Origin of the sequence: Neorhizobium fuzhouense, from assembly GCF_042611105.1 — a bacterium.
In the GTDB taxonomy this organism is placed as follows: domain Bacteria; phylum Pseudomonadota; class Alphaproteobacteria; order Rhizobiales; family Rhizobiaceae; genus Neorhizobium; species Neorhizobium galegae_A.
The window spans coordinates 1-51598 of the sequence record NZ_JBHFFP010000017.1 but is presented as its reverse complement, the minus strand read 5'-3'; the positions used below and the strand labels follow the sequence as shown (position 1 = coordinate 51598).

General features: G+C 60.7%; 41 protein-coding genes and 3 pseudogenes. 19 read left to right on the top strand and 25 right to left on the bottom strand.

What is annotated here, in order from left to right:
- Nucleotides 1-437: 437 nt before the first annotated feature.
- The 6 genes from ACEXP3_RS22890 to ACEXP3_RS22865 form a co-directional block, all read right to left on the bottom strand.
- Nucleotides 438-1043: an invasion associated locus B family protein gene (locus tag ACEXP3_RS22890; RefSeq protein ID WP_377299507.1), complete on the bottom strand. Its 606-nt coding sequence runs from the start codon at nucleotides 1041-1043 to the stop codon at nucleotides 438-440.
- 115 nt (nucleotides 1044-1158) lie between these two features.
- Nucleotides 1159-2943, bottom strand: a complete 1785-nt coding sequence (locus tag ACEXP3_RS22885) for a ShlB/FhaC/HecB family hemolysin secretion/activation protein (protein ID WP_377299506.1) — start codon at nucleotides 2941-2943, stop codon at nucleotides 1159-1161.
- Between the two features lie 20 nt (nucleotides 2944-2963).
- Nucleotides 2964-9254 carry an MBG domain-containing protein gene (locus ACEXP3_RS22880; protein ID WP_377299505.1) on the bottom strand — a complete coding sequence of 2097 codons (6291 nt, stop codon included), beginning with the start codon at nucleotides 9252-9254 and terminating at the stop codon, nucleotides 2964-2966.
- Between the two features lie 753 nt (nucleotides 9255-10007).
- The gene (locus ACEXP3_RS22875; protein WP_377299504.1) at nucleotides 10008-11582 is read right to left on the bottom strand and encodes a hydantoinase B/oxoprolinase family protein; all 1575 of its coding nucleotides are present in this window, start codon (nucleotides 11580-11582) and stop codon (nucleotides 10008-10010) included.
- On the bottom strand, nucleotides 11579-13609 hold the full coding sequence (locus ACEXP3_RS22870; RefSeq protein WP_377299503.1) for a hydantoinase/oxoprolinase family protein: 2031 nt from the start codon (nucleotides 13607-13609) through the stop codon (nucleotides 11579-11581). The genes ACEXP3_RS22875 and ACEXP3_RS22870 overlap by 4 nt, the downstream gene beginning before the upstream one ends.
- Before the next feature lie 3 nt (nucleotides 13610-13612).
- A complete protein-coding gene (locus ACEXP3_RS22865) occupies nucleotides 13613-14629 on the bottom strand; it encodes a 1-aminocyclopropane-1-carboxylate deaminase/D-cysteine desulfhydrase (protein WP_377299502.1) in 1017 nt (338 codons plus the stop codon).
- A 167-nt stretch (nucleotides 14630-14796) separates the two neighbouring features.
- On the opposite strand from ACEXP3_RS22865, the gene ACEXP3_RS22860 reads away from it, so the two are divergent.
- Genes ACEXP3_RS22860 through ACEXP3_RS22850 form a run of 3 tightly spaced genes read left to right on the top strand, consistent with a single transcriptional unit; the run spans nucleotide 14797 to nucleotide 18718 of the window.
- Nucleotides 14797-16641 (top strand): ABC transporter ATP-binding protein, encoded by a 1845-nt coding sequence (locus ACEXP3_RS22860; RefSeq protein ID WP_377299501.1) that lies wholly within the window; start codon nucleotides 14797-14799, stop codon nucleotides 16639-16641.
- 24 nt (nucleotides 16642-16665) lie between these two features.
- Entirely contained in the window at nucleotides 16666-17367 is a 702-nt protein-coding gene (locus tag ACEXP3_RS22855) for an SDR family NAD(P)-dependent oxidoreductase (RefSeq protein ID WP_377299500.1), read from the top strand.
- Between the two features lies 1 nt (nucleotide 17368).
- Entirely contained in the window at nucleotides 17369-18718 is a 1350-nt protein-coding gene (locus tag ACEXP3_RS22850; protein ID WP_377299499.1) for an NAD(P)/FAD-dependent oxidoreductase, read from the top strand.
- Here ACEXP3_RS22850 and ACEXP3_RS22845 read toward each other — a convergent pair whose 3' ends face one another.
- Genes ACEXP3_RS22845 through ACEXP3_RS22820 form a run of 6 tightly spaced genes read right to left on the bottom strand, consistent with a single transcriptional unit; the run spans nucleotide 18719 to nucleotide 25105 of the window.
- On the bottom strand, nucleotides 18719-19528 hold the full coding sequence (locus tag ACEXP3_RS22845) for a sulfurtransferase (protein ID WP_377299498.1): 810 nt from the start codon (nucleotides 19526-19528) through the stop codon (nucleotides 18719-18721). It lies immediately after the preceding gene.
- 25 nt (nucleotides 19529-19553) lie between these two features.
- Nucleotides 19554-20540 carry a hypothetical protein gene (locus ACEXP3_RS22840; RefSeq protein WP_377299497.1) on the bottom strand — a complete coding sequence of 329 codons (987 nt, stop codon included), beginning with the start codon at nucleotides 20538-20540 and terminating at the stop codon, nucleotides 19554-19556.
- Nucleotides 20537-21886 (bottom strand): M20 family metallopeptidase, encoded by a 1350-nt coding sequence (locus ACEXP3_RS22835; protein ID WP_377299496.1) that lies wholly within the window; start codon nucleotides 21884-21886, stop codon nucleotides 20537-20539. The genes ACEXP3_RS22840 and ACEXP3_RS22835 overlap by 4 nt, the downstream gene beginning before the upstream one ends.
- Nucleotides 21883-22803: an ABC transporter permease gene (locus tag ACEXP3_RS22830; protein ID WP_210107114.1), complete on the bottom strand. Its 921-nt coding sequence runs from the start codon at nucleotides 22801-22803 to the stop codon at nucleotides 21883-21885. Before ACEXP3_RS22830 ends, ACEXP3_RS22835 begins: the two co-directional genes overlap by 4 nt.
- A gap of 3 nt (nucleotides 22804-22806) precedes the next feature.
- Entirely contained in the window at nucleotides 22807-23646 is an 840-nt protein-coding gene (locus ACEXP3_RS22825) for an ABC transporter permease (protein ID WP_143125965.1), read from the bottom strand.
- A gap of 7 nt (nucleotides 23647-23653) precedes the next feature.
- Nucleotides 23654-25105: an ABC transporter substrate-binding protein gene (locus ACEXP3_RS22820; protein ID WP_377299495.1), complete on the bottom strand. Its 1452-nt coding sequence runs from the start codon at nucleotides 25103-25105 to the stop codon at nucleotides 23654-23656.
- A 209-nt stretch (nucleotides 25106-25314) separates the two neighbouring features.
- On the opposite strand from ACEXP3_RS22820, the gene ACEXP3_RS22815 reads away from it, so the two are divergent.
- Together ACEXP3_RS22815 and ACEXP3_RS22810 are read left to right on the top strand one after the other, a co-directional pair.
- The gene (locus ACEXP3_RS22815) at nucleotides 25315-26007 is read left to right on the top strand and encodes an FCD domain-containing protein (RefSeq protein ID WP_377299494.1); all 693 of its coding nucleotides are present in this window, start codon (nucleotides 25315-25317) and stop codon (nucleotides 26005-26007) included.
- 140 nt (nucleotides 26008-26147) lie between these two features.
- Entirely contained in the window at nucleotides 26148-28325 is a 2178-nt protein-coding gene (locus ACEXP3_RS22810; protein WP_377299493.1) for a molybdopterin guanine dinucleotide-containing S/N-oxide reductase, read from the top strand.
- A 52-nt stretch (nucleotides 28326-28377) separates the two neighbouring features.
- On the opposite strand, the gene ACEXP3_RS22805 is transcribed toward ACEXP3_RS22810, so the two are convergent.
- Nucleotides 28378-28830, bottom strand: coding sequence for a MarR family winged helix-turn-helix transcriptional regulator (locus ACEXP3_RS22805; protein WP_377299492.1), 453 nt, complete (start codon nucleotides 28828-28830; stop codon nucleotides 28378-28380).
- 128 nt (nucleotides 28831-28958) lie between these two features.
- Between ACEXP3_RS22805 and ACEXP3_RS22800 the strand changes: the two genes are divergently transcribed.
- Together ACEXP3_RS22800 and ACEXP3_RS22795 are read left to right on the top strand one after the other, a co-directional pair.
- Nucleotides 28959-29780 (top strand): alpha/beta fold hydrolase, encoded by an 822-nt coding sequence (locus ACEXP3_RS22800; RefSeq protein ID WP_377299491.1) that lies wholly within the window; start codon nucleotides 28959-28961, stop codon nucleotides 29778-29780.
- Nucleotides 29781-29851: 71 nt separating this feature from the next.
- Nucleotides 29852-30628: an alpha/beta fold hydrolase gene (locus tag ACEXP3_RS22795; RefSeq protein ID WP_377299490.1), complete on the top strand. Its 777-nt coding sequence runs from the start codon at nucleotides 29852-29854 to the stop codon at nucleotides 30626-30628.
- A gap of 183 nt (nucleotides 30629-30811) precedes the next feature.
- Here the strand turns inward: ACEXP3_RS22795 and ACEXP3_RS22790 are convergent, their stop codons facing one another.
- Complete coding sequence (locus ACEXP3_RS22790) at nucleotides 30812-31732, bottom strand: LysR family transcriptional regulator (protein WP_377299489.1); 921 nt, start codon at nucleotides 31730-31732, stop codon at nucleotides 30812-30814.
- Nucleotides 31733-31831: 99 nt separating this feature from the next.
- Between ACEXP3_RS22790 and ACEXP3_RS22785 the strand changes: the two genes are divergently transcribed.
- Complete coding sequence (locus ACEXP3_RS22785; protein ID WP_377299488.1) at nucleotides 31832-32155, top strand: nuclear transport factor 2-like protein; 324 nt, start codon at nucleotides 31832-31834, stop codon at nucleotides 32153-32155.
- Nucleotides 32152-32931, top strand: a complete 780-nt coding sequence (locus ACEXP3_RS22780; RefSeq protein WP_377299487.1) for an SDR family oxidoreductase — start codon at nucleotides 32152-32154, stop codon at nucleotides 32929-32931. The genes ACEXP3_RS22785 and ACEXP3_RS22780 overlap by 4 nt, the downstream gene beginning before the upstream one ends.
- A gap of 97 nt (nucleotides 32932-33028) precedes the next feature.
- On the opposite strand, the gene ACEXP3_RS22775 is transcribed toward ACEXP3_RS22780, so the two are convergent.
- Complete coding sequence (locus ACEXP3_RS22775; protein WP_377299486.1) at nucleotides 33029-33385, bottom strand: response regulator transcription factor; 357 nt, start codon at nucleotides 33383-33385, stop codon at nucleotides 33029-33031.
- Between the two features lie 97 nt (nucleotides 33386-33482).
- Complete coding sequence (locus ACEXP3_RS22770) at nucleotides 33483-34127, bottom strand: response regulator transcription factor (protein ID WP_377299485.1); 645 nt, start codon at nucleotides 34125-34127, stop codon at nucleotides 33483-33485.
- Nucleotides 34128-34476: 349 nt separating this feature from the next.
- Here ACEXP3_RS22770 and ACEXP3_RS22765 point away from each other — a divergent pair, with 349 nt between their 5' ends.
- The 5 genes and pseudogenes from ACEXP3_RS22765 to ACEXP3_RS22745 all read left to right on the top strand — a co-directional run bounded on the left by ACEXP3_RS22765 (nucleotide 34477) and on the right by ACEXP3_RS22745 (nucleotide 39781).
- Nucleotides 34477-37455 carry a PAS domain S-box protein gene (locus ACEXP3_RS22765; protein WP_377299484.1) on the top strand — a complete coding sequence of 993 codons (2979 nt, stop codon included), beginning with the start codon at nucleotides 34477-34479 and terminating at the stop codon, nucleotides 37453-37455.
- A 198-nt stretch (nucleotides 37456-37653) separates the two neighbouring features.
- Nucleotides 37654-38301: a nuclear transport factor 2 family protein gene (locus tag ACEXP3_RS24735; RefSeq protein WP_508436204.1), complete on the top strand. Its 648-nt coding sequence runs from the start codon at nucleotides 37654-37656 to the stop codon at nucleotides 38299-38301.
- Complete coding sequence (locus ACEXP3_RS24730) at nucleotides 38210-38440, top strand: Atu4866 domain-containing protein (protein WP_508436203.1); 231 nt, start codon at nucleotides 38210-38212, stop codon at nucleotides 38438-38440. Before ACEXP3_RS24735 ends, ACEXP3_RS24730 begins: the two co-directional genes overlap by 92 nt.
- A pseudogene (locus ACEXP3_RS22750) lies at nucleotides 38419-39238 on the top strand (SDR family oxidoreductase). The gene ACEXP3_RS24730 and the pseudogene ACEXP3_RS22750 overlap by 22 nt, the downstream one beginning before the upstream one ends.
- A gap of 48 nt (nucleotides 39239-39286) precedes the next feature.
- Nucleotides 39287-39781, top strand: a complete 495-nt coding sequence (locus ACEXP3_RS22745; protein WP_377299483.1) for a lipocalin-like domain-containing protein — start codon at nucleotides 39287-39289, stop codon at nucleotides 39779-39781.
- Between the two features lie 47 nt (nucleotides 39782-39828).
- Here the strand turns inward: ACEXP3_RS22745 and ACEXP3_RS22740 are convergent.
- Nucleotides 39829-39969 (bottom strand): annotated as a pseudogene (locus ACEXP3_RS22740) (LysR family transcriptional regulator); the annotation flags it as partial.
- A gap of 42 nt (nucleotides 39970-40011) precedes the next feature.
- On the opposite strand from ACEXP3_RS22740, the gene ACEXP3_RS22735 reads away from it, so the two are divergent.
- Both ACEXP3_RS22735 and ACEXP3_RS22730 read left to right on the top strand, forming a co-directional pair.
- Nucleotides 40012-40533: an SDR family NAD(P)-dependent oxidoreductase gene (locus ACEXP3_RS22735; RefSeq protein WP_377299510.1), complete on the top strand. Its 522-nt coding sequence runs from the start codon at nucleotides 40012-40014 to the stop codon at nucleotides 40531-40533.
- A gap of 237 nt (nucleotides 40534-40770) precedes the next feature.
- A complete protein-coding gene (locus ACEXP3_RS22730) occupies nucleotides 40771-41148 on the top strand; it encodes an ester cyclase (RefSeq protein WP_377299509.1) in 378 nt (125 codons plus the stop codon).
- A 293-nt stretch (nucleotides 41149-41441) separates the two neighbouring features.
- On the opposite strand, the gene ACEXP3_RS22725 is transcribed toward ACEXP3_RS22730, so the two are convergent.
- The 6 genes from ACEXP3_RS22725 to ACEXP3_RS22700 all read right to left on the bottom strand — a co-directional run bounded on the left by ACEXP3_RS22725 (nucleotide 41442) and on the right by ACEXP3_RS22700 (nucleotide 45882).
- Nucleotides 41442-42269 carry a shikimate dehydrogenase family protein gene (locus ACEXP3_RS22725; RefSeq protein ID WP_377299482.1) on the bottom strand — a complete coding sequence of 276 codons (828 nt, stop codon included), beginning with the start codon at nucleotides 42267-42269 and terminating at the stop codon, nucleotides 41442-41444.
- A 49-nt stretch (nucleotides 42270-42318) separates the two neighbouring features.
- Nucleotides 42319-43047 (bottom strand): amino acid ABC transporter ATP-binding protein, encoded by a 729-nt coding sequence (locus tag ACEXP3_RS22720; protein WP_377299508.1) that lies wholly within the window; start codon nucleotides 43045-43047, stop codon nucleotides 42319-42321.
- A 91-nt stretch (nucleotides 43048-43138) separates the two neighbouring features.
- A complete protein-coding gene (locus tag ACEXP3_RS22715; RefSeq protein WP_210107374.1) occupies nucleotides 43139-43780 on the bottom strand; it encodes an amino acid ABC transporter permease in 642 nt (213 codons plus the stop codon).
- Between the two features lie 10 nt (nucleotides 43781-43790).
- A complete protein-coding gene (locus tag ACEXP3_RS22710; protein WP_377299481.1) occupies nucleotides 43791-44459 on the bottom strand; it encodes an amino acid ABC transporter permease in 669 nt (222 codons plus the stop codon).
- Nucleotides 44456-44929: a type II 3-dehydroquinate dehydratase gene (gene aroQ / locus ACEXP3_RS22705; RefSeq protein WP_210107376.1), complete on the bottom strand. Its 474-nt coding sequence runs from the start codon at nucleotides 44927-44929 to the stop codon at nucleotides 44456-44458. Before aroQ ends, ACEXP3_RS22710 begins: the two co-directional genes overlap by 4 nt.
- 122 nt (nucleotides 44930-45051) lie before the next feature.
- Nucleotides 45052-45882: a transporter substrate-binding domain-containing protein gene (locus ACEXP3_RS22700; protein WP_210107403.1), complete on the bottom strand. Its 831-nt coding sequence runs from the start codon at nucleotides 45880-45882 to the stop codon at nucleotides 45052-45054.
- 201 nt (nucleotides 45883-46083) lie between these two features.
- On the opposite strand from ACEXP3_RS22700, the gene ACEXP3_RS22695 reads away from it, so the two are divergent.
- The 3 genes from ACEXP3_RS22695 (at nucleotide 46084) to ACEXP3_RS22685 (ending at nucleotide 49442) form a co-directional block, all read left to right on the top strand.
- Nucleotides 46084-47976, top strand: coding sequence for a bifunctional sugar phosphate isomerase/epimerase/4-hydroxyphenylpyruvate dioxygenase family protein (locus ACEXP3_RS22695; RefSeq protein ID WP_377299480.1), 1893 nt, complete (start codon nucleotides 46084-46086; stop codon nucleotides 47974-47976).
- 86 nt (nucleotides 47977-48062) lie between these two features.
- Nucleotides 48063-48734 (top strand): GntR family transcriptional regulator, encoded by a 672-nt coding sequence (locus ACEXP3_RS22690; protein ID WP_210107378.1) that lies wholly within the window; start codon nucleotides 48063-48065, stop codon nucleotides 48732-48734.
- Nucleotides 48735-49442 carry a GntR family transcriptional regulator gene (locus tag ACEXP3_RS22685; RefSeq protein WP_245367273.1) on the top strand — a complete coding sequence of 236 codons (708 nt, stop codon included), beginning with the start codon at nucleotides 48735-48737 and terminating at the stop codon, nucleotides 49440-49442.
- A gap of 210 nt (nucleotides 49443-49652) precedes the next feature.
- Here the strand turns inward: ACEXP3_RS22685 and ACEXP3_RS22680 are convergent, their stop codons facing one another.
- Complete coding sequence (locus tag ACEXP3_RS22680) at nucleotides 49653-50897, bottom strand: GGDEF domain-containing protein (protein WP_377299479.1); 1245 nt, start codon at nucleotides 50895-50897, stop codon at nucleotides 49653-49655.
- A gap of 62 nt (nucleotides 50898-50959) precedes the next feature.
- A pseudogene (locus tag ACEXP3_RS22675) lies at nucleotides 50960-51229 on the bottom strand (LysR family transcriptional regulator); the annotation flags it as partial.
- Nucleotides 51230-51598 lie beyond the last annotated feature (369 nt).

The window sequence follows — 51598 nt, the reverse complement described above, 5'->3', positions numbered from 1 at the left end:
CCCGAAACGCAAGCACGTCAGAAACGGAATGATGTCACCCGTCGAGTTCGAGAAGCAGCAGAAAATCTAACCCGAGGGTGTCTACGAAACTCGGGGCTATTCAGTTCGCCAAGCTCAAGACGCTCGTCAGAAAGGCGGACGAGAGAACCGTCGAAACAACATGGAGACGAATAGGAGAACTCCTCAAGGCGTTCAGTCCGCAGGAGTGCTCAAACTATTTTAGACATGCAGGTTATGGTTCAATTTAAATCTGACAGACTCTAGGGACCAGACTCGATCAGGTGATTAGCGTAGTTTGGGCATGCGCGTACGCCATCGGCGACCGGCTGGAAAGTCGACGATCCGGGATGCTCTGTCCGGCACTGGTCGGACATTGACGAGGTGACCGCGTATCGTCTGCGTGCTGCCTGCCGTGGCCCCAAGGTTCTTGAGCCTCGTCACCCTCTTGCCAGTGCATCAAGGGCCTGCGGGAGGCCGTTCCAGGAGAGGGGGAGGCCGATCGTTCGGCCGGCGGCGTCGATGAAGCGCAGTTGCGCCTGCGGCTCCTTGCGCCAGATTTTCAAGACGTCGTCGGCGGGTTGGCCGTCGGCATAGCATGCACCGCCGGCGCAGCGGCGCCATTGCAGATCAAGGCCGCCCTTTTCGTCCGTGCCGTCCTTGCCATTTCCGCTGACATGGACATTACCCGGCAGGCTGACATTGACCGGCAGGACGGCGGTGATGTGCAGGGCGGCCTCCCCCGGAAGGCGGCCGAGCGCAATCTGGGCCACCGGCTGCGATTGCCCCTCCACCTGGATGGTCTGGACGATCTCGCACTGCTTTGTCTGCTTGGCGTCGGCTTCGATGCGCAGGCAGCGCAGCACCCAGTTGCCATAGGTGGCCGTCGTGACCGCAGGTTCGCTGCTGACGGGGGCCGGTGCTGCGGGCTTATCTGTCTTTGCGGCCGGGGCCTGGGCCATCGACGTGGTTGGCAGAGAGAGACCAGCAGCGGCGAACATTGCGCAAGCAATGGCATGGCGGGTGAGATTGGAAGCGTAGCGCACGTGTCTTGTCCTTGTCATTCCATAAGGCGCACCACCGGGAAACGGTCCCGGCGGCGATCTTCATCATGGGGTGGTGTGGATCCCGCCATGCCGAGGCGGCGGGTGGCTTGCCGGATCAGAAACCGATCTGGAAGCGCAGGTTGAAGCGATCCTCCGCATCACGGTCGGATGCCGTTCCATGGGCATATTCCAGCGAAAGGCTACTGTTGCGGGGCGATGCCTTGTCGGACAGCGCAAGCCGCAGGCCGGCCCCGAAGGCACCCGCCCGGGTGACGGCATTTTCCACGGCGCTTGGATTTTCCAGCCTGGCAATGCCGCCGGCGGCAAACAGATAGGGCGAGGCGATGCTGCCGAGACCCGGATACATGTCCAGGGCCGGCAGCACCACCGGGAAGGAGAGTTCGGTTCGAAGGACCGCGCCCGTATCCGCCTGGATCGCGCCGCTGTCGAAGCCGGAGACCCAGTCCATGCCGGTGATCGACATCTGCTCGGAGGCGACGAGCGGATCGCCAAACGAGGTCTGGGCGCGCCCGGCCACAGACAGTTGAACGCGATCGCCGGCAAAACCCTGGGCGTAGGAGAGCGAGAGTTCTGCCTTGCGGAAGTCCGGTTCGGCGCCGTCGCGCGACAGCGGCAGCGCTGCCGTGCCCTGCCGGGCGCCGAGCGCATCAAGGCCAAAGGAGAAGACGGCATTGCCGGACAGCCGGCCGCCATTGTCCAGAATGGCATCAGCGGTTTGCGTCAGACGCAGCACACGCAGCCGATCTTCGCTAAAATCCGTGCGCGTGCCCGACAGATCGATCTTCTGGCTTTCGTCTGCCATATCAAGCCCGATCAGCGTGCTGGCATTGAGCGTGCGCGAGCGCAGCCAGCCATAGCCGAGACGGGTAGAGAGGCGCTGATACTGGTCGGCCATCGTATAGCCGAGGTCGGAGGTTGGATGCGTCTTGCTGTCGACACCCTCCACATTGAACCAGACGCCATCGGCGCCAAGCGGAAGCGTGATACCCGCCACGACCTGGCGGTTGCGGGGATCATCGCTGAAGATGTTCTGGTCGCCGCCACCCGGATAGCCGCTGAGGCGGACATAGGTGGTTTCGCCAAGGCCGAGGACGCTGTTGATGTCCATGCCGAGGCTCAGCGAATACCGGCCCATCTCCCGCGACAGGCCATTGTCCAGCGCAAGGTTGCCCGATACCGGCGCATAGCTTCCTTCGATGACGATGATGGTGGCACCCGGCGCAGCACCTGCCCTCAGCGTGGAGCGCAGCGACAGGCCGGGTGTATCGCCGGCCAGAAGCAGGCGCCGTTCCAGGTCGCCTTTCCGCAGGCCGCGGCGCCCTTCCAGCGGCTTGAGGATGGCAGCCACCCGCTCGCGGACAGCCTCCGGCAGTGCCGAGACGTCGATGGCGGCCACATAGCCATCGGTCACGATGAGCTTCAACGGCTTGCCGTTCTTCAGCGTCTGCGGCGGCAGGGAGACGCGGGCGAGCAGCAAGCCGGCGCGGACATAGGCGGATTCGAGATCCTGGGCGATCACGAACAGTTCCGCGCCGCTGACGCGCTTGCCCTTCAGGCGCGCTTCCACGGCAGCGGTTGCCTCGGCCAGGTCCGGCAAGCCATTCTCCACGACAATGCCGGAGGGAGTGACGTGGACGCGATCGGCGCCTGCCGGCGCAACGAGCCCGACGACGGCCGGCAGTTCGATGCCGCTGCCCAGGGAGCGGATCACGGGGGGAGCGTAGCTGCTTTCAGTCAGCTGGCTTGCGGTTTGGGCGTGTGCCGAGCCGGCAAGGCCTGGATAGAAGGCCGAAGCCAAAGCCAGGGCAAGCAGCGACGGGCGCCCGCATCGCGCCGAATATCGAGACGAGCAGGTCAGGGAAAAATGCAGTCGGGTCATACCTTGGTCTCTTGCGCGGATCAGTTGGCGGTGCAGGCGGCTGCGTCGGCGTTTTCGGCTCCGTCGCTGCAGGAAATGCTGTTGGTGGCGATGTCGGAAGAGGTTGCGCTGCTGCCGAGAACGACGATCTGCGCGGTCTGGCTGGAGACGGTGGTATTGGCATCCCCGAAGGACACGAGGCTTTCCGGCAGCTGGCTGCTGATCGGCGTTGCCGGAACCGGGGTGACGGAGAGCGTGGCCTGCGTGACGGTGAGATCGTAATTGTCACCCGCCGTCAGGCCGCCACGGGAGATGACATACTCCCCGACCGGCGATGCTGCCGTTGCCTCGGTGGCAAGCTGACCCTTGACCTGATCGCCGTTGACGAGGTTGCCGGTGGTGATGGCCCAGGTCAGATCCGGGTTGTCCAGGCTGAACAGGCGCGACTGGTTGTTGGCCGCCACCGTGATGGCGCGTTGCTTTACCGTGAGGCTGCCCGCGGTAAACGTCAGCGCGTAGTTGTTGGAGGCCGACAGGTTCCCCTGCGCGATCTCGTAGAGGCCGACATTGCTCGTGGCATCTGCCTTGGTGAACAGGCCGCCGGTCAGGCTGTCGCCGTTGACGAGATTGCCCTTGGTCACTGCCCAGGTGAGGTCCGGATTGGCATCGCCATAGATCCTCGACAGGCTGTCGGCGGTGACCGTGATCTCCCGCTGATTGACCTTCAACTTACCCGCTTCATAGGTGATGACATAGTTGGCGTTGTCGAGCGTTCCCTGGGTGATGTCATACTTGCCGACGGCGCTTTTTGCATCGGCCGTGGTGGAAAGCGCGCCGGAAAGCGTATCGCCATTGACGAGGGCACCCTCGGACACGGTCCAGGTGAGCTCCGGATTGGCATCGCCATAGGTCTTGGAGCTGTTCTTTGCGGTGACTGTGATTGCCCGTTGCTTGATTGTCAGCGCGCCGGCGGCAAAGGTCAGCGCATAGTTGGAGGATGCGGCAAGCGTGCCCTGACCAATGGCATAGCTACCGACGCTGCTTGCGCCGTTCGCCGTCGTTGCAAGCGAACCGGAGATGCTATCGCCGTTGACGAGATTGCCCTCGGAAATGCTCCACGTCAGCTCCGGATTGGCATCGCCATAGGTTTTGGACTGATTGTCGGCGGTGACCGTAATGGCGCGAGCCTTTACCGTCAGCGTGCCGGAGGCGAAGGTAATGTCATAGTTGTTGTTGTACAGGCTTCCCTGGGTGATGTCATAGCTGCCGACGTTGCTTTTGGCGGAAGCGTCGGTTTCGAGGGTGCCATAGAGTGTATCACTCCCGACGAGGTCGCCCTTGGAAACCGTAAAGGTCAGCTCCGGATTGGCGTCACCATAGGCCTTCGACTGATCGTTGGCCGTCACCGTGATGGCGCGGGGCGTCACTGTCATGGTGCCAAAGTCATTCGACACATAGTAGTTCGGGTTATTGCCGACGCTGGTGATGATCGAATAGCTGCCGACCGGGACGGTGCTCGGGACACTGACGTACACGTTGACGTTCAGCGTGTCGCCCTTCACCACCTCGCCCGAGGTGACACTCCAGGTGAACTGCGGATTGGGATCGCCATACGCCCGGGAGACGTCATCTGCCCTGATCGAGATGGCGCGAGGGGTTACAGTGACAGAACCAGAACCGAAGTGGATGTCATAATTGTCGGAAATGGCGAGGCTGCCCTGCGTGATGGCATAGCTTCCCACGCCGGAAGCCTGGGTTGCGGTGGTCGCCAGACTGCCTGAGATGGTGTCGCCGGAGACGAGGTCGCCGCTCGTCACGAAATAGGTCAGCTGCGGCATGGCATCGCCGTAAACCTTCGTGACACTGTTGGCAGCGATGCCGATGTCGCGTTTGTTGACCGTCAGCGTGTTTGGGACGAAGGTCATGGCATAGTTGGCGGATGCCGCCAAGGTGCCCTGAGTGATGTCATAGCGGCCGACGTTGGATGTGAGCGTGGCGTTTGTCGCGAGGCTGCCGGAGAGTGTATCCGTATTGGCGAGGCTACCCTGCGACACCTTCCAGGTAAGTCCAGGATTGGCTGTGCCATAGACCTTCCCGGAACTGTCCGCCGTCACCGTGATGGCGCGCTTTTCAACGGTCAGCGTGCCCGAGGCAAAGCTGATGGCGTAGTTGGCATTGTCGAGCGTGCCGCGGGTGATGTCATAAGCGCCAACATTGCTGGTCTTGTATGCCGTGGTCGAAAGCGTGCCGGAGAGCGTGTCGCCGTTCACGAGGCTGCCGTCCGTCACCGTCCAGGTGAAATTTGGATTGGCATCACCATAGGTCTTCGAATGGTTGTCGGCGGTCACCGTGATGGCGCGCTGGGTGATCGTCAGCGTGCCGCCGACGAAGGTGATGTCATAGGCATCGGAAATGGCCAGCGTGCCCTGGGTGATGGCATAGGTGCCGACGCCGGAGGAGGAGTTGGCGGTGGTGGCCAGTTGCCCGGTCACGCTGTCGCCCTCTTCCAGCGCGCCATCGGTGATGCTCCAGGTGAGACCCGGATTGGCATCGCCATAGCCGCGGCTGAAGCTGTTGGCGGTAATGGTGATCGAGATGCCGGTCGGAAGGCCTGGGGTCAGGGCGCGCAGGACGGGATAGGAGCCATCCTTCATGTACCACACCGTCTTGAAGTCCAAGCCGGAATAGCTGCTCTTCGTCTGCATCTGCGCTGTCGTCAGGCCGGCGACGCCGGTGACATCGCCATCGCCTACGCCAGTGGTGAGGCCGGTCGTTTCTGTGTTGAAGTAGGATGAGGTAATGGTGCTGGCCGTTCGGGTGCCGATGAGACCGCCGGCGTCCGCGCCATCGCTTGCGGTGATCTTGCCGGCGGCGAAAGCTTGCTGAACCGACGTATTGATGGAAGAACCGAGCAGGCCGCCGACATAGTTCCAGCCCGTGACTGAACCGATACTATAGGCGTCGCTGATGGTCGTGTTGATAGAAAATCCGACGAGCCCGCCCACATAGATGCCGTTCGACGTGATCGTTCCCGAGGCGAAGGACTGGCTGATCAGACCACTATTGGAGACCCCAACCAGGCCGCCAATCCCCACTCCAGAGCCTGTCACCGAGCCGGATGCGGAAGACTGCGCAATTGTTCCCCAATTTTGCCCGACCAAGCCACCAGCGTATTCATTCGCTTTAACGGAGGCGCTGGAACTCACTTGCGTGATGGATCCGTAGTTATAGGCGACAACAGACCCCACATTGCTGGCCGATGTGACGATGGAGCCCGTCAGCGAAAAGTCTTTCAGGATTCCATTGGTGCCGACATAGCCAAACAGGCCGACACCGCCCGACGTGCGATTGATCGTCAGGGCTGAAATCGTGTGTCCAAGTCCATCGAGTGTGCCGGTAAACTGCATACCGCCCGTCAGTCCCACCGGCACCCAGCCGGTCGATGCCCAGATGCCGGAGGCGGAATAATCCGCGTCGCTTGCATCGGTCTCCGAGGCATCGATATCCGTGACCAGCCTGTAGGACGCGGAGAGATTGGCGCCCATCAGCGCCAGTTGGTGCAGGTTGGAAATGGTGATGACGCCATCGCTGCCCGCCGTTGCCGCTTCGGAGCGCAGGATCGGGCGCATGTCGCCGGTCTGGTACCAGACCGTGGAGAAATTCCAGGTGGAATAGGCGGCGCTGGTGCGGGCCTCAGCCGTGGTGAGGCCGGTGACGCCGGTGCTTCGGCCACTGCCGACGCCTATGCTCTGCCCGGTTGTGTCCTTGTCCCAGAAGGATGACGCCACGGAAACGCTGTTGTTCGCGCCGAGGAAGCCGCCAACATTCTGCTGGCCGGTCACGCGCCCGCTTGAGTAGGCGTTGGAAATCGTACCGCTGACATAGTAACCAGCAAAACCGCCGACATAGGAGCTCCCGGTCGCGGCGCCGGTGGAATAGGAGTACGTGATCGTTGAGGTACCACCACCGCTGTTAACGCCGGCAAAACCGCCCACGTAAAATGCCCCCGTGGTGGCACCCGTCGCGTAGGACAAGGTAATGCTTCCTTGATTGTGTCCGACAAAACCGCCAACCTCTTCGGCACTGCTGCCGCTTACCTTACCTGTCGCGTAACTCTCACGGATCGTTCCGCCGAAATTGGCGCCAACAAGACCGCCGATGGTGTGTTCGCTCCCCGTCACAGACCCGGTCGCATGGGAGGCGGCAATCGTGCCCCGGTTGATGCCCACCAGGCCGCCAACGTTAGAGCTGCCCTGCACGGTTGCAGTCGCCGAAACATCGCTGGTGGTTCCCTCATTTTCCCCGACCAAGCCTCCAACGTTAGAACTGCCCTGCACGCTTCCAGTCGCCGAAACATTGCTGATCGTTCCTGAGCTATAGCCAGCCAGCATGCCGGCAGCGATCGTCGTCGAGGTCACGCTTCCGCCGGACAGATCCAGATCGCGAACAGAGCCTGATCGCTCGATGATAACGAATAGGCCAGCATAGCTAGAAGCACTGTCGATCGTCAGATTGGAGATTACATTTCCGAGGCCGGCGAAAGTGCCCTTGATGCCACCAAGCATGCTATCGCCGATCAATCCTTTCTTGTAGGTCGTGCCGGACAGATCGAGATCGCCCGCCAGTGCATAGCGGCCCGACAGGCCTCTGTTGATGGCCAACAGGCCCGCAACATCATGGATCAGCGTATAGGCATTGCCGCCGATGGAGAGCGTGGCATTGGCGCCCGACAGGGTGACGCTGCCGCCATCGGCGATCGTGTAGTCCGCATTGGTCAGCACCAGCCCGGCGCGCGTGCCGGTGGCTTTCAGCGCAGCGCCGATCGAGACGGAGCCGGCGGCCGAGAGCGTCAGCAGCGTGTTCTCCGACCAGGAGAGGTTGCTTGCGAGCGTGATATTGCCCGTCTGGCTGCCGTCATTACCGGTCGTGACCGTCACGTTGGCGCCCGCGAGCGCCGTCTCCAGCGTCTTGACGTTGATGATGCTGTCATTGCCGGTGGCGCTGAAGCCACTGGAATTGGAGGCTGATGCCGAGGAAATGGTGATGTTGTAGGGATCGAGCAGCAGAGTACCGAACTGCCCATTTGCTGCGGAAAGATCGGCATAGCCGGAATAGGCGAGCACCGCCTTGCCGGAAACTTCCGCATCGCCGCCTTGGCCGGCGCCGGCGCCGCGTGCGGTGATCAGCCCGGCAAATTCCGTCTTCTGGTCGGACCAGACGACGATATCACCGCCCTTGCCGGCTTCGGTCGCATCGGCGCGGATGACGGTTGCGGCATCCACACTTGTCGTTTCGGCGCGCTCGGTGTCGCCCGCTCCCTGTCGGTCGCCGCCGATCTTCACCGATCCGCCGCCGGCCGCGCCGGAGGCATCGATTTCGGCACCCGCCAGCGCAATCGCCTTGCCGGTGACCTTGACCTTGCCGCCCTTGGCCGCGGCAGCCGTCGCCTTCACCTTGCCGGACACGGCAACCCTGCCACCCTCGCCGCCGCCCAGCACGATCTCGCCCTCGCGCCCCGCCACGGTACGCGCTTCCACAACACCGGACATGTTGATGGCGTTGCGTGCCGCTTCGCGGGCCGTGGCTGCCGCAATCACCACCGTGCCGCCATCGGCGGAAATCGTGCCCTGGTTTTCCACCAGCGCGCCCTTCCCCTCTGCACCGGCCTTCGTCGGCAGCGCCACCTGCAGGAAGCCATCGCCGGAGAGGTCAAGCGTGGCCTGTTCGCCGGAGCCTAAGCCCACCTTGCCGAGCGGGACGGCAATCACGCCGTCATTGCTAACCGTGCCGCCGATCAGCGCCGCATAGCCGCCGCGCCCGACCGTGATCACCCCCTGGTTGGAGACGGAAGCCGAGGCGCCGTTGCCCTCAAGCGACAGCTTTCCGGAGAGGAAATCCTCATCCTTCATGTTGAGCGTGGAGGCGACAAAGCCGCCGCCGACCTTGACGCTGCCGCTGGACGTGATGGCGATGCCGTTGGGGTTGATCAGATAGACCTGACCATTGCCGGTCACGCTACCGGCAATCGTCGAGGTCGTCGTGCCCGTGACGCGGTTGAGGATCGCCGAGGTCTGGTCCGGCTGGACGAAATTGACCGAATAGCCATTGCCGACCGAGAAGCTGTTCCAGTTGACGATCGCCTTGTCGGACGACTGTGTCACCGTCATCGCAGTACCGGAGGTGCCGACCGCAACCTGTCCGGCCGCGACGCTGGCGCCTGTCGGCAAGGAGCCCGCATGCGCTTGCGAAACCGGGGCAAATCCCAGCTGCAATACAAGCGCCAGAGCCGTGGAGGACGAGAGAACGCGGGTGATGCTACGGTGCTGGGTCATCATGATCCATCGCAATGGGCAGTGCCGTTGTCGCGATAATCAATATCCAAGTGCTCAATTGCGACATGCAATATTGATCAAGGAAAACGGCAGAAAGATTTAATATATTTTGCCCATATTATTATTATCTAAATTTAGAAAATTAATATCCGGGCTTTTTATGCATGATAATAATTCATAAAAAATGCGCAACCAAAAAATGTATTGCATCTAACTTCTATTTTTGCACATATTTCTATTTTCAGAAATAATCAAAAACGAAGAACCGAAGTGCTTTGAATTTTTCAGGCGATGACGGAGCCGCGCGACGGAAGATCACCGTCTCAAAGACGCAGCTGCGCTCCAACGACGCGCAACGGTCCGAGGCTCGCGTTCTGCTTGATGACGGCCTCGTTCGGGTGATGGTCGCCGCCTGATCAACACCTGACCAGTCAACGCCAGACGGATCCTGTCCCCAACGTGGTTCAGTTGACGGGATGGTCGCCCGCGATTTCCACTCGGGTCGGTTGCTTAAAACCAACTCGGTCGCCAGCCCATCGGCTGATCGTCGCCAGCCGCCGGCACATGGAGGGGCACGGGCCAGCAATGCGCAAGACACCTTCGTTGTCGTTCGAAACCGAAAGCCGTCCGAGGAATGAAGCGATCGTTGAGCCGGCCGCGTTCGTCACCTAGGACAAGCCCGCATATCCTGGAGGTTTCACATTGCCGGGCAACGTATCCCGCAATCGCGGATCTGCCGACCCTGCTTTTTTTCTAGACGCTCCCCCAACCTCCGCCTCCGGCCGTTTCCATTTTGACTGTGGTCCCGGCCTTGATGCGGGTTGTGCTCTTTCCAGGGAGGTGCCGCTCGCCGGCCTCGTCCGCGATCGTGATGCGGGAGCCTGCAGCCGGCGATCCGCCCATGACGCCCCAGGGTTGGTGCCGTGTGCGGTCGAGATGAACCGTGAGAACCGAATCCGCATTGACGAGAATGGTTCTTCGAAGACCGAGACCGCCGCAGAATACTCCGGCGCCACCGCTTCCATCGATCAGGCCATAGTCGAGGACCGTCAGAGGATATGCACGCTCGATCAGTTCCACCGGCGAATTGGCGGTGTTGGTCATGTGGCAGTGGACGCCGCTGGCGCCGGCCTTACCAGGGAGGCCTCCCTGGCCGCCGGCATAGGTTTCGACGTAGGAGTAGGAGCGGCCGCTTGCCGGATCTGTGCCCCCGAGGATGAGCGCATTCATGCTGCCGGTCGATGCGGCTATGGGCGTGTCCGGCCGGATCTGGTTGAACGCGCCGATCAGGGCATCGGTGATGCGCTGGCTGGTGATCGAGGTGCAGAGCGCGACGGGCGAGGGCGCTGCAGCATCGACGATCGATCGTTCCGGGGTCTTCAGCACGATCCGGCGAAACAGTCCGGCATTCGAGGGGATGTCGGGATCGAGCATGGCCTTGACCACGTAAAGCACACAGCTTGCCGTGAGGAAGACCGGCGCATTGACCGGTCCCGCCACCTGTCCGGACGTGCCGGTAAAGTCGGCATGCAAGGTGCCATCGGTGATCGTGAGGTTGACCGCGACCGTCAGATCCACATCTGTCCCGGCCTCATGCCATTCGAGCGTATCGGAAAACTGACCTTTGCGCCCTTCCAGGGCACGAAAGGCGTTTTCCAATCGCTTTTCGGTGGTCGCGAGCAAGGTCGTCACGGCCGTGTGAAACCGCTCCTCTCCTGTGCGTTCGATCAGGGCGGCGAGACGACGCGCACCGGTCGTGTTGGCGGCGGCCTGGGCCAGAAGATCACCCGCCACCATGTCGGGCGTGCGGCTCGCCAGCTTGAACAGCGCAAGCGTCGAATGCTCCACCGTTCCATTGCGCATCAGCACCATCGGCGGCACGCGCAGGCCTTCCTGCGTGATATCAACGGTGCCGAGCGCCAGGCTTCCCGGCGCGAAACCGCCGAGATCGACCTGATGCGCCATGTTGGCGACGTAGCCAAGGCGGCGGCCGTCTTCGGCGTCGACAGGCGCTATGACGACGACGTCGGGCAGGTGCGAACCGGTCAGCCAGGGATCATTGGTGACGACCATCGTTGCGGCGGCGATGTCTTCGCCGAGGTTTTCGATCGTGCGACTGACGACGCCGGCAATCAGGCCGAGATGGACGGGAATGTGCTCGGCCTGCGCGATGAGTTGGCCCTTTGCATCGAAAACGCCGCAGGAAAAGTCGCGACGGTCGCGGATGTTGATCGAATGGGCGGTGCGGATCAGGGCCGCCCCCATTTCTTCCGCAACCGCCTGCAGACCGTGGCGGACGACTTCGGCCAGAATGGTGTCGTTCTTCATTTCTGCATCCTGATGATGAGATTGCCATGGCTATCGACGACGAGCGTCTGGGCTCCGACGATCAACGTCGTGTCATGCTGCTCGACGATCAGCGGTCCTTGAAGTTCTGTTCCGATCGCGAGCTTGGCGCGGTCGTAGACCGGAACCTCGACCATGGCGCCCTCGAACCACAGCGGCGAGCGAGCGATCACCGGGTCGTCGCTGGCGGTGATGGTGGGAACCGGCATTCGGTCGGATGGTGGTGGGGCGCTGGCGCTGAGACGCAGCATGGAGATCTCGATGCTCTCCCCGCGTCGGGCGTAACCGAAGCTACGCTGGTGGGCCTGGTGAAAGGCCTCCACCGCAGCGTCAAGCCCATCCGGGGTCCAGTGGATCGGCAACTGGTGACCCTGGCCGCGATAGCGCATTTCCAGGACGGGAGCCAGCGTCACCGACTTGAAGTCGATCCTGTCGTTGTTCGCCTGGTCGATGATCTTGCTGACCAGTATCTCGATCGCCGTGCGGATATCGGAGTTGGACATGCCATCGGTCAGGCCGGAGATCATCGATGTCTCGTCGTGCTTCCACGGCGCAAGCAGGAGACCGATCCCGCAGAGCAGGCCCGGCGAGGGCGGCACGATGACGGTCTCGACATCCAATTCGGCGCAGAGATCGACCGCATGCAACGGACCGGCGCCGCCGAAGGCCATGACGGCAAAATCCCGCGGCTCAAGCCCGCGTTCCACGGTAATGCGCCGCATGCCGCGCACCATGGCGGCGTTGACCACCTGCAGGATGCCGACCGCCGCCTCTTCAACGGAGATGCCGAGCGGACCGGCGACGTGGGTTTCCACGGCCCTTGCGGCCCTCTCCCTGTCGATGACGATCCCGCCGCCGATCTCGCGGCCCGGTCGCAGGCGACCGAGAATGACATTGGCGTCGGTCACGGTCGGGCGCTCACCGCCCTTGCCGTAGGCGGCGGGGCCTGGTCTTGCGCCGGCACTTTCCGGACCGACCTTCAGGAGGCCGCCGGCATCGACATGGGCGATGGAGCCGCCACCGGCGCCGAGCGTGATGATGTCGAACATCGGCACGCGCAGCGGAAAGCCCTCGATCTCGCTCTCGTAGCGGGTGAGGATCTGGCCATCCTCGATCAGGCCGACATCGAAGCTGGTGCCGCCCATGTCGATCGTCACGACATTCTTGTAGCCGGCGGCTTCGGCGAAGCGGCGGGCGCCGATCATCCCGGCTGCCGGACCGGACAGGCAGGTATGAACAGCCTTGACGCCGCTTGCGGTTTCGATCGGCATGACGCCGCCGCCCGATTGCATGATCGCGGGTTCCACCGTTACGCCGTCGGAAACCAGCGTATTGGCGATGCGCTCGAGATAGTCCTTCAAGGGCGGCATCAGATAGGCGTTCATGACTGTCGTCGAGGTGCGCTCGAACTCGCCAGGCTCCGCCAGAACGTCGGAGGAGATCGAGATCTTCAGGTCTGGCGCCATGGCGCGGACGATGTCGGCCGCACGCCGTTCGTGCGCCGGATTCGCGTAGGAATGCAGGAACGAGATCGCGACGGTCTCGATACCGGCGGTGAGCATGGCGCTGATGGCGCCACGGACCGTCTCCTCGTCGAGAGCTTCAGTGACTGTGCCGTCCGGCGCGAGCCGCTCGCCAATCTCGTAGACGAATTCGCGGGGCACGAGCGGCTCCGGCTTGCGTGCATACTGATCGTAGAGATGGGCACGCGTCTGGCGGCCGATGGCCAGGACATCGCGAAAGCCGCGGGTGATGAGAAGCGCGGTCCGGGCGCCGCGCCGCTCCAGGATCGCATTGGTGGCAACGGTCGTGCCATGGGCAAAACCGGACAGTTCATCCGCGGCGATGCCAGCCATGCCAAGCGCCGTGCGGGCGGCATGGACCACGGCCGTCGCCTGATGGCCGGTCGTCGTTGGCGTCTTCACGAAGAAGGTCTTGCCGGTTTCCTCTTCGAAGAGGCAAAGGTCGGTGAAAGTGCCGCCGACGTCACATCCAATGCGGTAGACCATGGTTCAGCCTACCGTTGCGGTGGTGAGATCGCTGGTCAGCTGACCGGCGAAGGGATAGAGGGCGGGCGAGCCGCCGCAATGGATGAAGAGGACCGAGCTCCCCCTGGCGATGCTCCCTGCCTCGACGCAGCCCATGATGCCGGCAAAGGCCTTGCCGGTGTAGACCGGGTCAAGCAGCACGCCTTCCTTGTTGCCGGCGAGCTTGATCGCTGCATTGCCGGCCTCGGAGGGAATGGAATAGCCGGGGCCGATATAGTCATTCTCGATGCGGATCTCGTCCGCCGTCCAGCGCCGGTCATAGTCGAGAAGCTCGGCTGCCGCATTGGCCATCACGGCGATACGCTCGCTGAAGGGAACGGCACTCCCGGTCACGGCGATACCGATCACTTCCGTCTTCGGCATGAACATGGCGCAACCGACATGGAGGCCAGCCAGCGTGCCGCCCGAACCGACCGGCGCCACGATATAATCGGGCGTCGCGGTGCCCGCGGCGGCATATTGCTCGGCAAGTTCCTTCACGGCGTTCACATAGCCCATGGCGCCCAGTGCGGACGCGCCGCCGAGCGGGATGATATAGGCCTTCTCGCCCCGCGCCTCGGCTTCCGCTGCGTGATGATCCATGCGCGGATTGATCTCAGTAAAATAGGCGTCCGGATCGAGGAAATCGATCTCGGCCCCGAACAGGTGATCGAGCAGCAGATTGCCCTGGTACAGATCCGGGCGGTTGCCGCGCAGGACGAGGATCGGCTTCATGCCGAATTTGCGGGCGGCGGCCGCGGTCATGCGGGCATGGTTGGACTGATGTCCCCCGGTGGTGATCAACACGTTCACGCCCTGCGCAACCGCATCCGCCATCAGATATTCGAGCTTGCGCACCTTGTTGCCGCCGCCACCGAAGCCCGTGAAATCGTCGCGCTTTACAGAGAGAGCGATGCCGAGCTCGCTGCTCAGCCGCTCCATCTTTTCGATCGGTGTCGGCAAAAAGCCGAGGGAGAGGCGGGGGATGTCTTCAAGTTTCATGAAATGCTCCTCGTGTCTCGACCACTGCCTGTCGGCGTGTCGGCGCATGCAATCAAAATATATCATATATCCTGTATCCTGACTGGCAAGGTGCTTTTATTTGTGGCATGCAACAGATTGAGGCAGATGTACCCACCGACCGTCTGACGACCTCGAAAGGAGTTGATATGGCAGAGCCCGTCATCCGCGTGTCCAGCCTGAAAACCTCGTTCCGGCGCAAGGGCGTCTGGCTGCCGGTTGTTCGCGACGTGTCCTTCGATGTCGCTGCCGGAGAGACGGTGGCGCTGGTTGGCGAAAGCGGGTCGGGCAAAAGCGTGACGGCAATGTCGCTCATGCGTCTCTATCAGCCCGCGACCTGCCGCATCGACGGGGAGGTCAGGCTGGAGGGGCAAGATCTGCTGAAGCTTCCCGAAGGCAGGATGCGCGACATTCGGGGCAATCGCATCGCGATGATCTTTCAGGAGCCGATGACCAGCCTCAACCCGTCGCTGACGATCAGCGATCAGATCTCCGAAGTGCTTGTCGCCCATCGCGGCCTGTCCTTGAAGGCGGCCGTCAAGGAAACGCTCGCGCTGATGGAGAAGGTTCGCATCCCGTCTGCGGCAAAGCGCATGGAGGAATATCCGCACCAGCTGTCGGGCGGCATGCGTCAGCGCATCATGATTGCCATGGCTCTGGCCTGCCGTCCGCGCCTCCTGATCGCCGACGAGCCGACGACGGCGCTCGACGTGACGATCCAGGCGCAGATCCTCGAACTCATCAAGCTCTTGCAGGAAGAGGAGGGCATGGGCGTTCTCTTCATTACCCATGACATGGGCGTTGTCGCCGAAATTGCCGACCGCACGATCGTCATGTACAAAGGCGAAGCGATTGAGCGCGGGGCGACGGAAGACATTTTTGCCGATCCGCAGCGCGCCTATACCAGGGCACTCCTGTCCGCGGTGCCGAAGCTCGGTTCAATGGCTGGCGAGCCCGGCCCGGCCCGGTTCCCGCTGATCGATGTGGAAAGCGGTGATCCTGTCGAGATGCCTGCTGTTGCAGATACGGTATCGGCAGAACCGGTTCCGCTGCTTGAGGTCCGCGATCTCACCGCCCGGTTTGATATCGGTGGTGGGTTTCTGGGCGCCGTTTCGGGCCGGGTGCATGCGGTCGAGAACGTCTCCTTCGATCTGAAGGCGGGCGAAACTCTGGCGCTGGTCGGCGAGAGCGGCTGCGGCAAATCGACGACGGGCCGCGCGATCATGCGCCTGCTCGATGCCAATTCCGGATCGGTCAAGCTTGAGGGCAGGGAGATCCTTGATCTCTCCGGCAAGCAACTGCGCGACATGCGCCGCCATATCCAGATGATTTTTCAGGATCCCTTCGCGTCGCTCAATCCGCGCATCGAGGTGGGGGATGCGATTGCAGAGCCGCTGCTTACCCATCATATTGCCTCGGACAAGAAGGACGCCCGCGAACAGGTGGCCGACCTGATGGTCAAGGTCGGGCTGCAGCCGGACATGGCCGGTCGCTTCCCGCACGAGTTTTCCGGCGGCCAGCGGCAGCGCCTGTGTATCGCCCGGGCGCTTGCCATGGCGCCGCAGGTCATCGTTGCGGACGAGGCGGTGTCGGCGCTTGACGTTTCGATCAAGGCACAGGTCATCAACCTGATGCTCGACCTGCAGGAAAGCATGGGCCTTGCCTATCTGTTCATCTCGCATGACATGGCGGTGGTCGAGCGGATGAGCCACCGCGTCGCGGTCATGTATCTGGGTGAGATCGTCGAGATCGGGCCGCGCCGCTCGATCTTTGAAAATCCTCAGCACCCCTATACGCGGCGCCTTCTGGAAGCGGTGCCGATCCCCGACCCAAGCCGGCGTGGCATCCGTCGCGGCCTCAGCAATGACGAGATCAAGAGCCCCGTCAGACCCTTGTCCTATGTCGTGCCGAAGCGGGCTTATCGCGAAGTGTCGCCCGGGCATCTGGTGCAGGTGTTCGGCGAGGATTGGGGCAACGCGGCAGCCGCGGCCTGATGCTTGGGAAAAGGGAATAGAGACATGTCGACGCCAAACCGGGTTGCGATGATCAGCGGCGCTTCGCGCGGGATCGGCGCTGCCATCGCGGAAAAGCTTCTTGCCGAAGGCTGGGCCGTGAGCCTTGGTCTGCGCACGCCGGAAGCCTCCGTCTTTGCCGGCAATCCGAATGCCTTGGTCTGCCGTTTCGATGCGCTCGATCTGCAAAGCGAGCGGACCTGGGTGGATCAGACGATCAGCCATTTCGGCAGGCTGGATGGACTGGTGCACAATGCGGGCATGATGATCCCGAAATCCGTGCTGGAAGCGGAGGACGCCGACTTCGACCTGATCTTCAACGTCAATGTCAAATCGCCGATGCGGCTTTCTCAACGCGCCTGGCCGCATCTGGAAAAGGCAGCCGCCGGCCGCGTGGTGACGGTCGCGTCTCTCTCCGGCAAGCGGGTCAAATCCGCGGGCTCCGGCCTTTATGCCATGTCGAAATTCGCAGCGGTCGCCTTGGGGCATGGCCTTCGCCAGTGCGGCAAGGATAGCGGTGTTCGTTCGACGATCATCTGTCCGAGCTTTGTCGCGACCGACATGGGAAATGCGCTCGCCAGTCGCGACAGCACGGAATTGACCCAACCGGAGGATCTAGCCCGGATCGTCCATATGGTCCTCGAACTTCCCAGGACAGCGAGCATTGCCGAAATTCCGGTGCATTTCAGCGTGGAAGACTGCTACTGACATGAACGCTCCCCTCCTTCATCGCGGCCCGGCCATGACCCCGGTCGCTGATTCCGAAACGCACCCCAATGCGGTCGATGTGGCGATCGTCGGTGGCGGCATCATCGGCGTTTCCGCCGCCTTCTTTCTCGCCCGGCAAGGAATTCGCGTTGCCCTTCTCGAAAAGGGCGAGATCGGCGGCGAACAGTCCGGCCGCAATTGGGGCTGGGTGAGGCTTGCCGGCCGCGATCTGCGCGAGCTGCCGCTGATGCTGCAGTCCCACGCCATCTGGGACACGTTGCGCCAGGAAACGGGGGTGGATGTGGGCTATCGCAGGCGCGGGATCGTCTATGCCGCAAAGACGCCCGAGGCGCGCGACCGCCATCAGCGCTGGGCGCTGGCTGCGCGCGAATTCGGCATTGATGCCAGAATCCTCGATCCTGCGCAGGTCGCAGGCTTCGTGCCGGATCTCAACCGCACGGTGTTGGGCGGCCTCCACGTGCCGGAAGATGCAGGGGCCGAGCCACAGCTTGCCGCACCCGCCATCGCCTCCGCAGCACAGGCGGCGGGCGCCATCCTTCTTCAGCAATGCGCCGTGCGTGGTCTTGATATCGAAGCGGGCAGGGTTTCCGGCGTTGTGACCGAGAAGGGCCGCATACGGGCCTCGACGGTGATCGTTGCCGGCGGTGCCTGGTCTTCGCATTTCCTCTCGCGGCATGGGGTGCGCCTGCCGCAGTTGAAAGTTCTTTCTTCCGTATTACGGACGGCACCTGTCGATGCCGGGATCGAGACGACAATGGGCTTTTCGGATTTCGCCATCCGCAAGCGGCTCGATGGCGGTTTCACCGTCGCGTCCTCGGCCACCAGCCTCGCCGATATCGTGCCGGACAGTTTTCGCTTCTTCAGGGAGTTCATGCCGGCCTTCCGGCTGGAGCGGAAATCGCTGAAACTGCGCTTCGGCAGGCCGTTTTTCGACGAACTGGTCGCATACCGCCATCGCGGGTTGGACGAAAAGAGCATTTACGAGACGATCCGGGTGCTCGATCCGACGCCGGATCTGGACCTGCTGGCACGGGTCGAAGCCCATCTGAAGGTCGGCATCCCGGCCTTTCGCGACGTGCCGATCCTGCAGAAATGGGGCGGCATGATCGATACCATGCCGGATGTGATCCCTGTGATCTCGAAGGTTGAGGCGCTGCCGGGCCTTGTGATCGGCACCGGCTTCTCCGGCCATGGTTTCGGCATTGGTCCTGGGGCGGGGCGCCTCTTGTCGGAAATCGCGACGGACCGGACGCCCTGCGTCGACCCGACGCCGTTCCGCTTCTCACGTTTCAGCGATGGCAGCCCGATCGAGATCCAAAGCTGGCTTTAGCTAGACTTCCTCGGCCGGGCCGATTTCCAGGGGCAGGGCCGCATTGCCGGCCCATTCGTGCCAGGAGCCGACATAGATCTTCACCTTGTCGAAGCCTGCCAGCTTCAGGCCGTAAAGTGCTGTCGCCGCACGGGCACCGCGGTGGCAATAGGTGATGATCTCGCGATCCGGTGACAGGCCGGCCCTTTCGGCGATCTCGCGGATCTCGTCGGCGGGACGGTATTTCCCGTCCCGCAGCATGTCCTCGTAGAAGGCGAAATGCGAATGCGGGATACGGCCGGCACGGGCGCAGCAGGGATGCAAGAAGGTGCCTTCGAATTCCGTGCGGCGGCGCACGTCGAAGATGTCGGCTTCATGCCGGAGAACCTCATCGGTGGACGCGGCCAGTTCACGATGAAAGGCGACATCGCCGTCCGATTGCCGGATGGCATCCGGTGTGCCCGCACCCGGAGCGATATCGCCGCCCGCCGCTCTCCAGGCCTCGATGCCGCCATCCAGGATGAGACCGCCTTCGAGCCCGACCAGTTCGTAGAACCATAGGCCGCGCGGCGAGATCATTCCCGTCTGCTCCTCGAAAAAGACCGGCACGCGATCCTTGCCCAGACCGAGACGATCAAAAGCCTCGCGAGCGCCAGCGGCCATGCCGGCAATGCCCGCCTCGTCGCTTTCGGGAATGAAATAGTCATAGACATTAAGGCTTACCGCGCCGGGAATGCTGGCGTCGCGCCAGGCGGTTTCCGGGCGGACATCGACAGGAACGAGCCGGCCTTCCGGCAGCTTGCTGATGAGTTCGGCGGCAGTGATGAGCATGGCCGTTTCCTTGTATGGGCATTGATCAAATGGAGGGCAGCAGCGTTCCGATGCTCAGGGCCTGGGCATTTTTGAGGATGCGGGCTGCAAAGGCGATGTCGAAGACGTTGAGCCCGAAGCTCGAAAAATAGAGCGATGCATCCGCCGGTGGCTTCCAGCCATCCAGAAGGATGGCTGGAAGGTCCGCCGCCACGCGTTCGGCCGGAAACTGGCCGACGCGATACATCTGGAATAGGCTCTTGGCGCTCTTTTCCGCAAAATCACCCCAGAGATCGACGGTGACGATATCGGTCGCCGCGATCGTTTCGAACATCACCTCATGGAAACCGACCTGCATGATCAGCCTGCCGGGCTGCACCATGGGCGGGCCGATGAACGGCTGAGGCGCCGATGTGCAGCAGATGATGACATCGGCGTCTGCAACGGCCTCGGCGAGATCGGCGTGGGGCAAGAGCCGGGTTGCTGAGGAGGAACTGGCCTCGCCGATCAACCTGTCGAGATGCGCCGGCGTGCGGTTCCAGAGATGGATCGTCTCGATCTTGGGAAACAACGACAGCAGCATGTCGAGATGCGTCTGCGCGTGAGCACCGGCCCCGAGGAGCGCAGCGGAGCGTAGGCCGCCGGGTTTCAACGCCCGTATTGCCGCGGCCGACACGGCGGCTGTGCGCATGCGGGTGAGCAGGGCGCTCTCGACGCTCCCGATGGGTGCCCCATCGGCAAGGCGGTTGATGATGGTCGTGCTGCTGATACTCGGCAGATCGCCGATCGGTTCGGCCCGGTGCACGGTCCATTTGAGGCCCGCGGCGTCATACGCGCCGCCGACGAAGGCGGGCAGGCCATAGGCCTTGTTGCGCGGGTCGGCCCCGAGCGGCATGACGCTTTCGGCAACCATGCCCGCCTTTCCGTCGCGCAGGAGCCGGATCGTCGCGCGCACGTCATCGAGTGCAGCCGCCCAATCGAGAGCGCCGGCCTTGATGGCATCGTCGCGAGACAGATGACGGATCGTGCTCATGCGGCCTCAGCCTCTCGGCCCATCAGGTCGAGCCAAGTCGCGATCGACTGCATGAAGCGGCGAAACCCTTCGAGCGTCATGAATTCATCGATCCCGTGCGCATTGCCGCCGCGGCCGGCACCCGCGAGCAGGAAGGATTGGGCGTGCGGCGCAAAGGCATAGGCCGGGGCGGCACCGATCGCCCAGGGCCAGATCTGCGGCACGGAATTCGCCGTCGTCTCGTAGCTTTTCAGAAGCGCCGCAACCCCTGGCGCATCGGCGGCAAAGCGAAAACCCGCATAGCTGTCGGCGACATTGAGAACCGCGCCAGGGACGGCACCCAGCATCCGGCGGTAGTCGGCGAGAAAATCGGCGGGGTCCAGCGATGGTGGCGTGCGCAGTTCGAAGCTTGCGCGGGCGCCATGCGGGATGACGCCGTCTGCACGCAGCGGCAGGCTTTCCAGGCTCGACAGGTTGAAGGATGCCGTAGACAGCACATGCTCGAGCAGCACTTGCGCATTGCCATCCAGCGAAAAGGCTTCCGTGTTGCGGAAGCGCAGTTCTGCCGCCGGATCAAAGTTCCTCGCCAGTGTGCTGACGATGCCGATCGCTTCGTCATTGAGGACAATTTTCGCCAGTTCCCCGGTCGGCGGCTTGCCGATCAGGGACAAGGCCTCGAGCAGGCGGCTCACGGGGTTGGCGATCCAAGGTGCATTGCTGGAATGGATGGCTGCCTTCGGCCCGCCCCACGGACCGCCATCGACACGCACTTCACCCTTGGCAATGCCCGAAAAGCCGAGATAAACGCGCGGCGCCCCGCCGCCATATTCGCAGAAGGACGGGAAGATGGCGGAGGCGCTTGTGCGCACGGCGCAGTCGGGATCGGCGAGATAGTCACGCATCGCGCCGCTGCCGCTTTCTTCCTCGCCATCGACAAGGATCTCGACATTGACGCGCAGCTTGCCTCTATCCAGCAGTGCCTTGATGGCATGCAGCATGCCGGCAAGCGGTCCTTTATTGTTTTCCGCGCCACGCGCGACGAAACTTTCGCCGATGCCGTCGAGAGCGACGATGCCGCCTTGGAATGGATCGACGGACCAGCCCTCCGGCGTGGCCGGCATTACATCATACATGTTGTAGAGGATGACAGTCAGCGGTGACCCGACATCCAGGCGGGCGTGAAGCACCGGCGGGCGACCGCGCGAGGATGCTGCGGAGACAATCGATGCGCCGAGCTCCGTCTTCAACCAGTCGGTGACGGCGTCGGCCTGACGGCGCAGCTGCTTTTCATCCCCCCTGACCGATGGAATGGCGCACCATTGGCTTGTCAGGTCGAGGGCGGCCTCGAATGTCGCGTCTGAAATCACAGCCTGATCCTCGGGTTCAGCCAGACATAGGCGAGATCAACGAGAAAGTTGACGATGACGAAGACGGCGGCAGCAAACAAGACGACGGCCTGCACGACGGGGAAGTCACGGTTCTGGATCGCTTCGACGGCAAGACGCCCGATGCCCGGCCATGCAAAAATGATCTCGGTGACCAGCGCGCCTCCCAGCAGCGAGGCAAAATACATGCCCTGGACGGTGATGACCGGGATCAGCGCGTTGCGCAGCGCATGGTGCACGATGATCCGCCACGATGAAATGCCCTTGGCGCGCGCGGTGCGGATGTAATTTTCTCCCAGAACCTCGATCAGGCTCGCCCTGACCAGGCGGGTGATGGCGCTGAGATAATAGGCGCCGAGCGCGATCGACGGCATGATGAGGTGCGCAGCCGAGCCGATGCCACTCGACGGCAACCAGCGCAGTTTCAGCGAGAAGAAGATGATCAACAGCAATGCCAGCCAGAAGACGGGAATGGCCTGGCCGAGCAGCGAGATGATGCGGATGGCAAAATCAATGGCGCTGTTCTTGCGAATGGCCGCGATGGTGCCGAGCACGAACCCCAGCAGCGAGCTCCACAGCAGCGCCGTCATGGCCAGAAGGGCTGTCGCCGGCAGGCGTTCGATCAAAAGGCCGAGCGCCGGACGCTGGAAGCGCAAGGAGGTTCCCAGTTCGCCGGTTAAAGCGCTTGCGAGAAAGCGGCCATACTGGACCCAGATCGGATCGTTGAAGCCCATGGCCTGACGGAAGGCTTCGAGTTCTGCGCGCGAAGCGTCCGGCGACATCATCATTGCCGCCGGATCGCCGGTCAGAAACAGGGCGAAGAAGACGATGGCCGAGACGCCAAACATGACGACGAGGCCTTGCAGTGCGCGTCCGGTGATGAAGCTCAGGGTCTTCATGGGTTACGTATTCCTGCTGTCGGCACGCCGCACGAGCCAGTCGCCGATGAGGTTGCAGCCAATCACCAGCGCGCCGATGACGAGGCCCGGGTAGAGAACCAGCCAGTTGGCGAGCAGGATAAAGGCGCGGCCTTCACCGATCAGGTTGCCAAGCGTCGGGGTCGGCGGCCGCACGCCCAGCCCGAGAAAGCCGACGGAGGCTTCCAGAATGATCAGCCGCGGCAGGTCGAGTGTCATCAGGACCGTGATCGGCCCGACGATGTTGGGCAGGACATGGCGAAAGATGATGACCATGTCCGACAGGCCGATGGAGCGTGAGGCGTCGATATATTCCAGCTCGCGGATTTCGAGCGTCTTTGCCCGCGCGACACGGGCAAAGACCGCCCAGCCGGTGACGCCGAGCACGACAACCAGATTTCCCATGCTGGGGCCGATGACAGCAACGATCAGCAGGATGAGGAGAATGAACGGAATGGCAAGCTGGACGTCGACGGCGCGCATGATGATGATGTCGAACCAGCCGCGGTAATAACCGGCGATCATGCCGAGTGTCGTGCCAAGCACCACCGAGATGGCAGAGGCGGCGAGAACGATGGACAGCGATATCGCCGTGCCAAGTCCCAGCCGGGCGAAAAGATCTCGCCCGAGCTGGTCAGTTCCCAGCGGATGCCACTCTCCGCCGATGACGGAGAGTGGGGGCTTGAATGTCGCGGTAAGGGTGCCGCGCACCGGATCGATCGGCCATAGCAGTGGCACGAGGACGCAGAGCGCCAGAACCGTTACCAGCAGGAACCCGGCGAACAAGGCGTCCGCGTTTTCCCTGACATTCCAGAACCGTGTCATGCTGACCTTACTGCTTCTTGATGTCGAAGATCGGAATACGCGCGTCCGGACGGCCCTCGAAAGTCACCGACTTCGCCTTGGCGTAAAGCGCATCTTCCTGGTAGAGCGGGATGACGGGTACCTGTTCGACGGCAAGATCCTGGATATGGTTGAAAACTGCCGCCCGCTTGGTCGGGTCCACGATCGAGCGGCTTTCATCGAGCAGCTTGTCCAATGCCGGAATGGAGGCGGTGGAATAGGGTTCGCCGGTCTTGAAGATGGCATAGACCGCAGCGTCGGCATCCAGCGTCTGGGTGGAGCCCCAGCCGAGCATGAAGATCGGTCCCTTGCGGGGAACCTGCTGGGTATAGACGGACCAGTCGAGGACTTCCTGATCGACCTTGACGCCGATATCGCCGAATTGCTGGGCAATCGCCTGGGCCACCTCACTGTCCTTCATGTAGCGGTGGGTCGACTGCACCTTGATCGAGAAGCCGTTCGGGAAGCCTGCTTCTGCAAGCAGCGCCTTTGCCTTCTTCGGATCATACGGGGTGACCGGCACATCCTTGTATCCGAAGTCGGCGGCACCGACCTGCGTGCCGCGCGGCGAGGCCATGCCCTGCAGGATGTTGGTCACGATCGACTGGCGGTCGATCGCCATGTTGAGCGCCTGGCGGACCTTGACGTTATCCAGCGGTTTCTCGCTCATCACCAGGCCGAGATAGATGGTGAGGCCACCGTTCTTGACCTGCACGAGATCGGCATCCGGGCTCGCCTTGACCATCGGTGCGATATCGACCGGCACGTTCTCGATCAGATCGACTTCGCCGGTCAGAAGCGCCGTAATACGGGCGGTGCCGTCCGGAATTGCACGCCAGGTCACCTTGTCGATCGAAGGGGCGCCGCGCCAGTAATCCTTGTTGGCTTCCAGGATAACATGCTGGTCCGGGATGAATTCGACGAACTTGTAGGGGCCGGTGCCGACGGGCTTGCGGGCGAAGACGTCATTGCCGACGTCCTTTACGTATTTCGGCGGAACGATATAGGCGGGGTAGCGGCTCATGCGGGTTGGCAGGAGCGGATCGGGACCCTTCGTCTTGATGCGGACCGTCAGCGGATCGACGATAGAGACGCTGTCGATCGTGCGGATATAGGAGACGGTCGGTGACTTTGCGGCCGGATCGAGAACGCGATCGATGGTGAATTTGACGGCCTCTGCATCCATCACCTCTCCATTGTGGAACTTCACGTTGCGACGCAGCTTGAATTCCCAGGTCGTGTCGTCGATGGCGGTCCAGGACGTGGCGAGGCCCGGAACAAGTTTCATATCCTTGTCGCGCATGACGAGCGTATCGAAGATGTTATCGACGATCGTCGCGCTTTCCTTGAGGAAGCCGGGATCCATGGCGGTGGTGGAGGCGCCGCGCCCGACGGTCAGGTTGGCAGCCTCTGCAATTGCAGCGGTGATGGGCAGTAGCATTGACGCTGCAAGAGCGAGAGCGGCAAATTTTCTCATCGGGCCTTCACTTCCTCTGGGGTTTGTATCTCATATCCACGTCACGCCCTCCGGCCTCGTGCTGGCGGGCTGTTGATGGCATGACGATATATGATATATTCTCTCTGAGCAAGATATGGGCAATTTTGAATCCGTGTTAAAAAACGGGCAAATTTTCCAAAAGTGAGGAAGATGTGAGTACAGCTTTGTTCAACGCAGCCCCCAGAAAGAGCCTCGTCACCCATGTTGAAGAGGAAATTCGCGCGGCTCTGATCGAAGGGCGACTGGAGCCCGGAACGCGGCTGGTCACGAAGGATCTGGCTGAATCGCTTGGCATGAGCATTACGCCCGTGCGGGAGGCGCTTGTTCGCTTTGCAGCCTCCGGTGTCCTGACGGCAGAGCCCGCACAGTCCTTCCGTGTGCCGACGATGACTGTCGCCCAGTATTCAGAGATTTCCGAGATCCGCAAATCGGTGGAGGGTCTTGCCGCATTCAAGGCGGCCACCCAGATCGGTGCGCAGGACATCGGGCAGATGCAGGCGCTGTTGAAGAAATACCTCACGGCCAAGGCCGACAAGGATCAGCATCTGGCGCTCACGCTGAACAAGGAGTTTCGCTTCGTACTCTATGCGGCGGCCCGCATGCCGACCCTGCTCGGCGTCATTGAAATGCTGTGGCTGAAGGCTGGCCCCGGCTTCAATTACCTTTATCCGGAAGCCCAGTCGGCATCGAATGAGCACCACAACTACGACGATCTGATGCAGGCCCTTCAGAAGGGGCAGGCCGAGGAGGCGCGCGCGGCGATCGAGCACGCGATAGAAGACGGCGCACGTATCGTCCTCGAAGCCCTTGGCCGGCGCGAAGCGCAGTTGGTGGCCGTGAAGTGAAGCTCCCCCACGGGTTACCCAGCAGCAAGGTCCACACTGCCAGCCATTGGGGCGTTTACGACATTGCCCGAAGCGGCAATGGTGACTTGTCCATAACGGCGACCGCGGAAGATCCGGATCCGTCACCGATCGGCCTCCACATGGCGTCCAACGACCTCAGGCAGGTCCGGATCGCAAAGCCTTCCATCCGCAAGAGCTGGCTGGAGAACGGTCCGGGTTCCAACCCTCATCTTCGCGGGCGCGAGCCGTTCGTCGAGGTTGAATGGGATGTCGCGCTTGATCTTCTGGCCGGTGAGTTCCAGCGGATCCGCGAAGAATTCGGCAACGAGGCGATCTTTGGCGGATCTTACGGCTGGGCAAGCGCCGGTCGCTTTCATCACGCACAAAGCCAGGTCCACCGCTTCCTGAACCTGATCGGCGGCTATGTCAGCCATGTCGACAGTTACAGTCTGGGGGCGGGCAAGGTCATCCTGCCGCATGTGATCGACGGTTTCAGCAGCCTTTTCAATCAGCATACGTCCTGGGACGTGATGGCAAAGGAGACGGAATTGTTCGTCACCTTTGGTGGCGTGCCCGTGAAAAACGCCCAGATATCCCAGGGCGGCCCCGGCCGTCATCGCGTCGTCGCAGGAATGCGGGGCATGGCGCAGGCCGGCACGCGCTTCGTCAACATCAGCCCCGTCTCCGACAATATGCCGGTGGAAAGCGAATGGCTGGCAATCCGCCCCAATACCGATGTGGCGCTGATGCTGGCCCTGGCTTACGTGCTGGACACGGAGAGTCTTGCCGATCTTGAATTTCTCAACAGCCACTGTGTCGGCTACGACCGGTTCAGGCCCTATTTCCTGGGGCAGGAGGATGGCATCCCCAAGACACCCGCATGGGCATCGTCAATCTGTGGCGTGCCGGCAGACCGCATCGTGACGCTCGCCAGGGAAATGGCCGCAAGACGGACGATGCTCAACGTCTCCTGGTCTCTGCAACGGGCGGTGCATGGCGAGCAGCCCTTCTGGATGCTGATTACCCTTGCGGCCATGCTCGGCCAGATCGGTCTGCCCGGTGGCGGTTTCGGCCTCGGCTATGGCGCGATGAATTCCGTCGGCCATGACAATATTCGCTTCAAGTTCGGAGATTTCCCGCAAGGCCGAAACCCGGTCAAGACCTTCATTCCGGTGGCGCGCATTGCCGATATGCTGCTCAATCCGGGCAAAAATTTCACCTATAACGGCAAGGTATACGGCTATCCCGATATCAGGCTGGTCTACTGGGCGGGCGGCAATCCCTTCCATCATCACCAGGATCTCAACCGGCTGCTGACGGCCTGGGAAAAGCCGGAGACGATCGTCGTCAACGAGCCGTACTGGACGTCGACCGCAAAGCTTGCCGATATTGTCCTTCCTGTGACGACGCCGCTGGAACGCAACGACATCGCCGCCTCAAGCGGCGAGGACTTCATCGTGGCGATGAAGAAGGTGGAGGATCCGTTCGGTCAGTCGCGCAGTGATTTCGACATCTTCGATGCCTTGGCGAAGCGGCTTGGCGTCGACTTTTCCGAAGGCCTTGACGAGGCGGCGTGGCTGCGGCGCATTTACGACGTCAGCCGCGAAAACGCTGCGGCCCTGAATGTCGACCTGCCCGATTTCGATGAGTTCTGGCATGCCGGCCTGCTGGATCTAAGCTCGCACACGGCACCCGTCGTGATGCTGAAGGACTTTCGTGCGGCCCCCGACCAATATCCCCTGTCTACGCCATCGGGGCGCATCGAGATCTTTTCCGAGACGATCGACGGGTTTTCGTTGGCAGATTGTCCAGGCCATCCCACGTGGTTTGAACCGCCGGAGTGGCTTAGTCTCTCTGGCAGACGGGCATCCACCCTGCATCTCATCTCTGATCAACCCGTGCGACGGCTGCACAGCCAGCTGGATGCCAGCCCGCACAGCAAGGCTGGCAAGGTTTGCGGCCGCGAACCGATCCACATTCACCCCACGGACGCCGCCGCACTCGGTATCGAGGCCGGCGATCTGGTCGAGGTCTTCAATGCCCGCGGCCGCCTGATTTCGGCGGTAATCGTCTCAGACGCAATCATGCCGGGCGTCGCACGCCTCTCCACCGGCGCTTGGTTCGATATGGACCATGACAGGAAGATCGAGCGTCATGGCAATCCCAACGCTGTGACCATGGATGTGCCTGCCTCGTCGCTTTCTCAGGGCTGTGGCGCCCAGACCTGCCTCGTCGAGATCCGCAGGTTGGACAAAGAGCAACCGATCCCCGTTTGCGCGTTTGAGCGGCCCGAATTTGACAAGACAGGCGGAGCATGATTCGAGACTGCCTTTTAGGAGGCGGTTCTGACTCGCGGCCACTATTGCGGCCCTATTGCCTGATCTTGTCCCGGATCTTGTCCACCGAGGCCTTGATGGCTTTGACTGTGTCTGCGTCCATTCCGACAGCCTCCTCGATACAGCGCATCACATCCCTTGCCGAGGCTTGCAGCGCTTGTCCCTTTGTCGTCAGATGAATGAGGACCTCGCGCTCGTCTTTGGGATTGCGGGTCCTGGTGATCAGGCCCGCCGCATCCAGTCGCTTCAAGAGGGGCGTCAGCGTGCTGGAATCCAGAAACAGGGCCTGGCCGAGTTCCTTGACGTTCTGGCCGTCACGGTTCCACAGCGTCACCATCACCAGGTATTGCGGATAGGTAAGGCCGAGCTCGTCCAGCAAGGGTCTGTAGAGCTGGGTGAAGGCGTGGCCTGCGGAGTAGAGCGAAAAGCAGAGCATTCCGGTCACGTCTGGCAGGCTTGCGTCGTCGTCGGGTAGAGTGTCGGTCATGGTTGTCTCCTTTCCCGTAAAATAATTTGTGGGCGATCTAATTGCAAGCGATTGACAGGCGGAAAAGCATCGGGCATATAGATCGCACACAAATCAATTGCCAACAAAACATCGCACAGGAGAACGACATGTCCACTTTCACCACCACCGATGGAACCCGCCTCTTCTACAAGGACTGGGGCGCAGGCCAGCCCATCCTGTTTGCGCACGGCTGGCCGCTCTCGTCGGACGCCTGGGACCAGCAGATGCTGTTCTTCAGCCAGAACGGCTTCAGGGTCATCGCCCATGACCGCCGCAGCCACGGTCGCTCGGATCAGACCTTCAACGGCAATCACATGGACCAGTATGCCGACGATCTTGCCGAATTGATCGAGGCGCTCGACCTGTCCGACCTGATCCTGGTTGGCCATTCCACCGGCGGCGGCGAGGTCTCGCATTATATCGGCCGCCACGGCACGGCGCGTGTCGCCAAGGTGGTTCTGGTGGGCGCAGTCCCGCCGCTGATGCTGAAGACCGCCGACAACCCGAAGGGGACGCCGATGGAGGTCTTTGACAGCATCCGTGAGAACACGGCGAAGAACCGCTCGCAGTTCTTCTTCGATCTGACGGTTCCCTTCTACGGCTTTAACCGGGAGGGCGTCGCCACGAATGAGGGCTTGCGCGAGAACTTCCGGCGTATCGGCCTGCAGGGCGGCATCAAGGGCCAGTATGATTGCATCCGCGAATTCTCCGAGGTGGATTATACGCAGGACCTGAAGAGCATCGACCGTCCGACGCTGATCATCCATGGCGATGACGACCAGATCGTGCCGATCGAGGCCTCGGCTCACCGGGCTGCGGAACTCGTCGCCGGAGCGACGCTCAAGGTCTACCCGGGCGGCTCCCATGGGCTGGCAGAGACCGAGGCCGATCAATTCAACGCCGACGTTCTCGCCTTCATCCGCGGCTGAGCAGCCGCAGCGTCACCAGCCAGATACGTCTTCGTCCAAAATCACCCTGTTTTCCTAAGAAAGGAACCATCATGTCCAAGTTTGTTGCAAGCCTTGCGGTTGTCGGCGCTCTGCTGTCGGGGAACGCGGTGGCTGAGCCTGCCAAGCCTACCGTCGTGCTCGTTCATGGCGCCTTTGCCGATTCCTCAAGCTGGAACGGCGTCACCCGGATCCTGCAGAAGGATGGCTACCCTGTCGTTGCCGCGGCCAATCCGTTGCGCAGCGTCTCGTCCGATGCGGCCTATGTCTCGGACATTGTCGCTAGCGTCAAAGGGCCCGTCGTTCTCGTCGGCCATTCCTATGGCGGCCAGGTGATCACGACTGCTGCCAATGGAAAGGATAACGTCAAGGCACTGGTTTATGTGGCGGCCTTTGCGCCAGAAGAAGGCGAAGCGGCCGCCGATCTTGCCGGCAAGTTTCCGGGCGGCACGCTTGCGCAGGCGCTTGCCGCACCTGTCAAGCTCGCCGATGGCGGCATCGATCTCTCCATCGATCAGGAGAAGTTCCACGATCAGTTTGCCCATGACGTGAGCGTCGGGGAGGCTGCGCTCATGGCGGCCGGCCAGCGGCCGATCACGCAGGCGGCGCTCACGGAAAAGTCAGGCAAGCCGGCGTGGAAGGCGCTGCCGTCCTATTTTGTCTACGGCGATGGCGACAAGAACATCCCCGCGCGGGCGCTGGGCTTCATGGCAGAGCGCGCAGCATCGAAGCGAACGGTTGTCGTTGAAGGAGCGTCCCATGTGGTGATGGTCTCGCAGCCAAAGGCAGTGGCAGACCTCATCGAGGAAGCGGCGCAAAATGCGCGATGATCGCGCAGAAGACCGGTCGCCGTGTGGCCGGTCTTCCATCGCCCGTCCCGCCAAGGCCGCGGGACGGTGCGGTCGATAGAGAGCGGACTGCCGTGGCTCGGTGGTCCGCCGGGCCTTCAGCTCCATTTTCAACACGAATGGTCAGGCATGGGTTTCGCTTGTCGACTGAAGCCGACGGGCGTCTCAAACGGGACTACCGGCCCTCAAGGTCTTTGCCGCGTGGCTGCGGGCCAGGTTGAGAAACTCCCTGACGCCAACGGGGAGGTTTCGGCGGCCGGGATAATAGAGGCAAAGGCCCGGAAAGGCGGGTGTCCAGTCATCCAGGATCCGGACCAGGCGACCCGCCCTGATATCCTCGATGACATTCTGCTCCATGAAGTAGCCGATGCCGACATTCTCCATCACGGCTGTCCGCGCAAGGTTCGCCTCATCGAGAATGATGGGGCCCTGAACATCGAGTTGGATCGTCTGCCCGTCCTTTTCAAAGCGCCATCTGAAGAGGGCGCCATCTGGAAGGCGCACCCGGATGCAGTGATGCTTGAGGAGATCCGGAGGCGCCATCGGCATCGGATGCGATGCAAAGTAGGAGGCGGAGGCGACAACGGCATATCGCTGCGGCTGGCCGAGCGATACCGAGATCATGTCGCTCGGAACCAGTCCCGCCACGCGGACCCCGAGGTCGAAACCGTCGGCCACGATATCCATCAGACGCCCTTCGGTGACCAGATCGACCGTCATGTCGGGAAAGCGGCGAAGATATTCGATCACGAGCGGCGCCATGATGGCCTGTGCCGCAAAAGGGGCAGCGTTGATGCGCAATGTGCCGGACGGCGTGTCACGTTCGGATCGGACTGCATCGAGCGCACCGCGGATGTCTTGCAGCGCAGGCCCGACCTCGTCAACAAAAATCCTGCCGGCACCGGTCAGGGAAAGGCTCCGCGTCGTTCGGTTGAACAGGCGCACTCCAAGGTTTGCCTCAAGCCGTGCGATCGCATGGCTGAGCGCCGTCGTCGACATGTTGAGCTCCACGGCTGCCGCGCGAAAGGTGCCCTTTCGCGCGATCGCCAGAACCGCGTGCAGATCCTCGAGTGCGCCTCGTTCCATTGTCCCGACTTTGTCAATTCCTCATCCCGGTTTGTCCCGATTATGTTCATAATCGTCAAGTGCTAACCTTCAGCCATCATCGGAACAAGGATAGCCCCAATGATTTTGCCAGACGTCTTGAAGACCTACTTCGATGCCGACCGGACCGGCGACGAGAACGCGCTGTTTGGCGCATTCTGCGATACAGCCATCGTGAAGGATGAGGGAGCCACCCACCGCGGTCTTCCCGCCATCCGCAGCTGGTGGCAGGGTGCCAAGGCAAAGTACCAGCACGCGGCACAGCCACTCAGTGCGGACCAGAATGGCGAGACCATCGAGGTGCTTGCGAGCGTGAGCGGAAACTTCGCGGGCAGCCCCGCGGAACTGCATTTCCGCTTCGTTCTCGAGACAGGCAAAATCCGGGAACTGGAGATCGGCCAATGACCAGCTTTCTTGCTCTCGAAGGAAAACGCGCGCTTATCACCGCCGGCACCAAGGGCGCGGGCGGGGCAACGACAGCCCTGTTTCGAAGCCTCGGTGCGCGCGTTCTTGCAACGGCTCGCTCCCGGCCCGATAGCTTGCCGGAGGATCTGTTCGTTGCCGCTGACCTCAAAACGGCCGAAGGCTGTGCCATCGTGGCGCAAGCGGTGCGCGAACGGTTGGGCGGGGTCGATATCATTGTCCATATGCTGGGCGGCTCATCGGCACCGGGTGGCGGTTTTGCAGCGCTTGGCGAGGCTGACTGGCAAGAGGAGCTGAACTCGAACCTGTTTCCAGCCGTTCGCCTGGACAAGCTGCTTGTGCCGCAGATGGTGGCGCAGCGGCGAGGCGTCGTGATCCACGTCACCTCCATCCAGCGCACCCTGCCTCTGCCGGAATCCACGACGGCCTATGCCGCTGCAAAGGCTGCATTGTCGACCTACAGCAAGGCCCTGTCCAAAGAGGTGGCGCCGCAGGGCGTCCGTGTCGTGCGCGTTTCGCCGGGCTGGATTGAAACCGAAGCCTCGGTACGCCTTGCCGAACGGCTGGCTGCACAGGCCAATACCGATTACGAAGGCGGCAAGAAGATCATCATGGACAGTCTCGGCGGCATCCCGCTCGGCCGGCCGAGCAAGCCTGAGGAGGTCGCCAATCTCATCGCCTTCCTCGCATCGGATCGCGCCGCCTCGATCACCGGAACCGAACATGTCATCGACGGCGGAACCATCCCGACGGTTTGAAGATTTTGGACGGCACGCGATACCGCCGAATTCGACCTATGCCGCCGCGACGAGAGGGCGGCGTAGGTTCAAGGTGCTCTGGTCTCTGCCATTGCCCTTATTCAGGCTCCAGATGGCTGATTGCCTGATGGATGGCATCGATCAAGACCTGCCCCTGGAACGGTTTTTGCAGCAGGATCAAGCCGCCGCATTCCTTTACCTTGCGTGGCAAGGTCGGATCGATCCGGGCCGAGACAAAGATCACGGCGACGGTGGACCCTTCCGCATTCAGCCGTTCCTTGAGTTCAATTCCGGTCATGCCGGGCATCTGGATGTCTGAGATGATGCAGTCGGCATCCCAAACCGCTCTCATATCCAGGAAGGCTTCTGCAGAGGCGTGGCCCGACACGTCATATCCGAGCGATCTGATCAGGCCCTCCGTCGCGGTGCGGAAGGAGTCATCATCATCGATCACTGCGATATGCACATTCCTGGAGGCGGGCATCAAGTTGGGCCTTTTCGGCAAAGGGACGTCAAGCGCCCTCAATCGCACACTTCGCCCGCCACGGAAATCATACGCTAGTGTTACCTGCTTCTTTTGTGTCCCTGAGCTTGAGAGCATCCGCCATGCGCACGAGGTCCGGGAGGGTTCGGGCACCCATCTTTTTCATCGCGGAGCCCCGGTGGATCTTTACGGTAACTTCGCTGATGCCGAGATCGCCGGCCACCTGCTTGTTGAGAAGGCCCTTGGTCACCATCAGCATGACCTGCTGCTCACGCAAGGTAAGCGATTGATATCTTTGCTCGATACTGGCAAATTCCTCGCGACTGACGCGCCGTGCGCGGTCGAGCTTCAGTGCCGCACCCACCGCGTCGAGCATATCCTGATCCCGGAAGGGTTTTGTCAGGAAATCCACGGCGCCTGCCTTCATACCCCGCACGGACATCGGGATATCCCCATGTCCCGTCATCAGAACAACCGGGATTTCGATGCCGGACTGCGCCAGTTGCTGTTGGAAATCCAGCCCGCTCGTTCCCTGAAGGCGGATATCGAGAACCAGGCAAGCGTCTGCATCGGGGCGCTCGGCTGCCAGAAATTCCTGGGTCGAAACAAAGGTGTGCGTCGCAAAGCCAACCGAGCGGAAAAGGTGGTCGAGAGAGCGCCGAATAGATTCATCATCATCAATAATGTAGATGAACGGTGCGTTTTTCTTCACCGGTGGCCCCTTGCGTGGACGACGGAATCTGTAACTTCAAGTCCAAGGTCATGCCAAGAAAACAATTCGATGGGAAGCGTTTTGATTGCACCGCGGTCGGGGAGCCCGAAGCGTCGGCGCGACCTTGGTTTTCGACCTTGCGTACCCGTCAGGAAGAGGCATCCGTTCGGCTTCCATTGCCAACAAAGTCGTGATTGAACAAGATCTTCAATCTGGATTGCGCTAGGCTAGTCATGCTTGCTCAAGCTTTTGCGGCGCATTGGCGCATTGGCGCATTTGCCGCGACAGCTTTACCCCGAATTTTTGGTCTTCCAAGACGCTGCGATGATTTCAGGAGACAGATGCCGTCATGAGTTCCGGTCGAGATTGCAGCGAGATCATCGATCTTATGGATGATTGCATCATCATTCGGGAGCTTGCCGGTCGCGTCACAGGCTGGAACCGCGCAGCAGAGAAGATCTATGGCATCTCGCGCGAGCAAGCACTCGGCGCGCCCCTGGACGCCCTGTTCGAACCCGTGTCAGATGATGTGCGACAGCAGGCGTGCGACAACCCCGTGATTGCCTCTGACTGGTCCGGCACGGTCAATCGCGTGACGAGAGGAACGCCCACGTCGGTGACTGTCTCCGTAACGGTGAAGGTGCAGCGAGATGCGGATGGGCGACCGGTCGCTCTCTTGGAGACGTCGCGTCCTGTTGTCAGTGCCGAACGGCTGGTTCGCAACGACAGTCTGGTCCGTCTGCTGGATGCCGCCGGCGTCGTTGTCGTGCCGATTGACGTGACAGCGGTGGCCAAGAGCCTTACAGCTCTTGGCGCCGAGCAGGGAATGAGCTTGCGCGACTGTCTGAAATCCGAGCCACACCTCGTTCGCCAGATGATGCGATCCGCAAGGGTTGCGGAGGTGGACCCGTCAGGACACGCGCTCTCGCCTGCAGCCAAGGCGGTATTCGGCCCTGTCGGTCGGGACCTGGCCTCCTTCTGGCCCGAAGAGAGTGCCAACACCTTTGTCGATACCATCCTGTCGGTCCTCGTGGGCGCAGGCCATGCGCGCGGCTCCTGCCAACTGACGGGGCGGGATGGCGGAACCTTCGACGCGGAGTTGGCCGTCGTTCCGGCGTCTGCGGACGCAGACCATATTTATGTGCTGTTGTCCGTTCGCGACGTTTCGGTTGAGCGGCAGGCGTTTGATGAACTCAAGGCCAGTGAACTGCGTTACAAGCACGTCTTCGATCACTTGCCGATCGCCCTCGCTGAGATTGATACCAGCGGGCTTGCCGAGATGTTTCGCGAGCTTCGCCAGCAGGGCGTGACCGATCTGTCACCATACCTTGACGAGCATCCCGAGTTCATGGAGGCCGCATTGCGCGCCATGAAGGTCGTGCAGTCCAATCCGACGCATGTCCATATGATGGCTGGTGAACGGGAGGAGGACATTCTTGGGGATCTCACGCCCTATTGGGACCTTGGGATGCCGGTGCTCAGAAAATCCTTCGAGGCACGTTATCGGGGTGAGGAATTTTTCCAGTCCGAGGTGACATTGAGGTGTCTCGATGGCAGTACCATCCAGGTCCTGTTTGCGACGGCACGGCACGGTTATCTTCAGGATCGGGCTGTCTGCAGCTTCATCGATTTCACCGAGCGCAATTTGGCAGAGCAGGCGCTGCGCCGCAGCGAGCGGCGGTATCAAGACCTTTTCCAGGCGATGACCGTGTCGTTCTGGGAGCTCGACCTCACGATCATCAACGATCTCCTTGAAGAAAATGGCCTCTCAGCGGACGGCGATATCGTTGATTACCTGCGCAATTATCCCGATTGCGTTGCACGTATCCTCAGCGCGACGACGATCATCGATGTCAATGATCAGACGCTGATCTTGTTCGGAGGAAATCAGAAGTCAGACCTTCTCGGCACGCTCGATCATTTCTGGTCGCCGGACCGCTGGTTGGATGGTGCCGCGGCTGTTCTGAACGTCCTGGTGAATGACGCCAGCGTGACGATCGAGACCCGCCTGAGGCGTCTTGATGGAACCGAATTCGATGCGCAGTTCACGCTCTGGTTTTCAGCAGATGATCGTCGCCGGGGGCTTGCCGCCGTCACCGACATCAGCGAACGCGTAAACGCCTTTAACGAGCTTGAACACAGCGAGCAGCGGTTCCGCGACCTCTTCCAGCATCTGCCTCTTCCTGTTTTTCAGATCAGGTCCGCCGCACTTCTCGGGGTTCTCCAGGATCTCAGGGAGCAGGGTGTCCCGGATTTGGGCGCGCATCTCGCCAAGCATCCGGATTTCCTGCGGCACGCGATGGAAAATACTGTCGTCGAGCAGGCGAATGACGCAGCGCTCAAACTCCTGGGTGCCGCACATCACGATGAGCTGAAGGGGGGATCGGTGGTCCCGTTCTTCGGTAACCACCCGGAAAATTATGCTCGCCTTTTGCAAAACCGGTACAAAAGCCTTGAGAATTATGCGGAAGAAATCTCTCTGACCACGCTCGACGGCAGGGTGCGGGAGGGGACGCTGACGGTAACCTTCCCTCCCGCCATGGCAAAGCTTGGCGTAACCATCAGCGCGTTCATCGACACGACGGAAAAAAAGCAGGCGGAGCGCAGGCTGCGGCATATCGAGGCGGAGTATGCTCATGCCGCGCGGATCTCGATGCTGGGAGAGTTGACGGCATCCATCGCCCACGAGGTCAATCAGCCGCTTGCCGCCATCACCACCTATGGGGAGGCTGGCCTGCGGTGGTTGAACCGCCCCAATCCCGAACTTTCCGAGGTTCGGGATATCGTGATGCGTATCGTTGCCGATGCACAGCGCGCCGCCAGCGTCATCGCGCGCGTTCGCAGCATGGCAAGCCATCGAATGCAGGACGAGGAAATCGTCTCGCTGGACGAACTGGTGGCCGAAGCCGTGCTTTTCCTGCGCCACGAGTTCCAGGCGCACAAGGTCAATGTCGTTCATTTGCCTTCGCCGGGCTCGGCACGTGTCACCGTCGACCGCATTCAACTTCAGCAAGTCATCGTAAACATGGCGGTCAACGCGATCCAGGCCATTTCCGCGGCCCCTTGCGAGCGCCGCGAGGTCGTTCTGTGCACGACGGATGAAGGGGCGCAGGTTTGCTGTTCGGTGGAGGATTCAGGTCCGGGAATTCCCGTGGAGGGAACGGGCCGGATCTTCGAGAGCTTCTTTACCACAAAGGATGGCGGCATGGGGATGGGGCTGCCAATCTCGCGCTCCATCATCGAGGCGCACGGTGGGAAAATGAGCGCCGACAATGGCAGTCGTCTGGGTGGTGCGCGGTTCTCCTTTGTCCTGCCTGCCTTGCAATGAGATTGCGCGCCGGAAAGCCTTATACCAAGTGTCGGTGATAGGAACCTATAGGATGGGTCACGGCCGGTTTCTGGCTAGGCGCGGTGCGCAGCGCGATGCTTTCGCATCGGGCAAGCGCCGCAACGACGGCAGGGACCAGTCGTGACCCACCGTCGGCAGGCTTATCGAGCTTTCTGGCGTTGTCCAGGTTCTTGACCGATGCGAAAGCATCGCTCTGCAAACCCCACCGACGTCGTCTGGACAATTCATGGCTCGGGCCGGGTGGCCGACACCTATCGCAACCAAAAGGATTTCGTCGAACAGGCATCGCGTCCCCTGACCAGCCGTCTTGCAACGCCGATCATGCCGCAGGTGCACGACATCTTTGCCGACGGCGACACCGTCGTGATCCGCTTCGACGGGACAGCGACGACCACGTCCGGCGCACCTTACCGCAACCAGTTCGTTTGGATTCTCAAGATGCAGGACGGCCTCGTCGTCAATGCGGAAGCCTTCCTGGATCTTGTTGCCTATCAACAGATCGTCGATAACTACGCCCGCGTTCCCCATGACCGATGCTGCGGTTCGGCAGACCTGCGGGTCTGCCAAACCGGCACCGCGCGCGTATTCGCGCCCTCACCAGACCGACAACAGCAACGCCTAAAGGAGCCAGACCATGCGACCGGCATTTGCAGCACTCGTCACAGCCACCCTTTCGTTTCAATCCGTAGAAGCACAGGAAACAAATTTGCAGCCGAACCATCCCTACGCCGGCATGTGGGTCACCGACGACAACCGTGTCCACCACGAACTTCTGCCGAACGGACGCTATGTCGAAGCGCGCGGTCAGCGCGAACGAGCCTATGAAGGCCGCTATGAAGTCGACGGGACGCATAATTTTCCTCACTGTCTCATCTCAAATTGCCAATCTTATATCACCAATCTGGCAGATCTACATTCGCGAATGGAAGATAAGGAGATCACATGCCAAAGACATGGTTCATAACCGGCGCTTCTTCGGGACTCGGTTTCGAAATGACGCAGCAACTGCTTGCGCGTCGCAACCGTCCGCCCTCGCGGGGCGCTGACGCAACTCGAACAGACGTACCGCGAACGCCTGGACGTGGTTCAGCTCGATCTGGTCGAGCCGGATAGCATAAACCTCTCAATTGGAGAAGCCTTCCAGCGGCACGGCCGGATAGACGTCATTGTCAGCAATGCCGGCTACGGACTGTTCGGTGCGGCGGAAGAGCTGACGGACGAAGAGATCGATCCACAGATCGCCACAAATCTCACGGGCTCCATTCATCTGATCCGTGCAGCATTACCCCTTCTTCGAATGCAAGGCAGCGGGCGCATCGTCCAAGTGTCGTCCGAAGGCGGGCAGATCGCCTATCCAGGCATTAGCCTCTATCACGCGACCAAATGGGGCATCGAGGGCTTCATCGAAGCCGTGGCACAGGAGGTGGCGCCTTTCGGCATCGACTTCATCATCGCCGAGCCGGGGCCGACCGGCACGAACTTCGGAGCCAATCTGGTCTGTGCGGATCCCATGGCTGCTTACAATGGAACGCCTGCGGGCGCCGTTCGCCGCGCAATCGGCGATGGCAGTTTCGAGATCAGGGGGGATGCGGCGCGTACCGTGGCCGCAATCCTGTCGGCTGCTGAAAGCGAGGCACCACCATTGCGATTGGCGCTGGGCAGCACGGCCTACTCCTCCATCTCGCAGGCGCTTTCCATACGCCTGTCGGCACTTGAGGCGCAGCGGGACGTGGCGAATTCCGCCGATCGGCAGGATCCGTGAACCCCGCAGTGGCAGGACCGTATCATTCATAAAAGCAGAGGAAACGACATGTTCATTCGACCGATCACATTGGCTGTCGCCGTCAGCATTTCGTCGGCTGCCCTCTCGCAGACTGCCACCGAAAATCAGGTCGCAGGCACCTGGCGCATGATATCGGCGACGATCGACCCCGGCGGGGAAAATATCGCCGCCTATGGAGAGAAGCCCAATGGGCTTCTCGTCTTCACGCCTGACATGCACTTCGTGGAGGTCTTGACCGACGCCGAAATCCCGCCGTTTGCTTCCAACACGCGCGGTGAGGGAACGGATGATGAAAATCGCACGGCCATGTCACGCAGCATCGGGTTTTTCGGAACCTACACCGTCGATGAGAACGGAGAGTTCAGCGGAAACCGTGTCAAAGGGTCGACATTCCCGAACTGGGTCGGAAGCGTGCGAACGCGTGCTGATCTCACCCTCATCGTTGATGGCGATCGTATGACCGAGCAATTCCGCCGGCCGGAAGGCACCGAAATCAGGATCGAATGGCAGCGGGTCAAATAAGGCATCGCCGATAAGCCGTTCCTGCCGCAATGCCGGTTGGAACGGCATCAGGTCCTGGCCTGCCAGTCATAGTTCCTCATGTAGTCGAGAAAGGCGCGCATGGCGGCGCTTGGAAGGCGTCGGCTGGGATAGTATAAAAACCAGTGTGGCAGGGTGGGGCTCCAGTCTAAGAGAAGCTCCATCAACCTGATGTCGGCAATGCTGCGGATACGGATCAGCTTTATGCCCGGATCGGAAGCGAGCACGGCCGTGTAGATGTGGTCTTCGCCAATGCTGGCGTGTCAGAATCGGCGTTCATCGACGATATCAGAGATGACCACTTCGATCGCGTGTTCGCCATCAACGTCAAGGGGACGCTCTACACCGTCCAGAAGGCCTTGCCGCTGATGGGGGAGGGCGGCTCCATCGTACTGGCAGGCTCGGGTGCAGGGAGCAAGGGCTTCGCCAACCTTTCGGTCTACAGCGCGACGAAGGCGGCCATTCGGTCCTTTGCCCGCACATGGACGGTTGATCTTAAAAGTCGGGGTATCCGCGTGAATGTTGTTTCCCCCGGCATGGTCCTGACCTCAGCCATGCAGACTTATCTTCAAGCCAATGATGGCGGGGAGGCGTGGATGAAACAGGCCATTCCGTTCGGCAGACTCGCTCAGACCGACGAGGTTGCCAAGGCCGTGCTGTTTTTGGCATCGAGCGAAAGCAGCTTCGTCGGTGGTGAAGAATTATTGGTGGACGACGGTTTCGTCGCGGTTTGAAAACGTCGCGTGAACCGGCACTTCTCTCGACCCGCCATGCGCTCCGCTCCAGGCGAGTCACGGAATCGTCTGCCGCCCACCTCCAAAACCGGATGTCGGACTGCCGCAAAACGCGGCGGAGCCGATCTTGCCTTCGTGCGCCGCAGCGCGCAGGGTCCGAGCCCATCCCCAAGTATATTGCGTTCGTCTGCGGATACACGGCTGAGTAAGGACTGATGCAATGGTATCTGCACCATGATGCTGCAAGAATTTTACAGGGCTTATATAGGCTGCCTCAATCGCCAGGATTGGGATGAACTCGGGCGATATGTCGCCGACGACGTCAAACACAATGGTCGGCCGTTTGGGCTATCAGGCTACCGCTCCATGTTGATCAAAGATTTCGAGGACATCCCCGACCTGCATTTCGTCATCGATCGTCTGGTAAGCGAAGCGCCTCTGATCGCGGCGAGGTTGCTGTTCGATTGCTTCCCGAAAGGCCGGTTCCTCGGCTTGAACATCAACGGTCGACGCATCTCCTTCGCAGAGAACGTGTTTTATGAGGTGAAGGGCGGTAAAATTGTCGATGTATTCTCCGTGATCGACAAAACCGCGATTGAAAATCAGATCGCTTGAACCGCTTTTGTGATAGCCGTTGTCCGCCAAGGACCGAACTGGGATATAGGCATCAGATACTTGATCTCTGCCCTCTTGACCAGCTTTGGTGAGGGCAAGGATCGTCGTCAGCATCCCACCCGGGCTGAAACGATCGAGTCCGCCTTGCCTTCGATAACATCGAGAAATTGATGCGGCTGACTTTGACAGGCGCGGCTGCCATCGAGCGTGATGTGCTGGCGCAGCAGCGGCGTTAGCAACGGCTGTCCTCATACCTTCAGTACCACAGTCGTTTCTTATGCCCATCGGAAATTTTAAACCTGCGCAATCTCACGCAGGTGCTCGGCGGTCGTTGTCGGGAAATCAAAAAACTCAAGATAGGCAGGGATCTGTTCGAACAGCATGTCGAGCCCCAACTGGAATTGGCATCCACGCCCTCGAACCGCGGCGAGAAAGGGCGTGATTTCCTGCTTCAGGACCACTTCCCCGACGAAGGCCGCAGGTGATATGCGCTGCACATCGAAGGGAAGCGGATCATGATCCTGCATGCCAAGCGGTGTCGCATTGACGACAATGTCGTAGCCATCAGGGTCGGTTGCGCCGGTGACAACCGTAAGGTCCGGGTAATAATGGCGCAGACGTTGCGCAAGTTCGTTCATCATCGGCGGATGCGCGTCGTTGAAAGCAAGTTCCGCGATACCTGCCTGTGCCAATGAGGCGGCGATGGCGGATCCCACGCCACCGGCGCCGGCCATGATGGCGCGTTTGCCCTGGATCCCCCTGCCGCGGCGAAGAACGCCGCGGACGAACCCCTCTCCGTCAAACATGTCGCCGATCAACCGACCGTCAGATCCAAGGCGAACGGCATTGCAGGCGCCGGCCACGGAGACGCGTTTGGAGACTTCGTCCAGCAGTTCGACCGTCACGATCTTATGCGGCATGGTGATCAGCGCGCCGTGGATGTTGGACAGCTTGAACACCAGTTTCAGGAAGGTGGGGTAGTCCTCCGCACGGCAGCCCATCGGCACGACAGCCGCATTGATGCCGGCTTCCTCGAAATAGGGATTGTAGATCAGCGGCGCCTTGAACGTATGGGTCGGGTAGCCGAGATGGGCAATGAGCTTTGTGTTGCCGTTAATCATCGGCTTCACCTTCCGTAGGAGGGGATTTTACAGCTGCGGTGCGGCGCGATCAGTGCCCGAGGATTTCTCCCAAGAACTTGCGTGTTCGTTCATGCTTGGGGTTTGAGAAGAATTCGGCGGGCGGCGCTTCCTCGACGATGGCCCCGGTTGCCATGAAGATGACGCGATCGGCGACCTGTCGGGCAAAACCCATCTCGTGCGTCACGCAGATCATCGTCATGCCCTCCTCGGCAAGCCCGATCATCGTATCCAGCACCTCCTTCACCATTTCCGGATCGAGCGCGGAGGTCGGCTCGTCAAACAGCATGACCTGCGGTCGCATGCACAGCGCACGGGCGATGGCGACGCGCTGCTGCTGGCCGCCTGAAAGCTGGGCTGGATATTTGTCCGCCTGCTCGGCAATCTTCACGCGCTCCAGCAGTTGTCGCGCACGCGCCTCGGCTTCTTCTTTCCCGAGCCTCAACGCGCGCAGCGGCGCAAGCATGCAGTTCTCCAGCACGGTCAGGTGCGGGAAAAGATTGAACTGCTGGAATACCATGCCAACCTCGCGGCGCACCGCATCGATGGTTTTCGCTTGGTGCCCCAGCACGGTGCCGCCGACGCGGATAACGCCTTTCTGGTAGGACTCGAGGTGATTGATGCAGCGGATCAGCGTGGATTTGCCGCTGCCGGAGGGGCCGCACAGAACAATCTTCTCGCCTTTTTCGACCGAGATGTTGATGTTCCGCAAAGCCTGGAAGGCGCCATACCATTTCTCCACGCCGCTCATGCTGATCATCGGGTGCGTGCTGTCCACAGTGGTCGAGATGTCGTTCATGAAAAGAACTCCGTATGGCTCAGCAAGAAGAAGAGGTTGGAAAACATGGGCCCTACCGCGCAGATGCCGCGAACTTGCGTTCGAGATAGGCGCCGTAGATCGTCAGCGGGCAGCACATGATGAAGTAGAGCATGCCGACGATGCCAAAGACGGTCAGAGGCTGGAAGATCTGGTTGGAGATAATGTTGCCCGCCCGGGTGAGCTCCGTGAAGCCGACGATCGACGCGAGCGAGGTGCCCTTGATCAGCTGCACGAGGAAGCCAATCGTGGCAGGAAGTGAGATGCGCAGTGCCTGTGGCAGGATGACGTCCTTCATCCGCGACGCGTAGCTGAGTGCGAGCGCCTTGGACGCTTCGGTCTGTCCGCGCGGGACAGCCTCGATGCCGCCACGCCAGATTTCGCCCAGATAGGCGCTGGCGTGAAGAGTAAGGCCGACGGCAACAGCCGCCCAGGCGTCCATCTTGATGCCGATCAGGGCGAGGCCATAATAGACCACGAACAACTGCATCAGCAGCGGCGTTCCCTGGAAGAGAGCTATATAGCCGGCCGTAGCGCGCTCGACGGGGCGTATGCCCGATGTGCGCAGCAACGCAATGGCAAGTCCCGCCAGGCAGCCGCTGACGAAGCCGATTGCCGAAAGCGCAACCGTCCACTTCAAGCCGAGGAGAAGGAAGAGAAATTCATCGCGTCCCATGCTCACTCCCTCATTTGACCGGATAGGCGAAATACCGGGCGGAGAAAAACGCGAAGAGGCGCATCATCAGCCAGGAGATAACCAGGTAGAAGATCGTAACGGTGAAGTAGACTTCGAAGCTTCGGAAGCTGTCGGATTCGATCCGCTGGGATACCGAGGTCAGTTCGTAAGCGGAGATGGCTGAGGCAATGCTGGTCGTCAGCGTCAGCAGGACGAACTGGCTGGTGAGCGAGGGGAAGATTGCCCTCAGCGCCGGCTTCAGGATGATAAGACGGAAGACTTGGCCCTTATGAAGACCAAGCGCCAGCCCTGCCTCCATCTGCCCCTTCGGGATGGACTGGACGCCGCCGCGGATGATTTCAATGGCATAGGCGCCACCATTAATACCGAGCGCTATGATCGCGGTCGGCGTCGGGTCAAGCCGGATACCCGTCAGCGGCAGGGCGAAATAGATGAAGAAGATCTGCACGAGGAAGGGCGTGTTGCGGATCAGCTCCACGAAACTGATGATCAGCCACCGCAAGGGCGCGATCTTCGATTGCCGCAGAACGACCCCGCCGATGCCGATGACCGTTGCGAGCAGCATGCCGCAGATCGCCAGCGCGAAGGTGCCAAGGCAGGCAGTCAAAAGACTCGGCAGGCCCTCGACAACCGGCGTGAAATCCAGCGTATAGTTCATGACGCCTCCTGTCGCGGCGTGTTGCTGCAAGAGGTGGTCACCATGTCCGCCATGGCTTCTATGGCCAGTTCATAACCCTTCGCCCCAAAGCCGATCATGATGCCGGTTGCCACGCGGGAGATGAGGGAGTTGTGGTATATGCTTTCGCGGGCGTGGACGTTCGAGATATGCAGCTCGATCTTCGGCCGGTCAAACATCTTCAAGGCGTCCAGTAGCGCGACAGAGGTGAAGGTGTAGCCCGCGGGATTGATGATGATGCCGCAGGCTCGGCTGCGGGCTTGATGCACGGCTTCGATCAGTTCACCCTCGAAATTGGTCTGGCGAAAGTCGATCTCGAAGCCGAGTTGTGCCCCACGAGCAAGGCAGCTCCCATGGATGTCGGACAAGGTTGTGGTGCCATAGATCGCGGGCTCGCGCTCTCCCAAGAGATTGAGATTGGGGCCGTTCAGCACGAAGATCGTCTTGCTCATGGTGATGCTCCGAAGTCAGAAAGCGCACGTAACTCAGGACAGCCGGCCACCTGTCTGCGCTGCCGACACCGCTTCACTCGGTGCCGGCTTGCAGAACTGCTGGCCGAAGGATGGCTGCTATGTCACTGTGCCGCGAACGGGATGCCTTCGAGACTTTGCGGGAATTCCGGCACCGGAACCTTCATCCACTTGTCGTAGATGGTCTTCAGTTCGCCGTTTGCCTTGATCTTGTCGATGAAGGTGTTCAGCGCGGCATTCAGTTCCTTTTCGCCGAGACGGGTGCAGGCACCGTTATAGAGCTTTTGGAACTCCAGCTTGTTCTCAAACTTGCCCGGTGCCGCTTTCTCGACACGGTCCAAGTAGAAGATGTTGCCACCAAGCGCCTCGGCTTGGCCGGAAATCAACGCCTGGACGCTGGCCGCGTCACCATCGTAGCGGCGGATAGTGGCCGATTGCGGTGCATTCTTCGTGACCTGCGTGTCCTGCGCCGCACCCTTGGCGACCGAGATGGTCATATTGGCCATGTCGTCATTGGTCTTGATCGACTTCGCCTTGGGGCCGATCAGAACGATGGCGTTTGCATTATAGGGCTTGGAGAACTGGACGGCCTTTGCGCGGTCGGGCAGCATCGCCATGGTGGCGAACAGTACGTCCACTCGACCGGAGGTCAATGCCGGGATGCGGTTGTTCACTTCGAGCGGCACGAACTCGACGGTCACGCCCAGTTCCTTCGCAAACAGTGTCGCCATGTCGGCGTCAAATCCGTCCTGCTTGCCGGCACTGGTGACGAAGCCCCACGGAGGGTTGTCGCCTTGGATGCCGACGATCAACTTGCCGCGGGCCTTGATCTCCTGCGGTGTGACGGCTGCGGCAGACCCGGCAAATGACGCTGCAGCCAAGAGAGCTGCTGCTCCCATCAAGGCACGACGACGCGTAAAATCCATTCCGAACATGTTGCTCCTCCTAACGTGTTCAACCAGCACTCCCGTTGCTGTCGTCATAGAACTGCCACGGAGCGGCGCGCCAATCAACATAGAATTTTGAAAATCTATGGTATAAATGATTTCAGCATTGAATTTGACGCGCCGGCTTCGGATTCGCTATGCTCAGATTGCCGCAGCCGGGCCGAGGCTGATGCTCAGGGAGGAGCGCGCATGAAAACGTCGATCGCAACCGTATCGATCAGCGGCGAACTGCCGGAAAAACTTGCAGCAATTGCCGCTGCAGGGTTCGACGGTGTCGAGATCTTCGAGAACGACTTCCTCGCCTTCGACGGCAGTCCTAGAGACGTAGGACGCATGGTCCGCGACCTCGGACTGGAGATCACCCTGTTTCAGCCATTCCGCGACTTCGAGGGAATGCCAGCTTCCCATCGGCAGCGGACGTTCGATCGGGCAGAGCGCAAGTTTGACATCATGCAGGAACTCTGCACGGATCTTGTGCTGGTCTGCTCGAACGTATCACCGGTCTCCCTGGGAGGGATAGACCGTGCCGCCGCCGACTTCCATGAGCTTGGGGAACGGGCGGCGAAGCGCGGTTTGCGTGTTGGTTTCGAGGCGCTTGCCTGGGGTCGCCATATCAATGACCACCGCGACGCGTGGGAAATCGTCAGGCGAACCGATCATCAGAATGTCGGCTTGATCCTCGACAGCTTCCACAGCCTTTCCCGCAAGATAGACATCAACTCGATCCGGTCCATCCCGAAGGACAAGATCTTCATCGTCCAGCTGGCGGACGCGCCTCTGATCGACATGGACCTGCTTTACTGGTCGCGTCATTTCCGAAATATGCCGGGTGAAGGAGACCTTCCCGTCACGGCCTTTACGGCTGCCATCGCCCAGACCGGCTATGACGGCTATTTCTCTTTGGAAATTTTCAACGACCAGTTCCGCGGCGGCTCCACCCGGTCCATTGCGGCAGACGGTCATCGTTCTCTTATTTATCTGGGCGACCAGGTAAGGCGCGTACCGGGCGCCGAGGTTTTGACTGTCCCCCCTATGCCGGATCGTACCCGCGTTGAGGGGGTCGCCTTTGTCGAGTTTTCTGCCGATCATGAAGATGCGCGAAGTCTCGTTGCAATTCTCAAGACGCTGGGGTTCAGGAAAACAAAGATCCACAGAACGAAAAGGGTCGAACTTTTCGAACAGGGCGATATCCGTCTTCTGGTCAACACGGAGGAAACCGGCTTCGCCAACACTGCCTTTGCGGTCCACGGCACTTCTGCCTATGCGGTGGCACTTTCTGTAGACGATGCCGAGAAGGCGTTGGCGCGGGCCGTTGCGCTGGGTGCAGAGCCCTTTGGTCAACCGGTTGCCGAAGGAGAGGTCGAGATACCGGCAATCCGTGGTGTCGGCGGCGGCCTTATCTATTTGATTGATAATCAGAGCGATCTGGGGCGGTTTTCGGAAATTGATTTTGTAGCGTCCGATGAGGCGGGCCATGAGGTCGTCCCTGCGCATCTGCAGCGGGTCGATCATATCGCCCAAACGGTTGCCTATGATGAAATGCTGACATGGCTCCTCTTCTACACCTCGATCTTCGAGGCCAACAAAACGCCTATGGTCGATATCATCGATCCCTCGGGTGTGGTGCGTAGCCAGGTCGTCGAAAATCACAGCGGCGCCTTGCGCATAACGCTAAACGGCGCAGAGAACCGACGTACGCTGGCAGGGCATTTCATTGCAGAGACGTTTGGCTCCGGCGTGCAACATCTTGCGTTCGAAACGCCTGATATTTTTGCGACGGCAGCGGCACTGCGCGAAAACGGCTTCCGTGCACTTCCGATTTCGGCAAACTATTATGGCGATGTCGAAGCCCGTTTCGGGCTCGACCCGGAACTCAGTGAGCGTCTGAAGGCTGAAAACATTCTTTACGACAGAGATGACGGCGGGGAATATTTCCAGCTTTATAGCGGAACCTTCGGGGAGGGTTTCTTCTTCGAAATTGTCCAGCGAAGCGGCTATCGCGGTTATGGAGCGCCGAATGCCATATTCCGGATCGCTGCCCTCAAGAAGCAGATGCGGCCTGAAGGTATGCCAACTGCATAGGTTGCTCCTTGCCTATATACACTTGGTGTTGAAGTCCGCCCTATTCCTGTTACATAGGACGATCCTCAAAATATCAGAGATCTCCGGTGTTTTCCAAAATTACGACAGAATCGGTTGCAGAAGTCAGCTACAGGCGCATTCGTGCTGACATTATCTTTGGCCGGCTGGCGCCGGCGCAGAAACTGAAGCTGGATAGTCTGAAGGAAATATACGAAACAAGTGTCAGCACGCTGCGCGAGATCCTGAACCGATTATCCTCGGAGGGCCTCGTGGTCGCAGAGGGTCAAAGGGGCTTCGAAGTCGCTCCGACCTCCGAGTCGGATCTGCGGGAAATCGCAGCCCTTCGTCTACTTCTCGAAACGCATGCCCTGGAGCAATCCTTTGCACATGGCGGGGTCGACTGGGAGGCGCGTGTTGTCTCTGCGCATTACAAGCTCTCCAGGATGGAGAAGATCATGGCGACTGGCGATACCAGCCAGGCCGAAAGCTGGAAGCGTTACGACTGGGAGTTTCATCAGGCTCTGATCTCTGGCTGCGGTTCGAAGCTCCTGATGGATACGCATTCGGGAGTTTTCGATAAATATCTGCGCTATCAGATGGTTGCGCTTTCCTATCGTGGTGACATCGCAGCCAAGGAACACCAACAGCTACTGGATGCAGCCTTGAAGCGCGATGAAAAAACCGCAAAAGCGATTTTGATCGAGCATATCCAGGGTGGGGTTGAGCACGCGCTGATGCGTAATCGGCTGGAGAGATAGATGTCGATGCGGGCACAGGACAGCTTAACGGAAACGGACGGCACCCCGGAGCATGCCGGGGAAACAATTGGCGACGTTGTGTTTCGTCAGGTTAGAGCAGACATCGTTTCCGGTGTCCTTGCTCCGGGCAGCAAGATCAAGCTGGAACAGGCAAAGGAGCGTTACTCGATCAGCGTGTCGTCACTGCGGGAAATTCTCAGCCGCCTGACGGCCGAGAACCTTGTGCGAGCCGAGGGGCAAAAAGGGTTCGAGGTCAGCCCGGTATCAGAGCAGGAACTGATCGAACTTGCCGATCTGCGCATCGTTCTGGAGGCCCACGCCATGGAACTCGCGTTTGAGGCAGGCGACCTGGAATGGGAAGGGCGCGTGGTTGCTGCACAGCATAAGCTCGCCGCCGCGGAGAGAAGGCTGCTTTCCGGCGATGCTTCGCGCACGATCGATTGGGTGCGGTCCGACTGGGACTTTCACAGATCAATTGTCTCGGCCTGCAATTCGGAAACCTTAATGGCGAATCTCTCCTCGGTCTTTGACCGCTTTCTCCGCTACCACTTGCTCGCCAGAAGTTTCCGTGGACAGGGCGTCGCAGACGATCATCGCTCGCTTTTCGAGTTGGCACTGGCAAGAGATCTGCAAGCCGCAAAGCGGGTCATCCACCAGCATGTCATGAGCGGCGTGGAACACGTTCGCACGCAGCTCAAGCTACAATGATGCAATAGCTTCTTGGTTCGCCGTCGATCGTGTCCCGCAACTTGCCCATCACCCTTACCACCTACGTTACTCCGCTGGACACGATCCCTGCGTGCAATGCCGGGCATTGTGCTAGATCGTCCGGAGGTTACATCTATCGCGTCGTTTTGCGTAATCCCGCAAACTCAGAGGTTTAAGATAACAATCGCGGTGTCGCCGGTTCTCATCCCTTCAAGAGCGCTCTCGCCCAAAACGCAACATCGGTTCAGGACGCCCCACCGGCACTACCCGCAACTGATGATGCAAGCTATCGGCTGAGGGGTGCAGCAATTCGTTTGGCAGTGCGGTCTCAACGCGATTCCGCCCGAGGGCTTTCGCGTGGTACAAGGCGCGATCGGCGCTTGCAAGCATCCCGGCGAGGTCGTGGCAGTCCGATGCCGCAAGGCCAATGCTGACGGTGGCCTGGGTTTTCAAGCCCTCTGCCCCAGCGGCTGCTTTGGCGAACCGGCTTGCGATTGCCGAGCCCCGACTGAAGGCTTGGGAATGGTCGCACCGTGGCAGAAGCGCAGCGAATTCCTCACCGCCCAGCCGGACAATAAGCGCGTCCGGCCCAGCTTCTTTGCGGGCCGTTTCGGCGAAGAGCTGCAAAACCTTATCTCCGGTTAGATGTCCATGACGGTCGTTGATCGCCTTGAAGTGGTCGAGGTCGAAGGCGAGTAGTGAGACGGGGTCACCATGCCGTTCCCGGAGGATCCGAGATGCCTGCTCAAAAAAGGCGTGACGGTTTGCAAGCCCGGTCAACTGATCGGTTTGTGACATGCGGAGCAGGTGGAGCTTTTCCTCCTCCCGAATAATCATCAGAAAGGACATAGGCATTGCAACCGAGTACAAGACGGCCTCGTACATCGTCGCCTTTCCGACGATGGAGATAATATCTTGCCCGTATTGCTGAAGGAGAACAGGGGTGATGAACGCCCGGCCAAGGTAGAATACGGCATGGACGGCCGAAATCGATACTGCGATGGGACGTGAGCGCAATCGCTGAATTGTGCGGCTGCGCAGAAGTAGCCATGCTGTAAGGCCGCAGGTCACCGCGATCGGGATAGACGAGACATGGTTCCAGAAGGCGGCCGGAAAGTGCGTGCCAGCGATCGCCCAGGCGATGGCCAGGAAGATTAGAGCCGCGACGGACGACCAGAAATACCGTTGACCATCGAGGTTTGCGACGGCGTTAAGGACCAGAAGGTATCCCAACATCATAAGGATGTTGATCACCGCCATACCGAGCGCGACCGGAAAGTGGCTGCGGTTCATTGCGAGAATGCAGCCGAGAACGAACGCTAAGAGTGCCGCGGCCAGAACACCGAGCACGCGAGCGCGACCTGGATGAGCCTGCCTTTCCCAAAGGAGCAGCGACGCTGACACCAGGAGCGTTCCAACGGTTAAGTACCACAGGGTTGGTAAATCGATCTGCATTGCTCCGCCTGCCTTACGCCAAAGCCTACAGGGTGGTCTTTGTAAGATTCTTCACGTTTCTCTCATATTGCCGACATGGTTCGCGTAACGTTAAGCGTACTGTTGAGTGCCAGTACTAATTCGGTGGTGCCTTCCGCAAAAGGGCTCGCGGCTGACCGAACGCGACGGTACACGCGCGACCTGTGTCTCGAGAGCAGTATCGGTGCTTCAAATATCCTTCCAGCGTTGCGCAACACGACACTACGGCCGGATTTCTTAAACGGCTTGCAACCGAGCGCTTCTTCCAGCCGCCGGATTTGATGGCTGACGGCGCTATCCGTCAGGCTGAGCTCAGCGGCGGCTTCGAATGGCTCTGATGGCGCGCGGCGGCCTCGAAGGTCTTAAGCGTAGCGAGTGGACGGTTGCGAAGATTGGGCAAACGTGCGGTCATCGGGTTGGCCGTACTTACCGGCGAATGGGCGCAATCAGAGCAGGGCATTGCATTCAAGTGCGGACTCTATCACCAGCTCGGCCTCGAAGGTAGTGCGGCCTGGCCCGCGCAGTCATCAAACGCCTGCGCTCACCTCGCCTGCGTGGCACTCGTCAACGGCCAGGCATGTGAATAGCCCCGAGTTTCGTAGACACCCTCGGGTTAGATTTTCTGCTGCTTCTCGAACTCGACGGGTGACATCATTCCGTTTCTGACGTGCTTGCGTTTCGGG

Excerpts from the sequence above, each read along its gene's own strand:
- ACEXP3_RS22885 (WP_377299506.1), bottom strand. The coding sequence starts at position 2,943 with ATGACCCGACTGCATTTTTCCCTGACCTGCTCGTCTCGATATTCGGCG.
- ACEXP3_RS22880 (WP_377299505.1), bottom strand. The coding sequence starts at position 9,254 with ATGACCCAGCACCGTAGCATCACCCGCGTTCTCTCGTCCTCCACGGCT.
- ACEXP3_RS22875 (WP_377299504.1), bottom strand. The coding sequence starts at position 11,582 with ATGAAGAACGACACCATTCTGGCCGAAGTCGTCCGCCACGGTCTGCAG.
- ACEXP3_RS22870 (WP_377299503.1), bottom strand. The coding sequence starts at position 13,609 with ATGGTCTACCGCATTGGATGTGACGTCGGCGGCACTTTCACCGACCTT.
- ACEXP3_RS22865 (WP_377299502.1), bottom strand. The coding sequence starts at position 14,629 with ATGAAACTTGAAGACATCCCCCGCCTCTCCCTCGGCTTTTTGCCGACA.
- ACEXP3_RS22860 (WP_377299501.1), top strand. The coding sequence starts at position 14,797 with ATGGCAGAGCCCGTCATCCGCGTGTCCAGCCTGAAAACCTCGTTCCGG.
- ACEXP3_RS22855 (WP_377299500.1), top strand. The coding sequence starts at position 16,666 with ATGTCGACGCCAAACCGGGTTGCGATGATCAGCGGCGCTTCGCGCGGG.
- ACEXP3_RS22850 (WP_377299499.1), top strand. The coding sequence starts at position 17,369 with ATGAACGCTCCCCTCCTTCATCGCGGCCCGGCCATGACCCCGGTCGCT.
- ACEXP3_RS22845 (WP_377299498.1), bottom strand. The coding sequence starts at position 19,528 with ATGCTCATCACTGCCGCCGAACTCATCAGCAAGCTGCCGGAAGGCCGG.
- ACEXP3_RS22840 (WP_377299497.1), bottom strand. The coding sequence starts at position 20,540 with ATGAGCACGATCCGTCATCTGTCTCGCGACGATGCCATCAAGGCCGGC.
- ACEXP3_RS22830 (WP_210107114.1), bottom strand. The coding sequence starts at position 22,803 with ATGAAGACCCTGAGCTTCATCACCGGACGCGCACTGCAAGGCCTCGTC.
- ACEXP3_RS22825 (WP_143125965.1), bottom strand. The coding sequence starts at position 23,646 with ATGACACGGTTCTGGAATGTCAGGGAAAACGCGGACGCCTTGTTCGCC.
- ACEXP3_RS22820 (WP_377299495.1), bottom strand. The coding sequence starts at position 25,105 with ATGCTACTGCCCATCACCGCTGCAATTGCAGAGGCTGCCAACCTGACC.
- ACEXP3_RS22810 (WP_377299493.1), top strand. The coding sequence starts at position 26,148 with ATGGCGTCCAACGACCTCAGGCAGGTCCGGATCGCAAAGCCTTCCATC.
- ACEXP3_RS22805 (WP_377299492.1), bottom strand. The coding sequence starts at position 28,830 with ATGACCGACACTCTACCCGACGACGACGCAAGCCTGCCAGACGTGACC.
- ACEXP3_RS22800 (WP_377299491.1), top strand. The coding sequence starts at position 28,959 with ATGTCCACTTTCACCACCACCGATGGAACCCGCCTCTTCTACAAGGAC.
- ACEXP3_RS22795 (WP_377299490.1), top strand. The coding sequence starts at position 29,852 with ATGTCCAAGTTTGTTGCAAGCCTTGCGGTTGTCGGCGCTCTGCTGTCG.
- ACEXP3_RS22790 (WP_377299489.1), bottom strand. The coding sequence starts at position 31,732 with ATGGAACGAGGCGCACTCGAGGATCTGCACGCGGTTCTGGCGATCGCG.
- ACEXP3_RS22785 (WP_377299488.1), top strand. The coding sequence starts at position 31,832 with ATGATTTTGCCAGACGTCTTGAAGACCTACTTCGATGCCGACCGGACC.
- ACEXP3_RS22780 (WP_377299487.1), top strand. The coding sequence starts at position 32,152 with ATGACCAGCTTTCTTGCTCTCGAAGGAAAACGCGCGCTTATCACCGCC.
- ACEXP3_RS22765 (WP_377299484.1), top strand. The coding sequence starts at position 34,477 with ATGAGTTCCGGTCGAGATTGCAGCGAGATCATCGATCTTATGGATGAT.
- ACEXP3_RS24735 (WP_508436204.1), top strand. The coding sequence starts at position 37,654 with ATGCGAAAGCATCGCTCTGCAAACCCCACCGACGTCGTCTGGACAATT.
- ACEXP3_RS24730 (WP_508436203.1), top strand. The coding sequence starts at position 38,210 with ATGTGGGTCACCGACGACAACCGTGTCCACCACGAACTTCTGCCGAAC.
- ACEXP3_RS22745 (WP_377299483.1), top strand. The coding sequence starts at position 39,287 with ATGTTCATTCGACCGATCACATTGGCTGTCGCCGTCAGCATTTCGTCG.
- ACEXP3_RS22730 (WP_377299509.1), top strand. The coding sequence starts at position 40,771 with ATGCTGCAAGAATTTTACAGGGCTTATATAGGCTGCCTCAATCGCCAG.
- ACEXP3_RS22725 (WP_377299482.1), bottom strand. The coding sequence starts at position 42,269 with ATGATTAACGGCAACACAAAGCTCATTGCCCATCTCGGCTACCCGACC.
- ACEXP3_RS22720 (WP_377299508.1), bottom strand. The coding sequence starts at position 43,047 with ATGATCAGCATGAGCGGCGTGGAGAAATGGTATGGCGCCTTCCAGGCT.
- ACEXP3_RS22715 (WP_210107374.1), bottom strand. The coding sequence starts at position 43,780 with ATGGGACGCGATGAATTTCTCTTCCTTCTCCTCGGCTTGAAGTGGACG.
- ACEXP3_RS22710 (WP_377299481.1), bottom strand. The coding sequence starts at position 44,459 with ATGAACTATACGCTGGATTTCACGCCGGTTGTCGAGGGCCTGCCGAGT.
- aroQ (WP_210107376.1), bottom strand. The coding sequence starts at position 44,929 with ATGAGCAAGACGATCTTCGTGCTGAACGGCCCCAATCTCAATCTCTTG.
- ACEXP3_RS22700 (WP_210107403.1), bottom strand. The coding sequence starts at position 45,882 with ATGTTCGGAATGGATTTTACGCGTCGTCGTGCCTTGATGGGAGCAGCA.
- ACEXP3_RS22695 (WP_377299480.1), top strand. The coding sequence starts at position 46,084 with ATGAAAACGTCGATCGCAACCGTATCGATCAGCGGCGAACTGCCGGAA.
- ACEXP3_RS22685 (WP_245367273.1), top strand. The coding sequence starts at position 48,735 with ATGTCGATGCGGGCACAGGACAGCTTAACGGAAACGGACGGCACCCCG.
- ACEXP3_RS22680 (WP_377299479.1), bottom strand. The coding sequence starts at position 50,897 with ATGCAGATCGATTTACCAACCCTGTGGTACTTAACCGTTGGAACGCTC.